The organism is Delftia sp. WSY_22 (genome assembly GCF_043104185.1).
Classification (GTDB): Bacteria; Pseudomonadota; Gammaproteobacteria; order Burkholderiales; family Burkholderiaceae_C; genus Comamonas; species Comamonas tsuruhatensis.
This window is the reverse complement of the sequence record NZ_JBICKN010000007.1, coordinates 167,836-222,243: the sequence shown is the minus strand read 5'-3', so window position 1 is coordinate 222,243 and position 54,408 is coordinate 167,836. Positions and strand designations below refer to the sequence as shown.

Annotated in this window: 53 protein-coding genes and 1 pseudogene (1 of these 54 only partly in view); 23 read left to right on the top strand and 31 right to left on the bottom strand. The window is 68.8% G+C overall.

The window, feature by feature from the left end; genetic code table 11:
- The 6 genes from ACF8NF_RS06085 to hpf form a co-directional block, all read right to left on the bottom strand.
- Positions 1–215: the 5' portion of a siderophore ABC transporter substrate-binding protein gene (locus tag ACF8NF_RS06085; RefSeq protein ID WP_392450263.1), read on the bottom strand. It extends 796 nt beyond the left edge of the window; only the first 215 of its 1,011 coding nucleotides appear in the window; its start codon is at positions 213–215; its stop codon lies off the left edge, out of view.
- Between the two features lie 14 nt (positions 216–229).
- Positions 230–1,996 (bottom strand): enterochelin esterase, encoded by a 1,767-nt coding sequence (fes, locus tag ACF8NF_RS06080; RefSeq protein WP_392450262.1) that lies wholly within the window; start codon positions 1,994–1,996, stop codon positions 230–232.
- Positions 1,997–2,000: 4 nt separating this feature from the next.
- On the bottom strand, positions 2,001–4,178 hold the full coding sequence (locus ACF8NF_RS06075; protein WP_392450261.1) for a TonB-dependent receptor: 2,178 nt from the start codon (positions 4,176–4,178) through the stop codon (positions 2,001–2,003).
- A 239-nt stretch (positions 4,179–4,417) separates the two neighbouring features.
- Positions 4,418–5,374 (bottom strand): HPr(Ser) kinase/phosphatase, encoded by a 957-nt coding sequence (gene hprK, locus ACF8NF_RS06070; RefSeq protein WP_016449143.1) that lies wholly within the window; start codon positions 5,372–5,374, stop codon positions 4,418–4,420.
- 31 nt (positions 5,375–5,405) lie between these two features.
- The gene (locus ACF8NF_RS06065; RefSeq protein WP_016452020.1) at positions 5,406–5,879 is read right to left on the bottom strand and encodes a PTS sugar transporter subunit IIA; all 474 of its coding nucleotides are present in this window, start codon (positions 5,877–5,879) and stop codon (positions 5,406–5,408) included.
- 155 nt (positions 5,880–6,034) lie between these two features.
- Positions 6,035–6,394 (bottom strand): ribosome hibernation-promoting factor, HPF/YfiA family, encoded by a 360-nt coding sequence (gene hpf / locus ACF8NF_RS06060; RefSeq protein WP_016449141.1) that lies wholly within the window; start codon positions 6,392–6,394, stop codon positions 6,035–6,037.
- Positions 6,395–6,758: 364 nt separating this feature from the next.
- On the opposite strand from hpf, the gene ACF8NF_RS06055 reads away from it, so the two are divergent.
- Together ACF8NF_RS06055 and ACF8NF_RS06050 are read left to right on the top strand one after the other, a co-directional pair.
- Positions 6,759–7,682: a phosphoribosylaminoimidazolesuccinocarboxamide synthase gene (locus ACF8NF_RS06055; protein ID WP_016449140.1), complete on the top strand. Its 924-nt coding sequence runs from the start codon at positions 6,759–6,761 to the stop codon at positions 7,680–7,682.
- Between the two features lie 142 nt (positions 7,683–7,824).
- Positions 7,825–8,409 (top strand): DJ-1/PfpI family protein, encoded by a 585-nt coding sequence (locus ACF8NF_RS06050; protein WP_016449139.1) that lies wholly within the window; start codon positions 7,825–7,827, stop codon positions 8,407–8,409.
- A gap of 29 nt (positions 8,410–8,438) precedes the next feature.
- Here the strand turns inward: ACF8NF_RS06050 and ACF8NF_RS06045 are convergent, their stop codons facing one another.
- Positions 8,439–9,299, bottom strand: a complete 861-nt coding sequence (locus ACF8NF_RS06045) for a DMT family transporter (protein ID WP_047326333.1) — start codon at positions 9,297–9,299, stop codon at positions 8,439–8,441.
- Between the two features lie 94 nt (positions 9,300–9,393).
- Between ACF8NF_RS06045 and ACF8NF_RS06040 the strand changes: the two genes are divergently transcribed.
- Positions 9,394–10,290, top strand: coding sequence for a LysR family transcriptional regulator (locus ACF8NF_RS06040; protein ID WP_392450260.1), 897 nt, complete (start codon positions 9,394–9,396; stop codon positions 10,288–10,290).
- Positions 10,291–10,293: 3 nt separating this feature from the next.
- Here ACF8NF_RS06040 and ACF8NF_RS06035 read toward each other — a convergent pair whose 3' ends face one another.
- A complete protein-coding gene (locus tag ACF8NF_RS06035) occupies positions 10,294–11,205 on the bottom strand; it encodes a LysR substrate-binding domain-containing protein (protein WP_392450258.1) in 912 nt (303 codons plus the stop codon).
- Positions 11,206–11,304: 99 nt separating this feature from the next.
- On the opposite strand from ACF8NF_RS06035, the gene ACF8NF_RS06030 reads away from it, so the two are divergent.
- On the top strand, positions 11,305–12,111 hold the full coding sequence (locus ACF8NF_RS06030) for an aminotransferase class IV family protein (RefSeq protein WP_392450257.1): 807 nt from the start codon (positions 11,305–11,307) through the stop codon (positions 12,109–12,111).
- A 62-nt stretch (positions 12,112–12,173) separates the two neighbouring features.
- On the opposite strand, the gene trxA is transcribed toward ACF8NF_RS06030, so the two are convergent.
- Complete coding sequence (gene trxA, locus ACF8NF_RS06025; RefSeq protein WP_016449132.1) at positions 12,174–13,130, bottom strand: thioredoxin; 957 nt, start codon at positions 13,128–13,130, stop codon at positions 12,174–12,176.
- A gap of 334 nt (positions 13,131–13,464) precedes the next feature.
- On the opposite strand from trxA, the pseudogene ACF8NF_RS06020 reads away from it, so the two are divergent.
- The 6 genes and pseudogenes from ACF8NF_RS06020 to ACF8NF_RS05995 all read left to right on the top strand — a co-directional run.
- Positions 13,465–14,385 (top strand): annotated as a pseudogene (locus ACF8NF_RS06020) (ABC transporter ATP-binding protein); the annotation flags it as partial.
- Positions 14,382–15,770 carry a hypothetical protein gene (locus tag ACF8NF_RS06015; RefSeq protein WP_310036598.1) on the top strand — a complete coding sequence of 463 codons (1,389 nt, stop codon included), beginning with the start codon at positions 14,382–14,384 and terminating at the stop codon, positions 15,768–15,770. The pseudogene ACF8NF_RS06020 and the gene ACF8NF_RS06015, both read left to right, overlap by 4 nt.
- 83 nt (positions 15,771–15,853) lie before the next feature.
- Positions 15,854–16,351, top strand: coding sequence for a 5-(carboxyamino)imidazole ribonucleotide mutase (purE, locus tag ACF8NF_RS06010; protein WP_016449129.1), 498 nt, complete (start codon positions 15,854–15,856; stop codon positions 16,349–16,351).
- Positions 16,348–17,514 carry a 5-(carboxyamino)imidazole ribonucleotide synthase gene (locus ACF8NF_RS06005; protein ID WP_047326339.1) on the top strand — a complete coding sequence of 389 codons (1,167 nt, stop codon included), beginning with the start codon at positions 16,348–16,350 and terminating at the stop codon, positions 17,512–17,514. The genes purE and ACF8NF_RS06005 overlap by 4 nt, the downstream gene beginning before the upstream one ends.
- 11 nt (positions 17,515–17,525) lie before the next feature.
- Positions 17,526–18,524: an L-threonylcarbamoyladenylate synthase gene (locus tag ACF8NF_RS06000; protein ID WP_392450256.1), complete on the top strand. Its 999-nt coding sequence runs from the start codon at positions 17,526–17,528 to the stop codon at positions 18,522–18,524.
- Between the two features lie 213 nt (positions 18,525–18,737).
- Positions 18,738–19,427, top strand: a complete 690-nt coding sequence (locus tag ACF8NF_RS05995) for an NYN domain-containing protein (RefSeq protein ID WP_227468504.1) — start codon at positions 18,738–18,740, stop codon at positions 19,425–19,427.
- A gap of 36 nt (positions 19,428–19,463) precedes the next feature.
- Here ACF8NF_RS05995 and ACF8NF_RS05990 read toward each other — a convergent pair whose 3' ends face one another.
- The gene (locus ACF8NF_RS05990; RefSeq protein WP_392450255.1) at positions 19,464–20,363 is read right to left on the bottom strand and encodes a MurR/RpiR family transcriptional regulator; all 900 of its coding nucleotides are present in this window, start codon (positions 20,361–20,363) and stop codon (positions 19,464–19,466) included.
- 100 nt (positions 20,364–20,463) lie between these two features.
- Between ACF8NF_RS05990 and iolC the strand changes: the two genes are divergently transcribed.
- From iolC to ACF8NF_RS05970, 4 genes are read left to right on the top strand one after another with little or no spacing between them, the layout of a single operon-like run.
- Positions 20,464–22,437, top strand: a complete 1,974-nt coding sequence (iolC, locus tag ACF8NF_RS05985) for a 5-dehydro-2-deoxygluconokinase (RefSeq protein ID WP_392450253.1) — start codon at positions 20,464–20,466, stop codon at positions 22,435–22,437.
- A complete protein-coding gene (gene iolB, locus ACF8NF_RS05980; protein ID WP_017404006.1) occupies positions 22,434–23,237 on the top strand; it encodes a 5-deoxy-glucuronate isomerase in 804 nt (267 codons plus the stop codon). Before iolC ends, iolB begins: the two co-directional genes overlap by 4 nt.
- Before the next feature lie 44 nt (positions 23,238–23,281).
- Positions 23,282–24,301, top strand: coding sequence for a Bug family tripartite tricarboxylate transporter substrate binding protein (locus ACF8NF_RS05975; RefSeq protein ID WP_392450252.1), 1,020 nt, complete (start codon positions 23,282–23,284; stop codon positions 24,299–24,301).
- Between the two features lie 46 nt (positions 24,302–24,347).
- Positions 24,348–25,328 (top strand): tripartite tricarboxylate transporter substrate binding protein, encoded by a 981-nt coding sequence (locus tag ACF8NF_RS05970; protein WP_043789138.1) that lies wholly within the window; start codon positions 24,348–24,350, stop codon positions 25,326–25,328.
- 10 nt (positions 25,329–25,338) lie between these two features.
- Here ACF8NF_RS05970 and ACF8NF_RS05965 read toward each other — a convergent pair whose 3' ends face one another.
- On the bottom strand, positions 25,339–26,289 hold the full coding sequence (locus tag ACF8NF_RS05965; protein WP_016449120.1) for a LysR family transcriptional regulator: 951 nt from the start codon (positions 26,287–26,289) through the stop codon (positions 25,339–25,341).
- A gap of 82 nt (positions 26,290–26,371) precedes the next feature.
- On the opposite strand from ACF8NF_RS05965, the gene ACF8NF_RS05960 reads away from it, so the two are divergent.
- Positions 26,372–27,910, top strand: a complete 1,539-nt coding sequence (locus ACF8NF_RS05960; protein WP_016449119.1) for a CoA-acylating methylmalonate-semialdehyde dehydrogenase — start codon at positions 26,372–26,374, stop codon at positions 27,908–27,910.
- 64 nt (positions 27,911–27,974) lie between these two features.
- Here the strand turns inward: ACF8NF_RS05960 and ACF8NF_RS05955 are convergent, their stop codons facing one another.
- The 3 genes from ACF8NF_RS05955 to dacB form a co-directional block, all read right to left on the bottom strand.
- Positions 27,975–28,646 (bottom strand): OmpW family protein, encoded by a 672-nt coding sequence (locus ACF8NF_RS05955; protein ID WP_016449118.1) that lies wholly within the window; start codon positions 28,644–28,646, stop codon positions 27,975–27,977.
- Positions 28,647–28,677: 31 nt separating this feature from the next.
- Positions 28,678–29,811, bottom strand: coding sequence for an SGNH/GDSL hydrolase family protein (locus tag ACF8NF_RS05950; RefSeq protein WP_392450251.1), 1,134 nt, complete (start codon positions 29,809–29,811; stop codon positions 28,678–28,680).
- Between the two features lie 265 nt (positions 29,812–30,076).
- Positions 30,077–31,489 (bottom strand): D-alanyl-D-alanine carboxypeptidase/D-alanyl-D-alanine-endopeptidase, encoded by a 1,413-nt coding sequence (gene dacB, locus ACF8NF_RS05945; RefSeq protein ID WP_392450398.1) that lies wholly within the window; start codon positions 31,487–31,489, stop codon positions 30,077–30,079.
- 225 nt (positions 31,490–31,714) lie between these two features.
- On the opposite strand from dacB, the gene tsaB reads away from it, so the two are divergent.
- The 4 genes from tsaB to corA all read left to right on the top strand — a co-directional run bounded on the left by tsaB (position 31,715) and on the right by corA (position 35,065).
- Positions 31,715–32,455 carry a tRNA (adenosine(37)-N6)-threonylcarbamoyltransferase complex dimerization subunit type 1 TsaB gene (tsaB, locus tag ACF8NF_RS05940; RefSeq protein ID WP_016449115.1) on the top strand — a complete coding sequence of 247 codons (741 nt, stop codon included), beginning with the start codon at positions 31,715–31,717 and terminating at the stop codon, positions 32,453–32,455.
- Positions 32,452–32,976 carry a ribosomal protein S18-alanine N-acetyltransferase gene (gene rimI / locus ACF8NF_RS05935; RefSeq protein ID WP_016449114.1) on the top strand — a complete coding sequence of 175 codons (525 nt, stop codon included), beginning with the start codon at positions 32,452–32,454 and terminating at the stop codon, positions 32,974–32,976. Before tsaB ends, rimI begins: the two co-directional genes overlap by 4 nt.
- A complete protein-coding gene (locus ACF8NF_RS05930) occupies positions 32,967–33,905 on the top strand; it encodes a uracil-DNA glycosylase family protein (protein WP_392450249.1) in 939 nt (312 codons plus the stop codon). Before rimI ends, ACF8NF_RS05930 begins: the two co-directional genes overlap by 10 nt.
- A gap of 173 nt (positions 33,906–34,078) precedes the next feature.
- Positions 34,079–35,065, top strand: a complete 987-nt coding sequence (corA, locus tag ACF8NF_RS05925; protein ID WP_016449112.1) for a magnesium/cobalt transporter CorA — start codon at positions 34,079–34,081, stop codon at positions 35,063–35,065.
- Between the two features lie 31 nt (positions 35,066–35,096).
- On the opposite strand, the gene ACF8NF_RS05920 is transcribed toward corA, so the two are convergent.
- From ACF8NF_RS05920 to ACF8NF_RS05905, 4 genes are all read right to left on the bottom strand, one after another.
- Positions 35,097–35,492, bottom strand: coding sequence for a RidA family protein (locus ACF8NF_RS05920; protein ID WP_343739868.1), 396 nt, complete (start codon positions 35,490–35,492; stop codon positions 35,097–35,099).
- Positions 35,482–36,624 carry a DSD1 family PLP-dependent enzyme gene (locus ACF8NF_RS05915; RefSeq protein WP_017404711.1) on the bottom strand — a complete coding sequence of 381 codons (1,143 nt, stop codon included), beginning with the start codon at positions 36,622–36,624 and terminating at the stop codon, positions 35,482–35,484. The genes ACF8NF_RS05920 and ACF8NF_RS05915 overlap by 11 nt, the downstream gene beginning before the upstream one ends.
- Before the next feature lie 19 nt (positions 36,625–36,643).
- Positions 36,644–37,657, bottom strand: a complete 1,014-nt coding sequence (locus tag ACF8NF_RS05910; protein WP_016452041.1) for a tripartite tricarboxylate transporter substrate binding protein BugD — start codon at positions 37,655–37,657, stop codon at positions 36,644–36,646.
- A 66-nt stretch (positions 37,658–37,723) separates the two neighbouring features.
- Positions 37,724–38,389: an HAD family hydrolase gene (locus ACF8NF_RS05905; RefSeq protein ID WP_043789129.1), complete on the bottom strand. Its 666-nt coding sequence runs from the start codon at positions 38,387–38,389 to the stop codon at positions 37,724–37,726.
- Positions 38,390–38,461: 72 nt separating this feature from the next.
- On the opposite strand from ACF8NF_RS05905, the gene ACF8NF_RS05900 reads away from it, so the two are divergent.
- A complete protein-coding gene (locus ACF8NF_RS05900; protein ID WP_043789127.1) occupies positions 38,462–39,370 on the top strand; it encodes a LysR family transcriptional regulator in 909 nt (302 codons plus the stop codon).
- Between the two features lie 6 nt (positions 39,371–39,376).
- Here ACF8NF_RS05900 and ACF8NF_RS05895 read toward each other — a convergent pair whose 3' ends face one another.
- The 12 genes from ACF8NF_RS05895 to ACF8NF_RS05840 all read right to left on the bottom strand — a co-directional run bounded on the left by ACF8NF_RS05895 (position 39,377) and on the right by ACF8NF_RS05840 (position 51,839).
- Positions 39,377–40,672, bottom strand: a complete 1,296-nt coding sequence (locus tag ACF8NF_RS05895; RefSeq protein ID WP_392450248.1) for an MFS transporter — start codon at positions 40,670–40,672, stop codon at positions 39,377–39,379.
- 29 nt (positions 40,673–40,701) lie between these two features.
- Positions 40,702–41,769, bottom strand: a complete 1,068-nt coding sequence (locus ACF8NF_RS05890; protein WP_392450247.1) for a porin — start codon at positions 41,767–41,769, stop codon at positions 40,702–40,704.
- Between the two features lie 81 nt (positions 41,770–41,850).
- Positions 41,851–42,810 carry a PDR/VanB family oxidoreductase gene (locus tag ACF8NF_RS05885; protein WP_016449105.1) on the bottom strand — a complete coding sequence of 320 codons (960 nt, stop codon included), beginning with the start codon at positions 42,808–42,810 and terminating at the stop codon, positions 41,851–41,853.
- The gene (locus ACF8NF_RS05880; RefSeq protein WP_016449104.1) at positions 42,807–43,832 is read right to left on the bottom strand and encodes an aromatic ring-hydroxylating dioxygenase subunit alpha; all 1,026 of its coding nucleotides are present in this window, start codon (positions 43,830–43,832) and stop codon (positions 42,807–42,809) included. The genes ACF8NF_RS05885 and ACF8NF_RS05880 overlap by 4 nt, the downstream gene beginning before the upstream one ends.
- A gap of 24 nt (positions 43,833–43,856) precedes the next feature.
- Complete coding sequence (locus ACF8NF_RS05875) at positions 43,857–44,078, bottom strand: recombinase-like helix-turn-helix domain-containing protein (RefSeq protein ID WP_016452043.1); 222 nt, start codon at positions 44,076–44,078, stop codon at positions 43,857–43,859.
- A gap of 38 nt (positions 44,079–44,116) precedes the next feature.
- Positions 44,117–45,094, bottom strand: coding sequence for a tripartite tricarboxylate transporter substrate binding protein (locus ACF8NF_RS05870; protein ID WP_043791572.1), 978 nt, complete (start codon positions 45,092–45,094; stop codon positions 44,117–44,119).
- 52 nt (positions 45,095–45,146) lie between these two features.
- Entirely contained in the window at positions 45,147–46,109 is a 963-nt protein-coding gene (locus tag ACF8NF_RS05865; RefSeq protein WP_016452044.1) for a VOC family protein, read from the bottom strand.
- An 11-nt stretch (positions 46,110–46,120) separates the two neighbouring features.
- A complete protein-coding gene (locus ACF8NF_RS05860) occupies positions 46,121–47,596 on the bottom strand; it encodes an aldehyde dehydrogenase (protein ID WP_034389880.1) in 1,476 nt (491 codons plus the stop codon).
- A gap of 35 nt (positions 47,597–47,631) precedes the next feature.
- Entirely contained in the window at positions 47,632–49,338 is a 1,707-nt protein-coding gene (locus ACF8NF_RS05855; RefSeq protein WP_034363429.1) for a thiamine pyrophosphate-binding protein, read from the bottom strand.
- A 34-nt stretch (positions 49,339–49,372) separates the two neighbouring features.
- On the bottom strand, positions 49,373–50,170 hold the full coding sequence (locus ACF8NF_RS05850; RefSeq protein WP_047217882.1) for an SDR family oxidoreductase: 798 nt from the start codon (positions 50,168–50,170) through the stop codon (positions 49,373–49,375).
- Entirely contained in the window at positions 50,163–51,056 is an 894-nt protein-coding gene (locus ACF8NF_RS05845) for an IclR family transcriptional regulator (protein WP_043791569.1), read from the bottom strand. Before ACF8NF_RS05845 ends, ACF8NF_RS05850 begins: the two co-directional genes overlap by 8 nt.
- Before the next feature lie 12 nt (positions 51,057–51,068).
- Entirely contained in the window at positions 51,069–51,839 is a 771-nt protein-coding gene (locus ACF8NF_RS05840; RefSeq protein ID WP_012202888.1) for an SDR family oxidoreductase, read from the bottom strand.
- Between the two features lie 554 nt (positions 51,840–52,393).
- Between ACF8NF_RS05840 and ACF8NF_RS05835 the strand changes: the two genes are divergently transcribed.
- The 3 genes from ACF8NF_RS05835 to ACF8NF_RS05825 all read left to right on the top strand — a co-directional run bounded on the left by ACF8NF_RS05835 (position 52,394) and on the right by ACF8NF_RS05825 (position 53,585).
- Complete coding sequence (locus tag ACF8NF_RS05835; protein WP_046989307.1) at positions 52,394–52,669, top strand: hypothetical protein; 276 nt, start codon at positions 52,394–52,396, stop codon at positions 52,667–52,669.
- 263 nt (positions 52,670–52,932) lie between these two features.
- Positions 52,933–53,280: a type II toxin-antitoxin system RelE/ParE family toxin gene (locus tag ACF8NF_RS05830; RefSeq protein WP_017406311.1), complete on the top strand. Its 348-nt coding sequence runs from the start codon at positions 52,933–52,935 to the stop codon at positions 53,278–53,280.
- Positions 53,277–53,585 carry an XRE family transcriptional regulator gene (locus ACF8NF_RS05825; RefSeq protein ID WP_016449816.1) on the top strand — a complete coding sequence of 103 codons (309 nt, stop codon included), beginning with the start codon at positions 53,277–53,279 and terminating at the stop codon, positions 53,583–53,585. The genes ACF8NF_RS05830 and ACF8NF_RS05825 overlap by 4 nt, the downstream gene beginning before the upstream one ends.
- 12 nt (positions 53,586–53,597) lie before the next feature.
- Here ACF8NF_RS05825 and ACF8NF_RS05820 read toward each other — a convergent pair whose 3' ends face one another.
- Positions 53,598–54,359 carry a 5'-methylthioadenosine/adenosylhomocysteine nucleosidase gene (locus tag ACF8NF_RS05820; RefSeq protein WP_013804513.1) on the bottom strand — a complete coding sequence of 254 codons (762 nt, stop codon included), beginning with the start codon at positions 54,357–54,359 and terminating at the stop codon, positions 53,598–53,600.
- Between the last annotated feature and the right edge of the window lie 49 nt (positions 54,360–54,408).

Sequence of the window (54,408 nt, the reverse complement as noted above, 5' to 3'; positions counted from 1 at the left end):
TTGAAGGGCACCTGGATCTCGCCCTTGGCGTGCGGCACGGTCACGGTCTTGCCGACCGCTGCCGTCTGTGCATGGGCCATGGACAGTGCCAGAGGCAGCGTGACCAGCATGCCCGCGCCCTGGCCCATCGTCGCCAGGATGTGGCGCCGGGAATGATTTGCATTCAAGGTGTTCATTCTTTCAATGATTGCTGTATTGCCAGGAAGTTCAAACATTGGCCTTGGCGGCCTCAGGGAAGTGCGGGCGTGCTGTCCGGCATGCGCTCGCAGGCCGGCAGGCCCTGGGCAAAGCGCCCGGGGTTGAGCAGGGCCACCAGGCCGCAGGCCAGCGATCCCTGCCATTGCAGGTAGTCATGGCTGGTTTCATGCTCGGCCTGCGTGACCTCGTAGCCCTTGGCGCGCAGCACGTCGGCCAGGTGGCGGTTGGTTTCCAGGATGCCGTCCTGCCCGCCGCGTGCACGCTCGTAGCGGCCTGCATCCAGATAGAAGCGCACGGGCTGGCGCGGCTCCTGGGCATAGCGGCGCTGCACCCAGCCCGGCACCTCGCCGGCCGGCGACCACCAGAACGATCCCGACATGCTCAGCACGTTGCCGAACCAGCGCGCATTGACCAGGCCCGCATAGGCCGAGGCCAGGCCGCCGAAGCTGGAGCCGCCGATCACCGTGCGCGCCGCAGGCTGGCTCAGGCCCTGCTCCCCCACCCAGGGCATCAGCTCCTCATCCAGAAAGCGCGCGAAGGCGGTGTTGGGCGGCAATTCCCTGCCGCGTGCCTGCGGGCTGGCGTTGTCCACCAGGACCACGGCCGTGGGCGGGATCAGGCCGTCGGCCATGAGGTTGTCGATGAGGGTGGGCGTGGACACCTGCTTTGCATAGGCATTGCCGTCGAACAGCACCAGCAGCGCCTCGGGCGCCTGGCCGCCCGCCGGGCGGTAGGTCCAGACATCGCGGCTGTTGCCCAGCACGCGGCTTCGCAGGCGATGCTGCACCAGTTGTCCTTGCGCCACGCCCGCGCGCGGCGCCACCCAGGGCTGGGGCGGCGCCTTGGGCAGCTCCAGCACGGAGGCGCCCTGGAAGACATCGATGAAGCCGCCCTCGGGCGGCTGCGGGAAGGTCTTGGGATTGAGCGGATCGCGCTGCGCCGTGGCCAGCAGGGCGCGGCGCTGCTCCATGGCCGAGCCTTCGATCAGCGGCACATCGGGCGCCAGCCGGTAGCTGAGCCTGGCGTTGTCCGCCATGCGGAAGCTGGCCCACCAGACATCGCTGCCGGGCAGATGCTGCAGCGGATCATGGTTGCCGGCCGGGCTGCCGAACAGGCGCACGCCCTGCATGCCCGCACGCGGCCGGCCGCGCCACAGGAAGGTGACCAGGGAGTGCCCCTCGGACAGGGGCTCGACCATGGGTGTTCCTTCCTCCTGCACGCGCCGCCAGAAGGCGTCGGCAGCCACACCAGCACCCGCGCCGCGCTGGATTGCCTGCGCCAGAGCCCGCAGCCGCGGGCTTTGCAGTGCCGGAGGCTCGGAGGTGGCCGAGGCCTTGTTGCCGGCAGGCGCCAGGCTGGAGGTCAGCCGCAGCGCGAAGCGCCCCGCTTCTTGCGCCTCACCGCCGGAACCGGGGTCAGCCAGGGCCACGCGCCTGGCCACCAGCCGCTGCCGTCCGGCTCCCTCCGTGACCCACATCAGCGACTGGGCGCCGCCATCAGGCCTGGCCAGGCGACGCAGGTGCCGGTCCTGGGCATCCTCCAGGTCGAGGGCCACGCCCTGCCCCTCGAATTCACCCTGGACCACATGGCCGGCGGGCAGATCGACGCGCCAGGACTCGCGCCCACCGGCAGCCAGGACCCCTGTGGCCGCCTGGCCTGGCGCCAGCGTGCCCGGCCGTGCGGCCAGGGCCCGCCGCGATGCGGTTGCCGTCATGTCTTCAGCGGCATGGACGGCTGCGCCCAGCAGGCACAGCAGCGAGGTGGCCAGGCACAGGCCTTGTCGTGCAGCTTGCGCCATGGCGTCAGAAGTCCACCGTGGCCGAGACACGCACCGTGCGCGGGCCGCCCGTGGTGGCGAAGTTGTCATTGAAACTGCCGGCCCAGTAGGACTTGTCGAACAGGTTCTCCACCGTGGCGCGGAAGGTGACGGGTTTGGCCGCGATGCGGGTGGCATAGCGCGCGCCCACGTCCACGCGGGTCCAGCTGGGCATCTTCAGCGTGTTGGCCGAATTCACCCATTGCGCGCCCGTGTAGATCAGGCGGCCGGTGAGCGTGGCGCCCGGCAGCGCGGGCACATCCCACTCGCCGCCCAGGTTGGCCGTCCAGCGCGGCACGCCGTAGACGCCGTAGCCGTCGCGCGCGCCGCCCTGGGTCTTGCTCTGGATGGCCTGCGTATAGGCCAGGCCGCCCAGCACGCGCGTGCCGCGCAGCGGCTCGCCGAACACATTCCACTCCAGGCCCCGGTTGCGCTGCTCGCCATCCATCAGCAGGCGGTTGGTCGCGGTCTCCACCACGGACGAAGGCCGCTCGATCTGGAACAGCGAGACCGTCTGCGTGAAATCACCCGTGCGCCACTTGGCGCCGATCTCGAACTGCTTGGTCTTGTAGGGCGCGAACACTTCGCCGGCATTGGCGTAGGTGGCGCCGACGATGGAGCCCGCGCTCAGGCCCTGCACATGGTTGGCGTACAGCGAGACCGCATCGCCCCAGGGCTTGACCACCAGGCCTAGCGCGGGCGAGATGGCATGTTCGTCATAGCGCGCCATCTTCTGGTTCACGCGCTGCAGGCGCGCGCCCACGGTGAGCTGTACGGTGTCGCCACCCCAGCTCAGCGTGTCGGCCAGGGCCAGGCTGCTGAGCACGTCGTCGCGCTCCTGCTTGATGGCGCCGTAGGGGCCGGCCAGCGTGATGGGCGCAGGGTCGTAGATGTTGGTGATGTAGCTGGCGCTGGTGGCCACGGCCGCGCGGCCGCCCTTCTGGTTCATCCAGTTCACGGAGGCGACCAGCAGATGGCTCACGCTGCCCGTGCGCAGGCGCCCGCGCACGCCGAACTCGGCCGCCATGCTGTCGGTGTAGCCGTACTGGTTGTAGGTCTGGCCCACGGCCGAGCCGTCGCCCTGGGCGCGCAGCACCACGCGCGTGCCGTTGAGCATGCCGTCATAGGAATGCTTGCCGCTGCCCACCGAGCCGAACAGCGTCCAGTCCGCCCCCAGGTCCACCGAGCCGCGCAGCATCAGCGCATCGCTTTGCTGCTGGGCACGTATGCCCGGGAAGAGATTGGTCTTGGCGTCGGGCGCTGCAATCACCTGCTTGAGGTTCTGCATGCTGACCATCATCGGGCTGCCGTCGCGGATGTTGGAGCGGTAGCTGTAGGCATCCAGGCCCAGCGTGAAACCGTCGCCCTGGTAGTCGAGCGCCAGTGCGCCCAGGCCATGGCGGCGGTTCTGGCCGTCGATCTCGGTATCGCCGCCCGAGGTGCTGCCGTTGATGCGTATGCCCAGGCGGCGTTCCGGGCCGAAGCGGCGCGACACATCGGCCTGCAGGCCCAGCTGCGAGGAGCTGCTGAGCATGGTGGTCACGCGCGTGAGGTCCCGGGCCAGCGGACGCTTGGTCACCAGGTTGATGGTGCCGCCCACGGCGCCGCCCGGCGTCATGCCGCTCAGCAGCGCGCCCGGGCCCTTGAGCACTTCCACGCGCTCGATCATCTCGGTGGGCACATGGCCATCGGGCGCCAGGCCGTACAGGCCGTTGAAGCCCAGTTCCGAGGCATTCACACCCAGGCCGCGGATGGTGAAGTTCTCGTAGGCGTGGCCGGTGTTGGTGGTGAAGCGCACGGAGGGGTCGTTTTCCAGCACCGACATCAGCGTGGTCGCGTGCTGGTCGGCAATGCCTTCGGCCGTGTAGGAGGTGATGTTGAACGGCGTATCCATCACATCGCGCTGGCCCAGCACGCCCAGGCCCGCGCCCTTGGCCACCTGGCCGCCCGGCGCCACGGTGGGCAGTGCCTGGGGATCGGTGGTGCTGCGCACCGTGATCTCGCCCAGTTCGGCGTCGGCCGCCCAGGAGGCGGCGGGCAAAGCGGCAGCGGCAACCATGGCGCAGACACGGGCGATGGTGCCCAGGCCGTGGAACGGTGAAACGGGGGCGAAGGGGCTGACAGCGCCTGCGCGCGGCAGGCCGGTGCGGGAACGAGAGGACATCCGGGAGGGCTTTCAAGGCGGAAGAAAATGCGCCGCATCCAGGCCCGCAGCCCGTCGGGACACAGGCCGGATACGGCATCTGCCCGAATTATAGAAAATGAGAATTATTCTTATTTGAGAAAACAACGACAACGCACCGCGCGCAAACATGGGCGCACGGTCCGCAAACAATCCCGGGGAAAACAGTGGGGGCCAGGCAACAGGCCGCCGGCCGCCGGCCGCCGCGACGGCGCAGACTTCTAGAAGGTGTCGCCGCGTTCCATGGCGCGGCGGTGGCGCTGCACGAATTCCTGGTAGGTGTCGATGCCGCGCAGCTGCAAGATGGCATTACGCACGGCCGCCTCCACCAGCACGGCGATGTTGCGGCCCGCCACCACCTGGATCACCACCTTGCGCACGGGCACGCCGAGCACGTCCTGCGTCAGCGGCTCGGCTGGCAGCCGCTCGTATTCGCGCTCCATGGTTTCCTTGCGCACCAGGTGCACGATGAGCTTGAGGCGCATCTTGCGGCGCACGGCCGTCTCGCCAAAGATGGCGCGGATATCGAGCAGGCCAATGCCGCGCACCTCCAGCAGGTTCTGCAGCAGCTCGGGGCACTTGCCCTCGATCGTGGTCTGGTTGATGCGGTACAGGTCCACGGCATCGTCGGCCACCAGGCCGTTGCCGCGCGTCACCAGCTCCAGCCCCAGCTCGCTCTTGCCCAGGCCCGATTCGCCCGTGATCAGCACGCCCATGCCCAGGATGTCCATGAACACGCCATGCATGGTCGTGCGGTCGGCGAAATGCTTGGCCAGGTAGGCGCGCAGCACATCGATCACGAAGGCCGACTGCTCGCGCGTGGCGAACATGGGAATGTGGGCACGCTCGCACATGGACAGCAGCGCCTCGGGCGCCGTCTGGCCATCGGCCAGCACCAGCACGGGCGGCTCCAGCGTGACGATGCGTGCCACGCGGCGCTGGCAGTCCTGCGGCGTGGCGTTGGTCAGATAGGCGATCTCACGCTCGCCCAGCACCTGCAGCCGGTAGGGATGGATGTAGTTCAGGTAGCCGACGAGATCGGCGCCCGAGCGCGCCGAGCGCACGGCCATCTCGTCGAAGCGGCGCTCCGAGGCCCCCAGGCCCGCCACCCACTCCCAGCGCAGGCTGGAGCGGAACTCCTCGAAAAGGACGTCGGCGCTGATGGCACTGGGTCTCATGGCAAGGCCCGTGAAAAGGGGAAGAGAAAGTTTAGACCAGCGGAGCGGCGGAAGACTGCCAGCCGGCAATCATTCCATGCAGCCGGGCCGCATCGCCGCAGGACTTCAGCCGCTCGCGCAGCTGGCTGTCGCTGAGCAGTTCGGCGATTTCAGAAAGGATTTCCAGATGCTTTTGCGTCGCCGCTTCGGGCACCAGCAAAAAGATCAGCAGGCCCACGGGCTGCTCATCGGGCGCATCGAAGCCAATGGGATGGTCCAGCTGGAACACGGCTGCCATCGGAGCGGTCAGCCCCTTGATGCGACCGTGGGGAATGGCCACGCCATGGCCCAGCCCCGTCGAGCCCAGGCGTTCACGCGCGAAGAGGCTGTCGGTGATGAGTGCGCGGGACAGGCCATGCAGGCTCTCGAATAGCAGACCTGCTTCTTCGAAAGCGCGCTTTTTGCTGGTGACGTCGACGCTCACGAGCACTTGAGCGGCGGGCAGGATGGAGGCAAGACGGTTCATGGTTCGGGAAACAATTATGCACCGCAGTGCCGGAAACCGTGGGGAAACCCTGACCCCCATCAAAAACCGCCCCGAAGGGCGGTGGTCGTGCGTGGCACATCAGCCACAAAAACGCAGGTATTGTAAGCGCCCGCACAGGGCCGGCGCCTTACCTGTCACCCGACTGACGCCAGGGTCAGTCCAGCATCATCGAGCCGCTTGGCCGTGCCGTAGCGGCTGCCCTGCTGGCGGGTCTTGTAGCGCACCACGAGGCGGTCCAGCTTGTCAGCCAGCGCGTCGACGGCGGCATAAAGGTCGAAGTGAGAGGTTTCGACAAAGAGATCCTGGCCCTTGACGCGCAGCGTGCAACCGGCACGTTGGCGCTTTTCCTTCTCCTTCTGGTTATGAACGGTCAGCAAGACCTTGACATCCACCACCTGGTCAAAGTGTCGAAGAATGCGTTCGAGCTTGGCCATGACGTAACTGCGCAGCGAGGGAGTGACCTCCAGGTGATGCCCACTAATCGTCAGATTCATATCTAAACACTCCTTGCTCTGGATGGAAACAGCCCGGTCCACCGGGGGACGATCCGCCGGGACAGGTGCTTGCAGGCCGGAATGCGCATTCGTTTGCTTGCGAATCCACTATGCGCCCGGGTCGGGTCAAAAGCAACGCCGCAAGCCGATAGCGCAGGACGGTGCAGGGCCTTGGAGGCGGGTTTTGCGCGCCATGCGATTGGGCGCACAATCGGCGGGTTTGCCAGGCTGCGCCCCTGGGGTGGGGGTGGCCACAGGCCGTCCGTCACCGTGAGGCGCCGTTGGGTAGAATCGCGCTCCTGCGCGTGCCGCTTGCAGCCCTCCGGCCCCTGCAGCCTCTTTGCCAGATTGCCCCTTGCCTCACATGACCACCCAGTCCCGTCCCTCCGCCCTGCACACTTCCAACATTGCCTCGCTGCCGCTGCTCGCGCGCGGCAAGGTGCGCGACAACTATGCCGTGGGCGATGACCGCATCCTGATGGTGGCCTCGGACCGCCTCTCGGCCTTTGACGTGATCATGGGCGAGCCCATCCCCGGCAAGGGCGAGCTGCTGACGCAGATGGCGCTGTTCTGGTTCGACAAACTCGGCCACATCTGCCCCAACCACCTGACCGGCGAAGCGCCCGAATCCGTGGTCACGCCCGCCGAAGTGCCCCAGGTCACGGGCCGCTCCATGCTGGTCAAGCGCCTCAAGCCCGTGCTGATCGAGGCCGTGGTGCGCGGCTACCTGGCCGGCAGCGGCTGGAAGGAATACCAGGAATCGCGCTCGGTCTGCGGCGTTCCCCTGCCCGAAGGCCTGACCAACGCCGCCAAGCTGCCCGAGCCCATCTACACGCCGGCCGCCAAGGCCGAGATGGGCGACCATGACGAGAACATCACCTACGAGCGCACAGTGGAGATGGTCGGCGAGAAGCTGGCCTCCCAGATCCGCGATACAGCCATCCGCATCTACAAGGAAGCCGCCGCCATCGCCCTCGAAAAGGGCATGATCATTGCCGACACCAAGTTCGAATTCGGCCTGGACGAAAACGGCGAACTGGTGCTGATGGACGAGGTGCTCACGCCCGACAGCTCGCGCTACTGGCCCGTGGAAGGCTATGCCCAGGCGCTGGCCAAGGGCGAGAACCCGCCCAGCTACGACAAGCAGTTCGTGCGCGACTGGCTGGAGCAGGCCCAGGTCAACGGCAAGCCCTGGGACAAGAGCGCCCCGGCGCCCCGCCTGCCCCAGGAGGTGACCGAGAAGACGGCCGCCAAGTACCGCGAAGCGCTGCAGCGCCTGACGGCCTGAGCTGCAGCCTGCCTGTCCCCGCAAAAGAGAGCTTCGGCTCTCTTTTTCATTGCGCGGGCCCGTTTCTGCAGCCGGTCACGTTGGCGTCACCGACACTGCCACAATGCTCGTTCCCTCTGACTTTTTTCGAAGGAGCAAGCACATGGCCGGCAAGAAGATTCTGATGATCTGCGGAGACTACTGCGAGGACTACGAAACCATGGTCCCGTTCCAGGCCCTGCAGGCCGTGGGACACACGGTGCACGCGGTCTGCCCCGACAAGAAGGCGGGGGACCACATCAAGACGGCCATCCATGATTTCGAGGGCGCCCAGACCTACAGCGAAAAGCCCGGCCACAACTTCACGCTCAACGCCAGCTTCGCCGACATCAAGCCCGAGCAGTACGACGCCCTGGTGATCCCCGGCGGACGCGGCCCCGAATACCTGCGCAACTACGATGCCGTGCGCGCCGCCGTGCGCCACTTCTTCGACAACAACAAGCCCGTGGCCGCCGTCTGCCATGGCGCCCAGCTGCTGGCCGGCGCCGGCGTGCTCAAGGGGCGCACCTGCTCGGCCTACCCGGCCTGCCGTGCCGAGGTCGAACTGGCCGGCGGCACCTACGCCGACATCGGCGTGGACCAGGCGCACACCGAAGGCAACCTGGTCAGCGCCCCCGCCTGGCCGGCCCATCCGGCCTGGATCGCACAGTTCCTGTCCCTGCTGGGCACGCGCATCAGCCACGGCTGAGCACGCAGCCGCCGTTGGCGCCGGGCGGATCAACCGCCCCAGCGCACCAGCACGATGCCGCCGAACACCAGGGCCGAGGCCAGCATGCGCACGCGGCCCAGGCGCTCGCGCATCAGCCAGGCGGCAATCCAGCCTGCAAACAGCACGCTGCTTTCACGCAGTGCAGACACCAGCCCCATGGGCGCCTGTGACAGCGCCCAGGTCGCCATCCAGCTGGCGCTCAGCTGCATGGCGGCGGCCAGGGCGCACAGGCGCCAGGTGCGAGCATCGGCGCGCAGCACGGCAGGACCGCGCCGCCAGGCGACGATCAGCACCGTGGCCAGGCCATCGCCCAGCGTGAGCAGGGCCGCATAGAGCAGCGCGGAACCGGATGCGCGCGCACCCAGCCCGTCGATGACCGTGTAGCAGGCAATCATGGCGCCCGTGGCCAGCGCATAGCCGCTGCCGCCATAACCGCTGGCCGCACCGCTGCGCAACGACAGCGCCAGCACGCCCAGCGACAGGCACAGCACGCCGGCCAGCCCGGTCGCGCCCGGCCACTCACCGGCCAGCAGCGCCGCGCCCAGCGTCACGAACAGCGGCGCACTGCCGCGTGCCACCGGGTAGACCACGCCGAACTCGCCATGCTGATAGGCGCGCGGCAGCACGAAGTGGTAGACGGTGTGCACGGCCACCGAGGCCGCCAGCCACCACCACACCGATGCATCCCACAGCGCCGCCGCACGCCAGTCCAGCCAGGGCAGCACCAGCAGAGACCACAGGCTGGCCAGCCCCGTGGTCAGCGCCATGGCGACCATCTTGTCGCCGCCCAGCTTGATGGCGCTGTTCCATCCCGCATTCATCAGCGCGGCCCCCAGGGCCGCGGCCAGCACCGCGTTGCTCAATTCCATTCCATGGCCTCGTTCCTGATACGGGACGGGATGATGGATTCGCACCCAGATTAGATAAAGTCGAATCTTCGGAACCTTATCTTCAGGAAACCTGATGCGACGCCTGAACCTCGACCAGCTCCAGACCCTGGTGGCCGTGGCCGACCTGGGTACCCTGGCCGCCGCGGCCCAGGCCCTGCACCTGTCGCCGCCTGCCGTCAGCCTGCACATCCAGGAGCTGGAAGCGCGCCTGGACACACCGTTGCTGGTGCGCGGCAAGCGCCAGGCGCAGCTGACGCCTGCGGGCGAACTGCTGGCCGAAGGCGGACGCCGCCTGCTGGCAGACAGCGAATCCCTGCTGCGCCAGGTGCGCAAGCGTGCCGAGGGCTTTGGCGCCAGCGTGCGCATAGGCGCCTCGGCCGGCGTCAGCCCCCTGCTGCTGCCCGAACTGCTGCAATGGCTGGCCGAGCACGCACCGAGCGTGGAGCTGCGCCTGGAAGTCGTGAGCTCGGCCCAGGCCATGCAGCGCCTGGCGGCCGGCAGCCTGGACCTGGCCCTGGTCGGCCTGCCCCAGCCCGTGGCTGCGGGGCTCAAGGTGCTGGCCTGGCGCAACGACCCCATGGAGCTGTTCGCGCCGCCGCAGATGCCGCTGCCCGACCAGATCACGCCCGAATGGCTCAACGCCCAGCCCTGGATAGGCTTTGCCGCCGGCACCCAGATGCACCGCCTGCTGTCGCAATGGTTTGCCCAGGCCGGCCTGCTGCCCCAGCCGCGCATGGAGATGAGTTATCCCGAAGGTATACGCGCCCTGGTCGCCGCAGGCCACGGTCCTACCGTCCTGCCACGCGAGGAGCCCATGGACGCCGTCAGCCGCACCCTTCAGCAGCGCGGGCTGAGTCCCGCCCTGACACGCCCGCTGGGTCTGGCCTGCCGCAGCGCCTCGCAGCAAGACCCGGCCGTGCAGGCCGTGGTGCGCGGGTTGATGCGATTTGCCGATCCCGTACGAAAGTAGGCGCTACAGCCCGGCCTCCTGCAGCACCCACGCACGCAGCGCCTCGATGGCCGGCTGGCCCTGGCTGCGCCGGGGGTAGAGCAGGTGGTAGGCATAGGCCGGGCCCAGGCCCACGGCGATGTCGAACAGGCGCACCAGGCGGCCGCGGGCCAGGTCTTCGGCCACCAGGTCCTGCTCGACCAGGCCCACGGCGCCGCCGTCCAGCACGGCCTGCACGACATGGCTGGAGTCGGTGAATGCGATGCAGCGGCCTGCGTCCAGGCCCTCCACGCCGGCCGCCGCCATCCACATCGGCCAGTTCGGCCAGACCTGGCCGTCCACCATGCAGTCCACGTGGCACAGCGTGTGGCCCAGCAGGTCGGCGGGGCTGGCCAGCGGCGGGCCGGACTGCAGCAGGGCCGGGCTGCAGACGGGGATGACCCTGGCGTCGAACAGGCGCACCGCCAGGGTGTGCGGATCACGGCCGGTGCCGAAGCGGATGCCGGCATCAATGTCATCGGCGTCGAAGTCGCGCACCTCGTCGCTGATGTCAAAGCTCAGTTCGATCTGCGGATGCGCGGCGCGAAAGCGCGGCAGCCGGGGCAGCAGCCACTGCGTGGCAAAGCGCGCGCCCAGCGACAGGCGCAGCCGCGTCTCGCCCCGGGCCAGTTGGCGCGCCCGGCCGGTGGCGCGCCGCAGCAGGCCCAGCGCCTCGGCCGTGGCCTCCAGCAGCACGCTGCCTGCGGGCGTGAGCTGCATGCTGCGGCTGTTGCGCGTGAAGAGGGCGAGGCCCAGCTGCTCCTCCATCTCCTTGATCTGGTGGCTGACCGCCGCCGGGGTCAGTCCCAGTTCGTTGGCCGCACGCGTGAAGTTCAAGTGGCGCCCTGCGGCCTCGAAGCTGCGCAGGGCGCGTGTGCCCGGTGGAAGCTGGCGCATGGATCTTCAAATCTTTCTTGATGGAGCATCGAATACTACTTGCTTCCTCTTTTAGAACCGCCATCGAACAATCAAGAAAACTTGTTGATGGATGAATCCATGGAAACTGCCTCTTTCTTCACCAGCCTCGTCGATGGACAGCCCGCGACGGCGGCCGAACTCGCCGCCCTGGCCTTTGCCGGCCATGCCCATTTCACGGCCATGCAGGTGCGCGGCGGCCGGCTGCGCGGGCTGGACCTGCATCTGCAGCGCCTGCGCCAGGCCTCGCTGGAGCTGTACGGCCAGGCCTTGCCCGATGACCATGTCCAGGCGCAGCTGCGGGCGGCGCTTGCCGACGGCCCGCAGGATGTGTCGCTGACCGCCACGGTGTACTCGCCTGCCGGGGAATTCACGGCCGCCGATGCGCGGCCGCGCATGCTGGTGCGGACCTCGGCACCCGCCTCGGGCCCTGCCGGGCCCTTGAGCCTGGCGCTGTTCGAGCATGAACGCATGCTGCCCCACCTCAAGCATGTGGGCGAGGTGGCGAAGACGCATCTGCTGCGTCGCGCCGTAGCCCAGGGCTTTGACGATGCCGCCTTTGCCGATCGCCACGGCCGTATTGGCGAGGCCACCATCTGGAACCTGGCCTTCTGGGATGGAGATGCCGTGGTCTGGCCGCGCGCCCAGGTGCTGCCGGGCACGACCGAGTCCATGCTGCGCCGCCAGCTGCAGCGCATGGGCGTGGCGCAGCGCGAGGCCGTGCTGACCCTGGCCGACCTGCCATCCCTGGCCGGCGCCGTGGTGATGAATTCGTGGTCCCCCGGCATTGCGGTCAGGCGCCTGGCGGACGTGCATCTGCCGGATGCGCCCGGCTTCGTGCAGTTGCTGCACCGCGCGCATGCGGCCGAGGAGCCGGTTGCACCCTGAGCCCTCGCCATGAAAAAAGGGAGCCGCAAGGCTCCCGTCTCTTCACCGGCGCGCGGCCGGACTCAGTTCAGCGCCATGCTGAGCTTGCGGCGGTAGCCGTTGACCAGCTGCGTGGCCTCGTCCTGCTCGGCCGCGCCCTTGCCCAGCAGCTCGATGCCGCCGCTGCTCTTGCCGGGGATGGCGTCCTGCTTCTTGGGCTTCGGGGGTGTGAGCAGCTCCAGGATGCCCACATAGAGCTTGCGCGCGGCCTGGCCGTTCCATTCCTTGTCGCGCATGATGATTTCCAGCAGCTCGTCCATGCTGGCTGCCCACTGGCCTTCGGCGGCCAGGGCCTGGGCCTTGCCGAAGCGGGTGTCGAAGTCGCGCTTGTTCTGTGCGATGACGGCATCGAACTGGGCAAACTCCCAGTTGCCGCGATCGTCGTTGTGCACGAAGAGCATGCACTGCAGCCATTGGTTGAGCGCCTCGAAGCGCGTGGGCTGGGGAATGCGCTTGAGCGGCTCGGTCAGCAGGGCGCCGGCCTCTTCGTAGCCGCCCGTGGCGATCAGCAGGCGCACGTAGTCGAAGCGCGCATCGTCGTTGGCCGGGTCGGCGGCCAGCGCATCGGCCAGCTTTTGCAGGGCGGCCTGCGTGTCGCCGGCTTCCAGCAGCTGGTGGGCCTCGTCGGCTTCGGCCTCGGCCGCCAGCTCGCCTTCGGAGGGCAGGTGCTTGTCCAGGAACTCGCGCAGCTTGCCTTCGGGCTGGGCGCCCATGAAGCCGTCCACGGGCCGGCCGCCCATCATCAGGATGCAGGTCGGGATGGAGCGGATGCCGAACATGCCGGCCAGCTGCTGCTCCTGGTCGGAATCGATCTTGACCAGCTTGAAGCGGCCTTCGTAGGCCACTTCCAGCTTTTCCAGGATGGGGCCCAGCGTCTTGCACGGGCCGCACCAGGGCGCCCAGAAGTCGACGAGCACCGGCACCTGCATGGAGGCGGCGACGACTTCGGCTTCGAAATTCTCAATGGTGACATCAATCATGTGATCAGACCCTGTGGCAAGGCGCGCGGCCAGGGCGCGCGAACTGTGGCGGTTCGGAGTTCGGCGGCCGGATGCCTCCGATGCGGACCGTGTGATTCTCCAGCAATTCCATGGCGTGGGCGCCATGGACGGCAACCACCCCAGTTGGGAGCCGGCTGCGTGCATTTCAAGCCGCCCGGCCGGGGACGAGGCGCGGCAGCGCTGGGCTATATTGGCGCGCTGAGCCGCCATTGCGGCCTGCCATCAACACAATGAGGGAGGGCTCGCCTTGATCAAGGTTTCGCAGCTGGTGTTCGAGTACCCGGGCCACCGCGCGCTGGACGGCGTCAGCGTCCATATCGCCGCAGGCACCGTCACGGCCCTGGTGGGGCCCAACGGCGCCGGAAAATCCACGCTGATGCGCTGCATCGCCGGGCTGGACCAGCCGCTGTCGGGCCAGGTAGAGGTGCATGGCATTGCCGTGCAGGAGCAGCCCCGCGAAGTGCACCGGCACCTGGGCTATCTGTCGGATTTCTTCGGCCTCTATGACCGCCTGAGCGTGCGGCGCTGCCTGCAGTACGCAGCCCTGTCCATGGGCGTGCCCCCGTCCGAGGCGCCGCAGCGCGTGGCGCACGTGGCCGGGCAGCTGGGCCTGGCCGATCTGCTGGAGCGCCTGCCCACCGAGCTGTCTCGCGGCCAGCGCCAGCGCGTGGCCATCGGCCAGGCCATCGTCCACCAGCCGCGCGTGCTGCTGCTGGACGAGCCGGCCAGCGGCCTGGACCCCGAGGCACGCGCCAGCCTGTCCAGGCTGATGCGTGCGCTGCAGGCCCAGGGCATGACCCTGATCGTCTCCAGCCACATCCTCAGCGAACTGGACGAGTACTGCACCCACATCCTGAGCCTGCGCGACGGCCGCGTGGAAAGCCACGAGGCCCTGCACGGCGGCATCAAGGCACCTGCCGCCGGCGGCGATGCGCCGCTGGCACTGTACGCACTGGAGCTGGCACCGCCACCGGGTGCCTCGGCCGGGTCGCTGGCACGGCAGCTGCACCTGGTCCTTCCCGACACCCCTGTGCCGCCGCCCGATGACCAGGGCCTGGTGCATCTGCAGCTGTGGCTGCCCACCCTGCCGCGCGAGCGCGCCGATCTGCTGGCCCGCCTGGTCGGTACCGGCCTGCCCGTGGCCAGCCTGGCCCCGATGCGCGAGCGCCTGCAGGACCGCTATGCGCGCGGCCTGCAGAACGCAGCAACCCCCACCCCTGCGGAACAGCCATGACGCACAACCCCGAATTCCAGCGCCAGCTCTGGCTCAACTGGCGGCCGTCCCAGCTGGGCTGGAGCCTGCTGCTCACCGCCTTGCTGCTGGCCACGCCAATGGCCCTGGTCCAGCCCGACCGCCGCCTGCACACGCTGCTGATCGCCGCCCTGGTCGGCATGTGGATCGCCGCGGCCGGCCTGGGCAGCGTGCTGGCCGGACGCGGCCTCAACGAGGAAGCGCACCAGCACACCTGGGACTGGCAGCGCCTGTCAGCCCTCACGCCCTGGCAAATGGCCTGGGGCAAGCTGCTGGGCGCCCCGCTGGCGGCCTGGCTGTACATGCTGTGGTGCGCGCTGGCCGTGCTGGTCACCTCGGCGGGCCAGCCGGGCGGGCTGGCCTGGGGCGTGCACGCCGTGCTGCAGGCCGCGCTGTGGGGCCTGGCCCTGCAGGCCTGGAGCATGCACTCCGTGCTCATGGGCTGGGGGCCGAAGGAGCAACCCGCGCGCCGCATCCGCTTCGTGCTGGTGCCGCTGCTGTTCGTGATGGTGCTGCCCGGCCCCATCCTGGGCCGGTTGACCGAGCAGCTGGGCCGCGAGGAAGGCCGCCCTGTGCTGTGGTGGTCCTTACCGCTGCACGGGCGCGGCGCCATCTACCTGTTCGGCGCCATCGCGCTGGGGCTGGGCCTGCTGGCCCTGTGGCGGCTGCTGTGCACGCGGCTGGATGTGCGCACCCTGCCCTGGGCCTGGCCGCTGGGCCTGTGCGTGGCGGGCCTGGCCTTTGGCGGCATGCACCTCGATGCAATGCAGTTGCAGGGCCCCGGCCCGGCCTCCTTCTTCGCATGGACCACGGGGCTGGCGCTGGCGGGCACGGCCTATGTCTGCCTGCACGGCATGGACGAAGGCCTGCGCAGCTGGCGCCAGGTGCAATGGTGCGTGTTGCAGGGGCGCTGGCGTGGCGCGCTTGAGGCCCTGCCGCTGTGGCCCGTGAGCTGGCTGCTGGCCGTGCTGGCCTGTGCGCTGTGGCTGCTGTGGCCCGCAGGCGGCCAGCCCATCCTGCCCGGTACAGCCCAGTTGGCGGCACTGGCAACGGCGCAGTTGCTGCGTGATGCCGCGCTGGCCACGGGCTTTTCCCTGCTGGCCGGGCGCATCAAGTCGCCGCTGGCCGCGTTCGCCGTCACCTGGCTGCTGGTCAACATCGTGCTGCCGCTGCTGGCCTTTGGCCTTGCCGGGGCCGATGCCGCCATGCTGGCCCAGCCGCTGGCAGCCGGCCTGACCAAGCCCGTCACCAGCGGCATGTGGCTGTCGCTGGCCGTGCAGGTGGCGGTGGCCCTGGCCTGGCTGGCCCATGTGTTTCGCCAGCGTGTGCTGGGTTTTGCGCGCGAGCAGCACACGGCTGTGCGGTGATTTGCAGGGGGATGCGGGCCGATCCGGACTAAAAAAGTAAAATCGCGGGTTCCACTAGGCCGGGCCGCAGGCGCCCTCACGACATGAACTCCATCCAGATCGGTGTGGTCATGGGCTCCAGCAGCGACTGGGAGACCATGCAGCACGCAGTTGCCATTCTTCAGCAATTTGGCATCGCCCATGAAGCCCAGGTCGTCTCGGCCCACCGCATGCCCGACGACATGTTCGCCTATGCCGAGGCCGCCGCAGGCCGGGGCCTGAAGGCCATCATCGCGGGCGCCGGCGGCGCCGCCCACCTGCCCGGCATGATCGCCGCCAAGACCGTGGTGCCCGTGCTCGGCGTGCCGGTGGCCAGCCGCCACCTGCAGGGCGTGGACTCGCTGCACTCCATCGTGCAGATGCCCAAGGGCGTGCCCGTGGCCACCTTTGCCATCGGCGCGGCCGGCGCGGCCAATGCGGCCCTGTTCGCCGTGGCCCTGCTGGCCAATGAGGACCCGGCCCTGCGGGCGAAGCTCGAAGCCTTCCGCGCCGAGCAGACCGCCGCCGCGCGTGCCATGACGCTTCCCTCGGTGGCCGCATGAGCGCCGCTGAAGTGATCCTGCCCGGCGCCACCCTGGGCGTTCTGGGCGGCGGCCAGCTCGGCCGCATGTTCGTGCAGTCGGCCCAGGCCATGGGCTATTTCACGGCCGTGCTCGACGCCGACCCGACCAGCCCCGCGGGCCTGGTCAGCCACCACCACATACGCACCGGCTACGAGGACCCGCAGGGCCTGGCCGAGCTGGCGCGCCTGTCGGCCGCCGTCACCACCGAATTCGAGAACGTGCCCGCCGCGGCGCTGAACCTGCTGGCCGCCCAGCGGCCGGTCTCGCCGGCCGGCTCCTCCGTGGCCATTGCCCAGGACCGCGCCCAGGAGAAGGCCCACTTCGTGCGCTGCGGCGTGCCCTGCGCGCCCTACGCGGTGATCGAGACGCCGGCCCAGCTGGCCGCCGTGCACGCCAGCCTGCTGCCCGGCATCCTCAAGACCGCGCGCATGGGCTACGACGGCAAGGGCCAGGTGCGCGTGAAGAACGCCGCCGAGCTGGCCACCGCCTGGGAGCAACTGGGCCGCGTGGCCTGCGTGCTGGAAAAAATGCTGCCGCTGGCCCATGAATGCTCGGTCATCGTGGCGCGCGGCCGTGATGGCTCCATGGTCAACCTGCCCGTGCAGCGCAACCTGCACCGCGAGGGCATCCTCTCCGTCACCGAGGTCTACGAAGGCAACCTGCCCCAGGCCCAGGTCGAGCAGGCGCTGGCCGCCGCACGTTCCGTGGCCGACGGCCTGGACTACGTGGGCGTGCTCTGCGTCGAATTCTTCGTGCTGCAGGACGGCATGCTCGTGGTCAACGAGATCGCGCCGCGCCCGCACAACAGCGGCCACTACAGCCAGAACGCCTGCGATGTCTCGCAGTTCGAGCTGCAGGTGCGCTGCATGACCGGCCTGCCGCTGACGCAGCCGCGCCAGCACAGCCCGTCCATCATGCTGAACCTGCTGGGCGACCTGTGGTTCAAGGACGGCGAACAGGCCAAGGCGCCGGCCTGGGACCAGGTCCTGGCCCTGCCCGGCTGCCACCTGCACCTGTACGGCAAGCACGACGCCAAGCGCGGCCGCAAGATGGGCCACCTGAACGTCACCGGCCCCACGCCCGAGGCCGTGCGCTCCACCGCCCTGCAGGCCGCTGCCATCCTGGGTATAGAGCCGTTCTGAAGGCCCGCGCGATGATTCTTGATGGAACGCTGGCGGCCTCTGTCCAGGCCGCCGCACAGGCGCTGCAGCGCGGCGAACTGCTGGGCCTGCCCACGGAAACCGTCTACGGCCTCGCGGCCGACGCCGACAACGACGCGGCCGTCGCGCAGATCTTCACCGCCAAAGGCAGGCCGCCCAACCATCCGCTCATCGTGCATGTGGCCGACAGCGGCGCCATCACGCGCTATGCGCGTGAAGTGCCGCTGTTCGCTCAGCAGCTGATCGACGCCTTCTGGCCCGGCCCGCTGACCCTCATCCTGCCGCGCCTGCCCCAGGCCGCCCGGGCCTCGACCGGAGGCCAGGACAGCGTGGGCCTGCGCTGCCCCTCCCACCCCGTCGCCCATGCCGTGCTGGCCGCCTGCCAGCAGTTGCAGCCGCCCGTCTGGGGTGTGTCGGCGCCCAGCGCCAACAAGTTCGGCCGCGTCAGCCCCACCACGGCGGCCCATGTGGCCGGCGAGTTCGGCGACGCGCTGCTGGTGCTGGACGGCGGCGCCTGCGAAGTGGGGATTGAATCGACCATCGTGGACTGCACGCGCGGCGTGCCCGTGCTGCTGCGCCCCGGCGCCATCACGCGCGACGACATCGAGCGCGCCTGCGGCCAGCGCCCCCTGTCCAAGGACGAGCTGCTGGAGAACACGCCACGCGCCTCCGGCACGCTGCTGGCCCACTACGCGCCCAACGCCAAGGTCCGGCTCATGGATGCAAGGCAGCTGCAGGCCGGGCTGGACGTGCTGGGCGCCGACGCCCGGAACCTGGCCGTCTACCACCGCGCACCGCTGCGCACCGCCTCGCGCGCCGTCACGCTGCGCGCCATGCCCGCCGACGCCGCCGCCACCGCGCGCGAGCTGTTCGGCGCCCTGCGCGACTTCGACGAGATCGGCGCCCAGCTAATCTGGATCGAGACCCCGCCCGACACGCCGGACTGGGAAGGCGTGCGCGACCGGCTGCTGCGCGCGGCGGCTGCGGGGTAGAAGAGGTCCCCCCGGGACTGCAGTGCCGCATGGGGCTCAACCCGCGCGCCTGTCCAACGGCGTGCGGCGCAGGAACAGGCGCAGTTCCAGGCCTTTGAATGGCAGGAGTTGCTAGAATCGCGCTACACAATCCCTTCGCGGTGTCATTCAGTTGGCTCAGGCTTAGGGCGAAAAGGCCACCGCAAGGTGGTCTTTTCATTGGTGGCTTGGACATTGACCAGAACAACCATCTACATCGACGGCTACAACCTCTACTACTCGCGGCTCAAGGGCACGCCGTACAAGTGGCTGGACATTGCTGCGCTGTTTCGTGATCGCATCCTGCTGCCGCAAGACCCTGGCGCAGAGGTTGTCGCCATCAAGTACTTCACGGCCCCCGTCAAAGCCTCGTACGCCCGGCATGGCGAGGCATCGGTCCAGGCACAGACCCAGTACCTTCGCGCCCTGCGGGCACGAGACCCTGGCCTGATCCAGATCGTCAACGGCTTCCACGTCTTCGAACCCACATCCCTGCCGAGCTACCAAGCGGGCGCCAACCCGAGCAAGAACAACGTGTCGCGCGTCTGGATGATCGAAGAAAAGCAGACCGACGTGAACCTTGCGCTGCACGCCTACCGTGATGCAGTACGTGGCGAATGCGACCAGTTGGTGATCTGCTCCAACGACAGTGACGTGGAACCCGCACTGCGCATGCTGCGCGAGGACGTGCCCGCCGCCAGGCTGGGGCTGGTCATGCCATTGCGCGACAGGACCGCAGCAGACGGCAAAGTGCCCAACAAGCGCTTGACGGCGTTGGCGCACTGGGTTCGCCATCACATCAGGGACGACGAGCTGGCGCAATCGCAGTTGCCGCTGAACGTGCAGACGCGGAAAAAACCAGCCGGCAAGCCTGCGCATTGGTGAACCCCCACAAAGCGGCGCTGGGCGGAACGCTGCCGCCTAGGACCTCTTCCCCGAAGGCTCGTACGCCAGCTCCATCCGGTAGGCCAGCGCCAGGAACAGCGACTGCGCCAGGGTCAGCGTGCTGGTCAGGGAGCGAAAGCCGAAGGTGGCTGCGTCCTGGGCCAGCAGGGTGACGGTGGCGCGGGATGCCAGGGGGCTGAGCTGGCTGTCGGTCAGCGCCAGCAGGCGCGCGCCGCGTGCCAGGGCCGCGTCCACCACCTCCAGCGTTTCGGGCGCATAGGGCTCGAAGGAGACGGCCAGCATCACGTCGCCGGGCGACAGCGCGCGCAGCTCGCCCTTTTGCATGGCGCCCAGGCCGTGCAGCCAGTGCACGGGCTTTTCGGTGTGCTGCAGCGCATAGGCCAGGTAGGCGCCCACGGGGAAGGCCCGGCGCGAGGCGGCCAGCCACAGCGAGGGGGCATCCAGCATGAGGTCCACCGCCGCCTCGAACTGCTCGGGCGGCAGGCCGCGCTGCAGGGCCTGCAGGCTTTCGATGCTGCCTTCGATGACCTCGTGCGCCAGGCGCGCGCTGCTGCGTGGCTCGTTGCCCGAGGCGATCAGGCCCCGGATGCGGTCCTGGTAGTCATGCTGGGCCGAGAGCTGGCGCGCCGCATCGGCGCGGAACAGCGCCTGCAGTTCCGAGTACCCCGAGAACCCGAAATGCTTGGCAAAGCGCACCACGGCAGAAGGCTGCACACCGCACTGTTCGGCCGTGGCCTGGATGCCGTCGAAGGCAAGGCGATCGCCCTGCATCTCCACATGCCGGCCGATGGCCTTGAGCTGGCGGCTCAGGGCCTCGAAGCCTTCGCGCAGCACGGTGAGGAAGGCGGCGCGGTCGGCGTAGGGGCCGGCCAGCGAGGGGGCGCCTGCATCGCCAAGGGTTTTTCTATTTTTCATATATATGGAAAACTTTTTCTATTTCGATCTATGATCGCATGCACGCAACGATTATGGACAGGCCCGCACGCGGGTGTCCGCAACGCACAGGCCTATGACGATGAGCATGCTGAACTTTCCCTCCGACCGTCCGCTGGACGTGGCCTGCCTGGGCCGTCTGGCCGTGGACCTGTACGCGCAGCAGACAGGCTGCAGCCTGGAGGAGGCCAGCAGCTTTGCCAAGTACCTGGGCGGCTCCTCCGGCAACATGGCTTTCGGCACGGCGCGCCTGGGGCTGCGCTCGGCCATGATTTCGCGCGTGGGCAATGAGCACAACGGCCGCTTCCTGGTCGAGACGCTGCAGCGCGAGGGCTGCGACACCAGCCAGGTGCAGGTCGATGCCCGGCGCCTGACCGGCATGGTGCTGCTGGGCATCAAGGACCAGGAGACCTTCCCCCTGCTGTTCGCCCGCGAGGACTGCGCCGACATGGCGCTGGACGCCGCAGCCATCAGCGAGGAATTCCTGGCCCGCTGCCGCTGCCTGGCCATCACGGGCACCCACCTGAGCGCGCCCGGCGTGCTGGCCGCCAGCCGCAGGGCGCTGGAGATCGCGGGCCGCCACGGACTGGTGCGCGTGCTGGACATCGACTACCGGCCCGTGCTGTGGGGCCTGGCCGGACGGGGCGACGGCGAGACACGCTATGTCGCCAGCGCCGAGGTCAGCCGCAGGCTGCAGGCCGAGCTGGGCCCGTTCGAACTCATCATCGGCACCGAAGAGGAATGGCTGATCGCCGGCGGCGTGGAGGGTGACCTGATCGCCAGCCTGCGCCGCGTGCGCGAATGCAGCCGCGCCGTCTTCGTGGTCAAGCGCGGGCCGCTGGGCTGCTCGCTGATCGAAGGCGCGGTGCCCGATGCCATCGACCAGGCGCCCACGGTGCCGGGCGAACGCGTGGAAGTGCTCAATGTGCTGGGCGCGGGCGATGCCTTTGCCTCCGGCCTTCTGTCGGGGCTGCTGCGCGGCAAGAGCCTGGCCGAATCTGCGGCGATTGCCAACGCCTGCGGCGCCATCGTGGTCTCGCGCCATGGCTGCGCGCCGGCCATGCCCACGCAGGCCGAGCTGGCGCACTGGTTCTCGGGCCACCGCCATCCGCGTCCCGACCAGGACCCCGAGCTGTCCCACCTGCACCGCGTCAGCCGCGCGCGGCCGCAGTGGCCCGCGCTGTGCGTGCTGGCCTATGACCACCGCAGCCAGTTCGACGATCTGGCGCGCGAGGCCGGCGCAGCGCCCGCGCGGCTGCGCCCGCTCAAGCGGCTGATCAACGAGGTGGTCGCCCAGGTCGAGCGCGATCCGGGCAACGCGGGCCGCATGGGCGTGCTGATCGACGGCCGGCACGACCTGGGCGAGGCCGCGCTGCACGACGCCACGGGACGCGGCTGGTGGATAGGCCGGCCCATCGAGCTGCCGGGCTCGCGCCCGCTGCGCTTTGACGGCACGGACTCGCTGGCCTCCGAACTGCTGCACTGGCCGCAAAGCCATACCGTCAAATGCCTGATTTTCTACCACCCCGACGACACGCCCGCACTGCGCGCCGAGCAGGATGCCTGGCTGCAGCAGGTCTGGACCGCCACGCGCGCCAGCGGCCATGAGCTGCTGCTGGAAGTGATCCCGCCAAAGGACACGCTGGCGCCCGACGACCGGGGCGAGGCCGTGCTGCGCGCCATACGCCACTTCTACGACCTCGGCCTCAGGCCCGAATGGTGGAAGGTCGGCACCATGGCGCGCGAGAACTGGGAGGCGCTGGACGCCCTGGTGAACGAACGCGACCCCTGGTGCCGGGGCGCCGTGATCCTGGGGCTGTCCCAGCCCGTGGAGCAACTGGTGCAGGGCTTTGCCCAGGCGCGGGCGCCCGTGGTCAAGGGTTTCATGATCGGCCGCAGCGTCTGGGCCGGACCCGCGCTGCAGTGGCTGCGCAACGAGCTGGACGATGCCGGCCTGCGCGATGCCGTCGCCGCCAACTTCCGTGCCCTGATCGCCGGCTGGGATGCCAGCCGCGTGGAAACCTCCCAGGACATCACCGAAGGAACTGCAGCATGAGCCTGCTCGTCAAGGCCGCGCCCGGCCGCATCGTCACCGACATCACGCCCGCCAGCGCGGGCTGGAAGCACATCCACTTCAAGGCCCTGAGGCTGCAGGCAGGCGAGCAGGAGGAGTTGTCCACGGGACCGCTTGAATACTGCATCACCGTGCTCACCGGCCAGGTGGATGTGCAGGTCGGCAGCCAGGCGTTCAGCGCCCTGGGCAGCCGCGCCAGCGTGTTCGAGGAGAGTGCGCCCACGGCCGTGTACGTGCCGCCCGGCCAAAGCCTGCGCATCACGGCGCGCAGCCCGGCCGACGTTGCCTTGAGCGCCGCACCCGCCACGGGCCGCCATGCCACGCGCGTGATCGCGCCCGAAAGCATGCGCCGCAGCGTGCGCGGCCAGGGCAGCAACACGCGCCATGTCTGCGACATCCTGCCCGAGACCGAGGCGGCCGAGTCCCTGCTGGTGGTCGAGGTCATCACGCCGGCGGGCAACTCGTCCAGCTACCCGCCGCACAAGCACGACAGCGCCGACCCCGCCGCGCCGGACGCCGAGACCGTGCTGGAGGAAACCTACTTCCACCTGCTCAACCCCAGCCAGGGCTTTGCCTTCCAGCGCGTCTACACCGATGACCGCAGCATCGACGAAGCCATGGCCGTGGAGCACCGCGACACCGTGATGGTGCCGCGCGGCTACCACCCCTGCGTGGCCCCGCACGGCTACGACCTCTACTACCTCAACACCATGGCCGGGCCCGAGCGGCGCTGGGCCTTTCGCAACGATCCCGCGCATGAATGGATGCTGCGGCCGCGCTGACGCACGGCGCAACAGATCCCCATAAAAACCACCGGAGACAAAAAATGCTGTTCAACCCAATGGTCCTGCACCGCAAGGCCTGGCTTTCCTGCGCCCTGCTGACGCTGGGCATGGGCACCGCCCAGGCGCAATCCGCCCCAGCCCCCTCCTCCCAGGGTGCGCCAGCCTGGCCCACCCAGCCCGTCAAATGGGTGGTGCCCTATGCACCGGGCGGCACCACCGACGTGATCGCGCGCCAGCTGGCCGTGCAGATGGGCAAGGACCTGGGCCAGCCCGTGGTGGTGGACAACCGTCCCGGCGCGGCCAGCATCATCGGCGCCACGCTGATCGCACGCGCCCCGGCCGATGGCTACACGCTGGGCACGGCCGACTCGGGCACGCTGGCCTTCAACCCCGCCATGTATGCGCGCCTGAGCTATGACGCGGGCAAGGACTTCAGCTACATCGGCGGCCTGGGCCGCATGCCGCTGGTGCTGGCCGTGCATCCGTCCTTCCCTGCGAAGAACGTGCAGGAATTCCTGGCCATGGCGCGCAAGGAGCCGGGCGGCATCTCCTCGGCCTCGTCGGGGCCGGGCTCGCCGCTGCACGTGGCGCTGGAGCTGTTCAAGCAGCGCACGGGCACCCAGATCCTGCACGTGGCCTACAAGGGCTCGGCCCCGGCGCTGCAGGACCTCATGGCCGGCCAGATCCAGTCCATGTTCGTGGACCTGCCGCCCAGCATCTCGGCCATCCGCGCGGGCAAGCTGCGCGTGCTGGCCGTGGCCACGCCCCAGCGCCTGCCCATCCTGCCCGACGTACCCACCATGGCCGAGGCCGGCGTGCCCGGTTTCGAAGCCTATGCCTGGCAGGGCTTCGTCGGCCCCGCCCACCTGAGCCCTGCGCTCACCGAGCGCCTGAACAAGAGCCTGGCCACCGCCCTGCGCCACCCCGAGACGCGTGCCAAGCTCGAAGAGATCGGCATACAGCCCATGGAGATGACGCCGCAGCAGTTCGCAGGCTTCGTGCGTTCGGAACAGGCGCTGTGGAGCGGCGTGATCAAGGCGGCCCAAATCAAAATGGATTGAAGCGCAGCAGCGACAAAAGACACTTAGAACAGATTCCGGAGACAACATGACCACCGCATCCCGCCGCCATTTCATCCGCTCACTCGGCGCCCTGGCCGCAGCGCCCGTCCTGCCCGCCGTGGCACAAGCGCCTGCCGGCGCCTGGCCCCAGCGCCCCATCGAACTCATCGTGCCCTTCGCTGCAGGCGGCGGCACCGACGTGCTGGCACGCGCGCTGGCCGAGGTGGCGCGCAAGCACCTGCCGCAGGACCTGATCGTGCTCAACCGCGCAGGCGCCAGCGGCGCCGTGGGCTGGACCGAGCTGGCCAATGCCCGGCCGGACGGCTACAAGATCGGCATCATCACCGTCGAGCTGACCATGATCCCGCACATGGGGCTGACCAAGATCAGCTCCGACGCCCTGCTGCCCGTGGCCCGCCTGAACGCCGATCCCGCCACCATCGCCGTGCGTGCCGACTCGCCCTATCGCAGCATCGAGGAACTGATCGCCGCCGCGCGCAAGGACGAGGCAGCGGTGCGCATCGGCAACGCCGGCCCGGGCTCGCTGGGCCACCTGGCCGCCGCCGCGCTGCAGGACAAGGCGGGCGTGAAGTTCAACCACGCGCCCTACCGCGGCGCCAACCCTGCCGTGCTCGACCTGCTGGGCGGCCACATCGAGGCCGTGGCCGTCACGCCCGTGGAGGTGGCCACCTATGTGGCGGCCGGCAAGATCCGCCCGCTGGCCATCATGGCCGAGCAGCGCATACAGGCCGGCTGGGAAGCCGTGCCCACGCTCAAGGAGCGCGGCATCGACCTGCTCATCGGCGGCTGGCGCGGCCTGGCCGTGCCCCGCAATACGCCCGACGCCGTGGTCCAGACCCTGCGCAAGGCCATGGCCCAGACCCTCAAGGACCCCGTCCTGCGCGAAACCATGGCCAAGCAGAACATGGGCGAGGGCTACCTGGACCAGCCCGAATTCAAGGCCGTGATCGACCGCGACAACGCGGTGTTCAAGCAGTTGGTGGACAAGCTGGGGATCAAGGCCTGAGGGCTCGCCCTCAGCGGATGAACCCCGCCGCAAACGACTCCCGCAGAAAGTCCACGAACACCGCCACCGCGCGCGGGACATGGCTGGCGTAGGGGCGGATGGCGAACAGCTGTTCGCCGAAGGCGTCGACGGGCCGCCAGCCGGGCAGGACTTCGCTCAGGTGGCCGGAGGCCAGGCCTGATTGCGCGCTGAAGTCCGGAACCAGGGCGATGCCCAGGCCGGCCAGTGCCGCGTCGCGCAGGATTTCGCTGTTGTTGGCGGCAAAGCCGCCGGTCACGGGAACGACGACGCGCACGCCGTCCACGCCGGCGTCGCGGGGAACGAAGCTCCAGGCCGGGGCACCCTGGGTGCGCGGATAGTGCAGGCAGTGGTGCGCGGCCAGGTCCTGCGGCGTGGACGGGGTGCCGTGCGCGGCCAGGTAGTCCGCGCTGGCCACGAGCAGCGAGCGCGTGGGCGCCAGCGCCCAGGCCACATGGGTTTCGGGCGGCGCCGTGACGTGGCGTATGGCCAGATCAAACCCTTCCAGCGCCAGCGAGCGTATCTGGTCCGATAGGTCCAGCTCCAGCCGAATCTGCGGATGGGCACGCAGGAAGGCCGGCAGGCGCGGCATGAGTTGCTGGCGCGAAAAGGCCAGCGGCGCCGTCACGCGCAGCAGGCCGCGCGGTGCGGCAGCCAGGTCGCGCACGCCGGAGAAGCTGTGGGCAATGTGCTCGAAGGCGCCGCGCGTGTCGTCCACCAGGCGCTGGCCCGCTTCGGTCAGGCGCACGCTGCGCGTGGTGCGGGTGACCAGGGCGATGCCGGCCGCGCGCTCCAGCTCTGCCACGCGCTGGCTCATGGCCGCCTTGCTCACGCCCAGGCGCGCGGCGGCCGAGGTGAAGCTGCCCTGCTGCTCCAGCACGACCAGCCAGTGCAGGTGGCTCCACAAGGCCTCGGCCTTGGCATCGGGTTTTTCATTTGCCATGCATGGATTGTTCAGCAAATTGAACAATCAATTCAAGCGCAGCGCCTAGGCAGGCAGAAAGCGCACTTCTAGACTGCCTGGCATGAACACCGCAAACACCTCCTTCGCTTCCATCGTCCACTACGTCAACGGCCAGCGCACGGCAGGTGCCAGCGACCGCGGGCAGGACGTGACCAACCCGGCCACCGGCCAGGTCACGGGCCGCGTGGCCCTGGCCTCGCGCGCCGATGTCGATGCCGCCGTGGCGGCGGCCAAGGCGGCCTTCCCGAAGTGGGCCGATACGCCGCCCATCCGCCGTGCACGCGTGCTGCTGCGCTTCCTGGAGTTGCTCAACCAGCACAAGGACGAGCTGGCCCATGCGATCACGGCCGAGCACGGCAAGGTCTTCACCGATGCGCAGGGCGAAGTCAGCCGCGGCATCGACATCGTGGAATTCGCCTGCGGCATTCCGCAGCTGCTCAAGGGCGATTTCACCGACCAGGTCTCCACCGGCATCGACAACTGGACGCTGCGCCAGCCCCTGGGCGTGGTCACGGGCATCACGCCCTTTAATTTCCCGGTGATGGTGCCGATGTGGATGTTCCCGGTGGCCATTGCGGCGGGCAATACCTTCGTGCTCAAGCCCAGCCCCATCGATCCCACACCGTCGCTTCTGATCGCCGACCTGCTCAAGCAGGCGGGCTTGCCTGACGGCGTGTTCAACGTGGTGCAGGGCGACAAGGAGGCGGTGGACGCGCTGATCGAGCATCCCGACGTGAAGGCGGTGAGCTTCGTGGGCTCCACGCCCATTGCCAACTACATCTACGAGACGGGCGCGCGCCACGGCAAGCGCGTGCAGGCCCTGGGCGGCGCCAAGAACCACATGGTGGTCATGCCCGATGCCGATATCGAGCAGGCCGTGGACGCGCTGATCGGCGCCGGCTACGGCTCGGCCGGCGAGCGCTGCATGGCCATCAGCGTGGCCGTGCTCGTGGGCGACGTGGCCGACCAGCTGCTGCCGCGCCTGATCGAGCGCACCAAGGCGCTGAAGGTGCTGGACGGCGAGGACCTGGCCGCGGAAATGGGCCCCATCGTGACCCGCGCCGCGCACGAGCGCATTAGCGGCTACATCGACCTGGGCGTCAAGGAAGGCGCGCAGCTGCTGGTCGATGGCCGGGGCTTCGACGGCAAGGCGGCCGGCTCCTCCACAGGCACCGACACCTCGGGCGGCTTCTGGCTGGGCGGCACGCTGTTCGACCATGTCACGCCCGACATGCGCATCTACAAGGAAGAGATCTTCGGCCCCGTGCTGGCCGTGGTGCGCGCCAAGGACTTCGCCGAGGCCGTGCAGCTGGTCAACGACCATGAGTTCGGCAACGGCGTGGCCTGCTTCACGCGCGACGGCAATGTGGCGCGCGAGTTCGGCCGCCGCATCGAGGTCGGCATGGTCGGCATCAACGTGCCGATTCCCGTTCCCATGGCCTGGCACGGCTTCGGCGGCTGGAAGCGCAGCCTGTTCGGCGACATGCACGCCTATGGCGAGGAAGGCGTGCGCTTCTATACACGCCAAAAGAGCATCATGCAGCGCTGGCCCGAGAGCACGCCCAAGGGTGCGGAATTCGTGATGCCCACGGCCAAGTAGGCGCAGTCCCCCTCCATGAAAAAACCAGCCCGCGGGCTGGTTTTTCTTTGGGGACTGCGACCTGTCAGAAGCGGTATCCGATGCCGATGGCGTAGACGTTCGGATTGAGCTTGAGCGACACGCTCTGGCCCGAGGACAGGTGCGCCGTGGTCTTCAGGAAGCTCTTGTAGTAGGCCACGTCCAGGAACCAGCGCTCGTTGAAGTTGTAGACGAAGCCGATCTGGGGCGTCAGGCCCCATTTGCTGTCCACCGAGGCCGTGGTCGGGTTGGCCAGCGTGCCGCCGGTCAGGCCGTTGAGGGAGGCCGTGGTGCGCTCGCCGAAGAACTTGGCATAGGTCACGCCCAGGCCCAGGTAGGGGCGGAAGGCGGAGTTGGCCTCGCCGAAGCGGTACTGCGCGAACACGGTGGCGGGCAGCACCTTGGTGCGGCCCAGCTTGCCCGTGCCGGAGATGGCGCCATTGCCCACGAAGTCATGCTTGAACGGCAGGCCCATGGGCACGTCGATGGCCCAGTTGTTGGTGACCATGTAGGTCACGCCGCCCGTGAGCTGGCTGTTGGCCTTCACGTCCACGCGGGTGTCGGGGAAGCTGGGTGTGCTCAGCCAGCCGCTGCTGGTCTGGGGATCGATGCGCGTGGCGCCCAGGCGCACGCTCCAGGTGCCGGCGGACTGGGCGGTGGCGGCCATGCAGGCCGTGGCCATGGCCACGGCGGCGGTGATGCGCAGGAATGTCTTCATGGATGTGTCTCCTCGTGCTGCATGACTGCGATCACAGCCAGCCGGCACGGGCCAGGGTGCGGGAGGCCAGCTGGCTCATCTGCTGATGGCCATAGGGCGTGGGGTGGAAGCTGTCGGCAAAGGCATAGCTCTTCCACCAGTTGGCGCTGGTCTCGCCCACGGGAATGGAGGCGGACAGCGCGGCCTCGGTGCAGGTCGGGAAGCTGTAGGTGGGCAGGCCGTCGGCGCCCACGCCGGTGGCAGGGCAGGCCGCCTTTTTCACGTTGGTGTAGGCGTACTGGGCGGGGTCGGCCATCTGCTGGCGGAACTCGCTGTAGAAATCGATGATGGCCACGCGGCTCTCGCCCGCGAAGCCGGTGGCAACCTGCTGGTTGAAGGCCTTGACCCAGCCGTCGAACACGGTCTCCAGCTGGGCGGCGGCGGCCGAGCCCTGCTGCTGGGCCACCGATTGCAGTACCAGCTGGAAGCGCGGCGTCAGCGTGATGGCCGGCACGTTGAGGATGGCCACGCGCGTGGCGCCCTTGCCCAGCACATTCGCCTGGATGGTGGACACATAGCCCTTGGCCAGGTTCTGCATGTACAGGCCGCCGGCCTGGGCCATGCCGGCCTGGCCCTGCTGCAGCAGCGCACCCAGCGTGGCCGCGTTGATCTTGGTGGACAGCAGCGCCTTGAAGTTGGCGCCCTGGTCCCTGGAAGCGGCCAGGAAGGCGCCGATCACGTCGGCCGCGTCATTGGCGCCGCCGTCGATCACGGCCAGGTCATCGGCCGTGAAGCCAGCCGCGCCGGCCAGCAGGATCTGCTGCGTGATGGAGATGGGCGCCGTGGGCGCGCTGGTGTAGTTGATGCGGCCGCCGCCCACGGCGTAGTTGTTGCACGAGGTGTTGGGCGTGAAGGCCGTGCCGTTGAAGCGCGGGCACAGGGAGATGTTGTACAGGCCCGCCACGCGCTCGGCCCAGACCTGGTTGGAGCCGGCGCCTGTCAGCGTGGCGTTCTGCACGGTGAACTTGTAGCCGAAGGTGCCGCTGTCGGAGAGGCTGTCGCCCATCACCTTGACGGAGGTGATCTTGGCACGGGGGGTGGTGTCGGCGCCGCTGCCGCCACCGCAAGCGGCCAGCAGGCCGGCCGTGGCCAGGGAGGCCGCGAGGATTCGATAACGATTTGCCAAGGTGTGATCTCCGTGAAGTGTTGTGAATAGCACGACCGTGCTTTTTTTTGGTGATTGCCATCGTAGCGACAGTCGCACCTTGGCGACACCGGGCAAGTACCGATAGGAATCGCGGGCCGACCGGGCATTTCGCACGCGGGCGAATAGACGATAAATACCGGTCTGGCGCCCGCAGGCAGGACAAGGCCCTTGCCGGGCAGGAGGCGGAAACACAACGGAAAGGGCCTGCAAAAGCAGGCCCTGGAACAGGAGCGCAGGCGACGTATCAGCGGTCGTGCGCCGTCCAGTCCACCAGCGCATCCCAGGCCGCGCGCGCGGCGGCCGCATTGGCGTGGTTGGCCATGGCCACCAGCACGTATCGGCGGCCGCTGGCGCCATCCACATAGCCGGCCAGGGCCGAGGCATCGCGCAGCGTGCCGGTCTTCAGGTGCGCCATGCCCTGGACGCGGCTGAGGCTGCGGCGCAGCGTGCCATCGACGCCGACGATGGGCATGGAGGCCACGAACTCCGGCATCACGGGCGAGGCCCAGGCCTGCTGCAGCATGCGGCCCAGGCCGGAGGCCGTGATGCGCGCCTCGCGGCTCAGGCCCGCGCCGTTGTCGGCCACGGGCTGCTCGGCCGCACCCCAGCGCGCCTGCCACCACTGGCCCAGCGCCTGGCGCGAGGCCTCGAAGCTGGCCACGCCGGTGCGCTGCATGCCCATGGTCAGGAACACCTGCTGGGCCATGACGTTGTTGCTGTATTTGTTGATGTCCCGCACCACCTCGGCCAGCGAGGGCGATTCGCTCTGGAAGGCCGGCTGCAGGCCGGCCGGCACGCGGCCGTCGCGCACGGTGCCCGTGAGCTTGCCGCCCAGCTCGCGCCACATGCCCTCGATGGCGCGCGCCGCGAAGGCCTCGGGCTGGGCCGGCGCCAGCGACCAGCTCTTGTCGCCGCAGCTGGCCGGGAACGTGCCGGCAAAGGCGATGCGCAACGGGTCGGCCATGTCCAGCTGCAGCCGGGCGCGCCAGTCGCCGCACTCGCTGCCTGCCGGCGCCAGGGACACGGTTTCCTGTTGCTGGATTCCGGCCAGCGGCGGATCGTATTGCAGCCGCGCCACGCCCGCCGCGGCGTCGGGCACAAAGCCGACCGTCACGGCCTTGTAGTTGACCAGCAGGGCGTCGGGCGCGACGTTGTAGGGGCGCCAGGGCTCGTTGTCGAAGGTGGAGGGATCGTGGGCGGGGACGGAGAACGCGCTGCGGTCCAGCACGATGTCGCCCACGATGACCTTGATGCCCATGCCCTGCAGGCGGCGCAGCATCAGCCACAGCCGCTCCATCACGAGCTTGGGATCGCCCTGGCCCTGGATGTACAGCGGCCCGCGCAGCACGCCGTCCTGCACCGGCCCGCCCAGGAAGACGGGCGTGCGCCAGACATGGGCAGGACCCAGCTGGTCCAGCGCCGCATAGGTGGTGACCAGCTTCATCACCGAGGCCGGGTTCATGGCCACATGGCTTTGCCAGTCCAGGCGCGGAGCGGCCCGGCCATCGACCTCCACCACCAGGGCGGAGACCGCCTCGCGCGGCAGCTTGGCGCGCGCCAGGGCGGCTTCCACGGGAGGCGGCAGCCGGCTTTCGCGCGCAGTCTTGGTGGCAAGGGCCGCCGGTGACGTGGGGGCATCGGCCTGGGCAATGGCCATGCCGGGCAGGGCAGCCGCCGCCAGCAGCGCGGCTGCCAGGCCCCGGTGTGAACGCGGCGTTCCGAGTGAGAAGGCGGAGGAAATCGAGGAAATAAGGAAAGAAGACAGCGAAAGATGCAACATGGCCGGCAAGTCTACGCCGGTCATTGCGGCCATGCCGCGCGCGGGCCGGGCGGGGCACCGATAATCCAGGGCTTGCTGCGGCACCGCCGCCTGCCCCACGCCATGAATCTTCTTGCCCTAGACACCAGTACCGACACCCTCTCCATCGCCGTGCAGCGCGGCGATGCCGTCTGGGAACACAGCGGCCCCGGCGGCCCGCAGACCTCGACCGAGCTGATCCCCGCCATCCTGGCCCTCATGGCCCAGGCCGGACTGGAGTTCGCCGAGCTGCGGGCCATCGTCTTCGGCCGGGGTCCGGGCTCGTTCACGGGCCTGCGCACGGCGTGCTCCGTGGCCCAGGGCCTGGCCTTTGCCGCCCGCGTGCCCGTGCTGCCCATGGACAGCCTGCTGGCCGTGGCCGAGCAGGCGCGCATGCAATACGGCTGCACCGACCTCATCGCCGTGATCGATGCGCGCATGAACGAGGTCTACCACGCCGCCTACCACTGGGCCGATGGCCGCTGGAACGACATCGGCGAGCAAAGCGGCGACTTCGGCCTGTGCGCGCCCGAGGCCCTGCAGCTGCCGCCCGGCACCGTGGTGGCCGGCAACGCCCTGGCCGCCTATGGCGAGCGCCTGGCGCCCCAGGCCAGCCATGTGGCTGCGCTGCCCACGGCCGCCGCCATGCTGCGCCTGGCCCCTGCGATGCTGGCGGCCGACCGCGCCCTGCCGGCCGACCAGGCCCTGCCGCGCTACATCCGCGATAAAGTCGCGCAGACCACGGCCGAGCGCGAGGCTGCCAAGGCGGCAGCCGCGCTTGCTTCACCCGTGCAGACCACAGAGACCCCTCCTGCCCAGGCATGAGCACGCACACGCCACAGCCCTCGCGGCCGCTGCCGCCCCTGACCGACGCCTTGGCGTCGGAGCGGGACAGCGTGCGCTTCGAGCCGCTGAACGTGCTGTGGCTGGACACGCTGCTGCCCGTGGAGCAGCAGGCCTATTCCCATCCCTGGACGCGCGGCAACTTCATCGACGCCATGGCGGCCGGCTATGAAACCCAGCTGCTGGTGGATGCCCAGGGCGGGCTGGTCGGCTACTTCGTCGCCATGATCGTGCTCGACGAGGTGCACCTGCTCAACATCACCGTGGCCCCGGCGCGCCAGCGCCAGGGCTGGGCCCGCATCCTGCTGGACGCCCTGGCCCTGTGGTCGCGCCAGCGCCAGGCCCAATGGATCTGGCTGGAAGTGCGCGAGAGCAATGTCCGCGCACGCAGCATCTACGCCGCGCATGGCTACCAGGAGGTGGGCCTGCGCAAGAACTACTACCCCATGCACGACGGCCCGCGCGAGCATGCCGTGCTCATGAGCCTCAAGCTATGGCCCTGAATCTAGACACCCGCCAGCGGGCCATGCTGCATGCCATGGGCATCACTGTCTGGCTGCCCGAACCCGAGACCGCGCCCGCCGTGCTGTCCGAGGCCCTGGCTGCGCCCGCCGATGCGCCTGCAGCGGCGCCCCTGGCGGATCCGCCGGTGGCCCGCCCCGTGCCGCCGCCCGTGCAGGAGGCGCCCTCCCCGGCGCCTGCTGCACCGGCGCCTGTCGCCGCGCCAACGCCCGCACGCGTCCAGGTGCCTGTTCAGGCGCCGGTCCAGGCGCCACCGCCTCCCGCACCCGTCATCCCCGAACGCGAACGCCCGCCGCGCCGCTACGTGCAGCAGCCCGTGGCCGGCGCACCGGGCCTGGGCTGGCGGCTGGGCCCCGTGCGTCCCGTGTATGCGGCAACGCCGCCGGCCGGTGATGGCGGCGAAGGCGGCTGGCTGATCCTGCTGGAGCCGCCGGCCAACTCCCTGCCGCTGCCGCCCGCCCGGCGCCCCGGCCCCGACTGCGCGCGCACCGCGCTGGAAGGTGATGCTGCCCGGCTGCTGGACAACATGCTGCGCGCGCTGAACCTGCAGGACCATCCGCGCCTGTACAGCGCCGCCCTGCACCGCGTGCAGCCTCCGGCCGAAGGCCAGGAGGCGCCCGAGGTCCCTGCCCTGCAACCGTCGCTGGAGGCACTGCTGCGCGATCTGCGCCCGGCCTGCGTGCTGGTGCTGGGCTTGGCCACGGCGCGCGCCGTGCTGGGGCGCCAGGAGGCCCTGGGCCGCCTGCGCGCCGAGCCGCACCGCATCGCCGGTGTGCCGGCCGTGGTCAGCTACGACCCCAACTATCTGCTGCGCGCCCCCCAGGCCAAGGCCGGCGCCTGGGCCGACCTGTGCCATGCCCAGGCTTTTGTGACAGGCCGCCAGATGCCCCCTGGAGCCGCTTCCGAATAGCGCGGCCGGCCCGCATGCTGCAGCGCAACGCTGCATAATCCGATGCTTTGCATCTTGGAGAAAGCTCCGTGGAAACCTACCCCAGTTGGTAGCTTTCAACTCCCGGTTGGCCTGTGGGGTTGAAAGCACCCCCGATACCCCGCACGCCTGAGAAGAACACCTGGAGTGAGCCTATGCTCAACATCTTTACGCTGGCCAATGGCCGCCTGGTTCAAGAAGAGATCGAGTCGCTGGAGGAGCTGTCCCGCTTCAAGCCGATCTGGGTGGACCTGGAGTCGCCCACGGTCGAGGAAAAGCGCTGGATCAAGCAGCACTACGAGTTGTCCATCCCCGAAGATGCGATGGACGACGACATCGAGGAATCGGCCCGCTTCTACGAAGAAGACAACGGCGAGCTGCACATCCGCAGCGACTTCCTGATCGACGATGACGAGGACCCCCGCTCCGTGCGCGTGGCCTTCATCGTCAACGAGCACAACAAGAACCTGCGCAGCTGCGGCGTGCTGTTCTCCATCCATGACGAGGACGTGCCGGTCTTCCGGCTGCTGCGCATGCGCGCGCGCCGCGCGCCGGGCCTGATCGACGAGGCCAAGGACGTGCTGCTCAAGCTGTTCGACGCCGACGCCGAGTACTCGGCCGATACGCTCGAAGGCATCTACGACGACCTGGAGAAGGCCAGCAAGATGGTGCTGTCCGGCGACGTGACCGACGACGTGGCCCGCGAAGTGCTGGGCGCCATCGCGCGCCAGGAAGACCTGAACGGCCGCATCCGCCGCAACGTCATGGACACGCGCCGCGCCGTCAGCTTCATGATGCGTTCCAAGATGCTCAATGCCGAGCAGTTCGAGGAAGCGCGCCAGATCCTGCGCGACATCGAATCGCTGGACAGCCACACGGCCTTCCTCTTCGACAAGATCAACTTCCTGATGGATGCCACCGTCGGCTTCATCAACATCAACCAGAACAAGATCATCAAGATCTTCTCGGTGGCCAGCGTGGCCCTGCTGCCGCCCACGCTGATCGCCAGCGTCTACGGCATGAATTTCCGCTTCATGCCCGAGCTGGAGTGGGAGTTCGGCTACGTCTACGTCATCGCGCTCATGGTGCTCAGCGCCGTCGGGCCCATGCTGTATTTCCGCAAGCGCGGCTGGCTGAAGTAGCGGCAGCCGGCCCCCTCGGGCCGGGCTTTCTTCAGGCCAGCGCCACGGCCTCGATTTCCACCTTCAACCCGAAATGCAGCGCCCCGGTGGGCACCACGGCGCGCGCGGGCCGGTGTGCGCCGGCCCAGTCCGCGTAGATGCGGTCGAAGGCCGGCCAGTGCGCCATGTCGTCCAGGTACACGCGCACCTGCAGCAGGCGGGGCACGCCGCTGCCGGCCAGCTCCAGCGCCGCCGCCAGGTTGGCCAGCGCCTGGCGCGCCTGGTCCTCGAAGCTGGCGTCCACCAGGCGCGTGCCGTCGGGCCGTATGGGCAGCTGCCCTGACACGAAGACCAGCCCCTGGCCCGTGGCCGTGTGGCTGTAGTGGCCGCCCGGCGCAGGCAGCTGCGGCGATGCATGGCGCAGATCGATCCCGTTTTCACCAGCCATGGAGCCGCTCCCAGGTTTGCACCGAGCCATCTGCCGCCAGCGCCTGGTAGGCCGGGAACTGCGCGCCCGTGGCGCAGGCATGGTTGGGCAGGATGCGCAGCCGCGTGCCCAGGGGAAAGCGGGCGGCGATGTCGGCCTCTATCGCGCCATCAGCGCGCGCCAGGATGCCGTGCTCCTGGTTGGCGCCGGTCAGCACGAAGCCCGGCATCACCTCGCCATGCAGGTCGCAGACCTGGCCGTAGCCGAAGTCCTGCCGCTGTTTCGCCGTGCCCCGGTCGCGGCTCATGGCCATCCAGCCTGCGTCCACGATGGCCCAGCCCTTGTCGGCCTGGTGGCCGATCACGGTGGCCAGCACCGACAGCGCCACGTCCTCGGCCGTGCACACGCCGATGTTGCGCATCACCAGGTCGAAGAACACATAGACGCCTGCGCGCACCTCGGTCACGCCGTCCAGCCGGCATGCCGCCAGCGCGGTGGGCGTGGAGCCCACGCTGACCACGGGGCACGGCAGGCCGGCCGCGCGCAGGGCTTCGGCGGCCTGCACGCAGCCGGCGCGCTCGCGCTCGGCCAGCGCCTGCAGCGCATCGGGCGTGTCCAGCTCGTAGCTGGAGCCGGCATGCGTGAGCACGCCGCCCAGGCGCATGCCGCCGTCGTGCAGCGTGCGGCCAATGGCCAGCAGCAGCGGCGCATCTTCGGCGCCCACGCCGGAGCGGTGGCCGTCGGTGTCGATCTCTATCCATACCTCGAAGGCCTCGCCCTGTTCGCGGCCGAACGCGGCAATGGCCTGGGCCGCCGCCACGCTGTCCACGATGAGCTTGAGATCGCAGCCGCGCCGGCGCAGTTGCAGGGCCTGCGGCAGGCGGTGCGGCGCCATGCTGACTGCATAGAGGATGTCGGTGGTGCCAGCGGCAAAGAACTGCTCGGCCTCCTTCAGGGTGGAGACCGTGATGCCCGAGGCCCCGGCCGCGCGCTGCGCGGCGGCCACGGGCACGCTCTTGCTGGTCTTCACATGGGGGCGCAGGCGCACGCCCTGCGCGTCCATGCGCTGCTGCATGCGGTGGATGTTGCGCTGCATGCGTGCGAGGTCGATCACGGCAGCGGGCGTGTCCAGGGTCAGAAGTGTGTCTTGCATGGTGTTTCTCTCTCCATCGTCAATCCAGGTATTGGCCTTTGGCCTTGAGGGCAGGCACGTCGTTGCGCAGTCCCTGTTCGATCAAGGCGGAGACCGTGGCCGGCACGGCCTGCTCGGGCGACGGCAGCTCCACCCCCAGCGCGGCCATCTGTGCGCGCAGGCCCGCATCGCCCATGGCGTGCTGCAGCGACCGCGTCAGCCGCGCGAGCACCGCCGGCGGCGTGCCGCGTGGTGCGAAGATCGCGTTCCATGAGCGCGCCTGCAGGGGGTGGCCGGCCTCGGCGCTGGCCGCCGTGCCCGGCAGCTGAGCAAGGCGCTGTGTTCCCAGCACCGCAATCGCCTTGATGCGGCCGCCCGCGATCTGCGGCAGCGCCGTCGTCGTCTGGTCGCACATGAAATCGGTCTGTCCGCCCATGAGATCGTTCATGGCAGGCGCGATCCCGCGATAGGGAACATGGGTGGGGCTTTGGCCCAGCGCCGACAGCAGCAGCACGCACCCATAGTGCGATATCGAGCCCACGCCGGCACTGCCATAGGAGGCTGCGGCCTGGTTGCGCTTGAGCCAGTCGGCGAACTGGCGCAGGTCGGAGGCCGGCAGATTGGCACGCGCCAGCAGCAGCATGGGCGCCGCGCCCGCAGGTCCCACAGGGGCGAAGTCGGCCACGGGGTCATAGGGCAGCTTGCGGTACAAGGCCACATTGACCACATGCGTGCCTATGCCGCCAAAGGACAGGGTGTAGCCGTCGGCGGCGGCCTTGCGCGCCTGGTTCAGGCCGATGGTTCCATTGGCGCCACCCAGGTTCTCGATCACCAGGGGTTGGCCCAGATGCTCCCCCATCTTCTGAGCCACGGCACGGGCCAGCGCATCGCTGGGGCCTCCCGGGGGAAACGGCACGACCAGCGTGACCGGCCTGGCCGGAAAGGCAGCGCCGGCCTGCGCCAGGGCTCCCTGGCTCCACGCCATGGCACAGACGATGGACAGGACCGGGAATGCGGACACAAGGGACAACGGCAGGGCTGGACGCAGCTGCATGGCAGGCTCCTCACAAGGGTGGACAGGAAAGGACGGCGGGCACAGCACCGGCTGCACCCTCGGGGTTCAACCCTGCTGCAGGGAAAAGTCCCTGAGCCAGGGCAGTGCCGGCGCCAGCGTGGGTGCTTCGGCCTCGGCCTGCGGCGCACCCTTGGGCCGCGACAGGCCCACGCGGTTGTGCCAGAAGGTACGCAGGCCCACGGCCGAGGTGCCGAACAGGTCATAGCCCGATCCGGCCACGAAGGCGGCCTGGCCCGCAGGCAGCCCCAGCCGGTCCAGCGCCAGCTGGTAGGGCCGGGGGTCGGGCTTGTAGAAGCCTGCTGCTTCCGAGGTCACCACCACATCCCAATCCACGCCCAGCAGCGCGGCGGCACGTTGACCCAGGCGCTCGGAGCAATTGGTCACCACGGCCAGGCGGCAGTGCGGGCGCAGGGCGGCCAGCAGCTCGCGTGCGCCATCCCAGGGCTGCAGCTGCTCCCATTGCGCCTCCAGCCTGTCGGCCACCGCCTCGGGCAGGCCCCGGTTGCGGGCCGCCGTGCGCACCAGGTCCTCATAGGGCTGGTAGGCGCCGCAGCCATAGGTCAGGCGCAGGTATTCGGCGCGCCAGTCGCGCCCGGCAGCCTCGCTGCCGGCGGCCGCATTCCAGACGGTCCAGGAGTCCAGCAAGGCGGTCAGCAGGTCGAAGAGCACGGCCCGGGGCCATGCGGCAGAGGTGGGGTATGGGGTGTTCATGCCTTGGCACTGTACGGACCAAGACCATGGTCGTGGTTAAATCCGCCGTCATCAATCGTTAAGGCAAATTGAATGATTGCCATCGAAGACCTGCAGCTTGCCGCCGCCTTGCTACGCGAAAGCTCGCTGAGCGCGGCGGCCCGTGCGCTTGACGTGACACCGCCTGCACTGTCCATGCGCCTGCGCCGACTGGAGGCCGAACTGGGCCTGTCCCTGGCCAACCGCAGCGCGCGGCGCCTGGCGCTGACACCCGAGGGCGAGCGCTTTGCCCGCGAGGCCGTGCGGCTGCTGGGCCAGATCGAGGAGCTGCGCGACTCGCTGCACGGCGATGCCCGCCAGCTGGGCGGCACGCTGCGCTTGGCCGCGCCCTTTGGCTACGGGCGCAGCCGGCTGGCCCCGGCCCTGGTGCCCTTCACGCGCCAGCACCCGCAACTGAAACTGCAGCTGGACCTGCGCGAAACGCCTTTCCCCGACCGCCACGATGCCGATGCCGTGGTCCACATCGGCACGGTGCGCGACTCCTCCTGGGTGGCGCGCGAGCTGGCTGCCAACGACCGCTGGCTGTGCGCCAGCCCCGGCTACCTGCGCCGCCATGGCACGCCCGCCACGCCGCGCGAATTGCTGGAGCACGCCTGCATCTGCATCCGCGAGAACGAGGAGGATGTGACGCTGTGGCACCTGCGCCCCGCCGCCAGCCGGCGTGCCGTGGACGGCCAGACCCTGCGTGTGACGCCGTCCTATGTGACCAACGATGGCGGCGTGGCCCGCCACTGGGCCGAACAGGGCCTGGGCCTGGTGCTGCGTTCGCAATGGGACATGGCACCGGCCATTGCCGAGGGCCGGCTGGTGCGCGTGCTGCCCGACTGGCATTTCGGCAGCGCACCCGTCACCCTGCTGGTGCCCACGCGCAAGGGCCGCACGGCGCGCGTGCAGGCCCTGGTGACGTTTCTGGAGCAGTGCGCCGCAGCGGGCGCGCTGTAGTGCAGGTCAGGCCGTGCGCGCGGACGTATCCCGGGCATCGCTGGCACCGTGGGTGCCCTGGCCGCGCTCGCGCAGCCACAGCACCAGGCCGCAGACCATGACCACCAGCTGCGTGCCCACCAGCAGGCCGAAGCTGGCAACGAAACCGCCGCCGGCCGAATGCGATGTCCAGCCGATGACGGCCCCCATGAGCGCGGGCATGAAGCCCGCCACCAGGGTCGCCGTGCCGTTGACGACGCCATAGGCGCTGGCCACATGCTCGGGCCGCGCGCAGTACTGCACGGTGCTGGGGATGGCCGGGCTCATCAGGCCCCAGCAGAAGTTGGCGGCGATCAGGCAGTAGGCCGCCGCGTAGCGGTCTTCCATGTGGATGGCCAGCCAGATGGCCAGCGCCAGGCCCAGGCTGCCGCCGACGAAGATCAGCGGCACCTGGCGGCGCGGCAGGCGGTCGATGACGATGCCGCCGACCAGCACGGCCAGCACCGTGGCGTACTGGGGCAGCGAGGCCAGCCAGCCCATCTCGCGCAGCGAAAAGCCGCGCGACTCCAGGTAGGCCGGCAGCCAGTTGCTGCTGCCCCAGAGGTAGGAGAAGAAGGCCGCCGACAGCACGGCCACCAGCACCAGATAGCGCGTGTGCATGGCGCCGCGCACGATCTGGCCGACCTGGCCCACCGCCTCGCCCAGCGAGCGCGGGCGCGGCATGCCGGTGTCCACGCGGGGCATGCGGATGAAGGCCAGCACCAGCGGGATGCCGATGGCCACATTGATCAGGCCCAGCACGTGGAACGAGGTCTGCCAGTCATGGCCGGCCACCAGGTAGCCGATCAGCGGGTAGCCCACCGCCAGCCCCAGTCCCGTGCCCATGTTCACGAAAGAGTTGGGCAAGCCGTTCTCGTGGCTCTGGAAATGCGCCTTGATGTAGCTGCCCGCCAGCGAGTACAGCGGTCCTTCGGAGATGCCCAGCAGGATGCGCGAGGCCAGCAGCAGGCCATAGCTGTTCATGGCCGGGGACAGAAAGGACACGGCGCCCCACAGCAGCAGGCCGACCACCAGGCTCCGGCGCACGCCGAAGAGCGCCGCGCAAAACGGCGTCAACACGAAGGAAGAAACGCCGTAGCCCACCATGAAGGCCGTGGCCAGCAGGCCCTGGCGCGTGCGGTCGTCGTGCGTCAGCCCGATGTGGTCCAGAAATCCCTGGTCGAGGATGAGGATCGAAAGGTTGATCCGGTCCACATAGGAGATGGCGACGATGATGAAGAGGCTGATCACCCCCCACCAGCGGGCCGCACGCATATCTTTCATGGCAAGTCTCTATCGCCCGATGGGCTGTATCAGAAGAAGTGGCGCACGCCCACCTCGAAGCCGGAGGAGCGGCCGCCCAGCGTGGTGCCCGGGGCCGACAGGCCCTGCACGCCGATGGACTTGGCCGCGCCGTCCTTGTTCTTGAGGAAGGCCACCGTGCCGTAGACCTGGGTGCGCTTGGACAGGTTGTGCCCGTAGCCCACGCTGATCTTGTTCCAGTCGGCATTGCTGCCGTCGGTGTTGTAGTGGCCGTAGGAGGCCTTGAACTCGCCCATGCCCACGGGCGCGGTCACGCCCAGCTGCAGGGCGGTGACCTTGAGGGCGCCGCGCTTTTCGCTGGCCCACAGCAGCATGGGCTTGGCCACGCCGAAGTCCCAGCTCAGGCCCACGTTGCTGGCCGTGAGGTTGGTCGCATCGCTGTCGCCATAGAACTTGCCCGTGGCCAGCGCGCCGTTGAAGGGGCCCTGGCGGTAGCCGAAGCGCAGGCCGCGGTAGTCGCCCTGGTTCTTGTTGGGTGCGCTGCGCGCCTGCTCGCCCATGGCCACCTGCACCTGGCCGTAGAAGCCGCCCAGGTTCTGCGGCAGGAAGTAGCTGACCGCGTTGCTGATCTGGATGGGCGCGCCGCCCGTGGCCGTGCCCGTGCCGGGAATGCCCAGCATGGTGAAGCCCATGGTGCCGCCCACGCCGTTGGTGAGGAAGGGGTCGAAGATCAGCGTGCTCAGGAAGGTGGCCGAGTCATCGCGGCCCAGGCGCACTTCGCCGAAGTCGCCCGACAGGCTCACGGTGGAGCGGCGGTTGAAGCTCAGGCCGCCACCGCTGGCCTTGCCCGAGCCGCTGTCCACGTCCATGCCCGCCTCCAGCCAGAAGCCAGCGCGCAGGCCGCCGCCCAGCTCTTCCGTGCCGCGAAAGCCGAGGCGACTGATGTTGGCGCCGCCCGTGGACAGGCCGGTCTTGGAGGGGCCGGAGCCGTTCAGGTGCGTGACGCCGACATCGACGACGCTGAAGATCTCGACCTTGGACTGCGCCGAAGCGGCACCGGGCAAGGACGCCAGGCAGGCTAGCGCCACGCCCAGCATGGGCGTATGGATGGTTTTCATGGGGTTGTCTCCTCTGGGGGTGGTGGCTTGGGGGGTGGCTTGGGGGTGGTGGGTTGTTGCCCTGCAGGTCTGATTGCCTGCTCAGATATCCAGGACCAGTCGCTCGCTCTTGCAGCCGGAAACGCAGACCATCATCACTTTGTTGCTGGCCTTTTCCTTGGGGCTGAGCACCGAGTCGCGGTGGTCCGGAATGCCTTCGAGCACGCGCGTCTCGCAGGAGCCGCAGACACCTTCGCAGCAGCTGTGGTCCATCTGGATGCCGGCATCCAGCAGGGTGTCGAGCAGCGACTTCTCGGGCGTGATCTCGATGAAGCGGCCGCTGCGCTTGAGTTCCACCGTGTAGTTGCTGCGCGCATCGTCGGCGGCCTTGACCTCCACGGGCGTGAAGCGCTCGATGTGGGCGTTGGCGTGGCCCAGCTCGGCGCAGAACTTCTCGAAGGCGTCCAGCATGGGCGTGGGGCCGCAGGCGTAGTGGTGCGTGCCCGCGTCGGGCTGGCGTTGGGCCAGCAGCGCGCGCAGGTCGGGCGGGCCGCCGGCCTCGCTGTCGAAGTGCAGGTGCAGCGGCATGCCCAGCGCCTGCAGCTCTTCCAGGAAGGCCGCGCCCTTGCGCTCGCGGGCGAAGTACAGCATCTCGAACGAGCGGCCCTGGCCCTTGAGGCGGCGTGCCATGCACAGCAGCGGCGTGATGCCGATGCCGCCGGCCACCAGCACGGTGTGCGCGGCGCTTTCGTCCAGCGCGAAATGGTTGCGCGGCTCGGAGATGGTGATGGGCATTCCCACGCGCAGCGACTCGTGCACGCAGCGCGAGCCACCGCGGCTGGCGCGGTCGCGCAGCACGCCGACCACGTAGCGGTGGCGCTCCTCGCTGGGGTTGCTCAGCGAGTAGCTGCGCACCAGGCCGTTGGGCAGGTGCAGATCGATGTGCGAGCCCGGCGTGAAGGCGGGAAGCTCCCCGCCCGCCACGGGCCGCAGGTCCACGCTGATGGTGTCCTGGGCCTCGAAGCGCAGCGTGTGCACGAAGGCCTGGAGGTTGGTGCTCATGATGCGGCGCCTTCGTCGATCTGCTCCTGGGCCAGGCGGCGCAGGTGGCGGCGCAGGCGCACCAGGCCGATGTCGTGCTGGTAGAGGTTCTCGCGCTCGTTGGCGTCCAGCTCCATCTGCTCCATCATGATCCGGTCCTGCTCCAGCACGGCCCAGTGGCGCGCCTCCAGGCGGTTGCGGTACAGGAAGCGCCAGGTGTCGCGCATCCAGCCCTGCACCTTGCGGCAGCGCCAGAAGAACACGGCGCACAGGTCGGCGCTGATGGGCGTGACGCAGGCCACGATGGCGAAGTTGCCGCCGGGGCCGCCGGTCTTGGGATAGGGGATCTCCAGGCGCATCCAGTGCACGCCCGTGCTGCCCCACTCGGTCCAGTCGAAGTTCACGCCGCGCTGGCCCACCTTCTCGAAGACGAAGCCGTCATCGGTCTCGCGCACCTGGAACGTGGCCTTGCTGTCACCCTCGGCCATGGAGTGCGACTGCTTGTGCAGGAAGGTGCCGTGCATGGGGTCCATGACGTTGTCCAGCGCATAGCGGTAGTCGCTGCGCCACTCGGCATAGCACAGGAAGTTGGAGTACTCGGGCGAGGTCAGCTCCTCGGGCAGCGTGAACTCGGGCGCCTCGTCAACGGCCTTGTCGCTGTTGTAGAGAAAGATGGCGCCATGCGCCTCGCGCGCATGGAAGGCCAGCGCCGCGCGCGAGCCTTCGAGCTTGCAGCCGGGGCTGCCGGGCACCTTGGTCACGGTGCCGTCGCAGCGCACTTCCACGCCGTGGTAGGGGCAGGCCAGGCGGTCGCCCAGGATCACGCCCTGCGACAGCGGCGCGCCGCGGTGCGGGCAATGGTCTTCCAGCGCGTGGACCTGGCCGGCAGCATCGCGCCACAGCGCGATCTTGCGGCCGAAGCGGCGCACGGACACGGGCTGGGTCTTCACGAAGTCCGAGGGGCAGACCGCGTACCAGAGGTTCTTCAGGCCTTTGTTGAGCAGGCCGTCCACCGGATCGATGGTGATGGTTTGTACGTTCATGGGGCTCTCCAGTCCTGCTCGGTATCAATAGCCCAGCCGCGCCATCAGCGCCTGGAAGCTGTCTTCGGTCCAGGCCTCGCCGTTCTCGCCGGAGGGGCCGCTGCGGTTGAGGTAGGCCACCAGTTCGGGCAGGGTCTGCACGCCTTCGCCGAAGGCGCGTTCGATGGAATCGCCCAGCAGGTCTTCCATCAGGGTGGGGGCACGTTCGCGCGCCTGGTGCGGCTCGAGATAGCGATCAGCGGCCATGGTTCTCTCCTTCGAAAACTGTCTTGTGTGGGGGGTGCTCAATCAGCCCTGATATCCAGGTCTTTGATGAGCTTGCCGAAGCGATTGAAATCGGCGGCATTCGTCTTTTCCAGGCGCGCGGGCTCGCCGCCTGCGGGCAGCGCGCCGAAGGTGGCCATCTTGGAGACCACGTCGGGCATCTTCAGGATCTCGTTGAGGTGCGTGTTCAGCAGCTTCACGGTCTCGGGCGACATGCCCTTGGGGCCGAACAGGCCCTGCCATGCGGACACTTCCACATCCTTGACGCCCAGCTCGGCCAGGGTGGGCACATTGGGGGCCAGCGCGCTGCGCTGGCTGTCGGCCACGGCCAGGGCGGCGACCTTGCCGCCGACGTAGGGCGCGATCGGTCCCCAGGTCATGAAGGTCGTGGGCACATGGCCGCCGATCAGGTCGTTGACGGCGGGTGCCACGCCCTTGTAGGGAATGTGGGCGATGCGCGTGCCGGCGGCGCGGTTGAACATCTCGCCCAGGATGTGCATGGGCGAGCCGCTGCCGGGGCTGGCGTAGGTCAGGCCGTCGCGCTTGCCCTGGGCGATCAGGGTCTTCATGTCCTTGATGCCCGAGGCCTGGTTGGTGGCCACGAACATGGGCTGCACGCTGGTCTGCACGATGGGCGTGAAGCCGTGCAGCACGTCGTAGCTGGAGCCCGAGGCCGTCTTGAGCACGAACTGCGCGATGGCGAAGGTATTGGGCGCCAGCAGCAGCGTGTAGCCGTCCGGCGAGGCCTTGGCCACATGCACGCTGCCGATGGTGCCGCTGGCGCCGGGGCGGTTGTCCACCAGCACGGGCTGGCCCAGGCGCGTGGACAGCTTCTCGGCATACAGGCGCGCCATGGCATCGGTGTCGCCACCGGCCGGATAGGCCACGATGATGGTGATGGGCTTGGCCGGATAGGCCTGGGCCATCGCGGTGCCGGACAGCGTGGCTGCAGCCAGGAATGCAGCGGCAAGAGAAACCTGGCGACGTGACTTGTTCATGGTGGGGGCCGTGGGGTGGTTGGGTTGTGGGGGTAGGCCGTCAGGCGCGGTCTCAATGCCGCTTGTCGGTGATGAATTTCCCGTCGCTGGTACCCACGCCCTTTTGGCGCCGGGTGTTGCCGTCGATGCCGCCATCGATGGCCCATTCGGCAAACACCGTGGGGCCGGGCTCGAACTCGCGGGGCTGCCAGTCGGCGGTGAGCTGGTCCTCGTCGGCGTAGTACTCGACCAGGGCGCCGGCCGGATTGCGGAAGTACCAGAAATAGGCCGAGGACACGGGATGGCGGCCCGGGCCCAGCTGGGTGTCCCAGCCGCAGCGCGAGATGTGCATGCCGCCGCCGAAGACCTCGTGGATGTCGCGCACCGTGAAGGCCACGTGGTTCAGGCCAGCGTCCTTGGCGGGGCGCTGCAGCAGGAAGATGTCGTGGTGGCCGCCGTCGGGTGCGCAGCGCAGGAAGGCACCGCGCTCGGGGTAGCGGTCCGAGGCCGCGAAGCCGAAGTTGTCCACGTAGAAGCGCTCGCAGGCCTGCACGTCCTTGACGAAGAACACCACATGGCCGACCTCGATGGGCTGGGCGCGCTCGTAGGCCGGGCTGGCCTGGTTGACGCGGTCCTTGCGGTCCCAGGTGTTGTAGGCGGCGCCTTGCACATCCACATCACGCTTTTGCGTGACCTGCAGGCGCACGGACAGGCCGTTGGGGTCGGTGCAGCCTATGCGCCCCTGGCCCTGTGTGAAGCCCGGCAGCGCGGCAATGCGGCTGGCGTACAGCGCAAGGTCCGCCTCGCTTTCCACACCCCAGACCACTTCGCGCAGCGTGGGGCCGGCCTCGATGGCGGGCGGCAGATCGGGATGGTCCACGGTGGCCACGATCACGCGGCAGCCGTTGAGGGTCTCGAACACCAGCCGGTCGTCCGCTTCCTGCACCAGCGCCAGGCCCCAGTCCAGGAAGAAGCGGCGGCAGGTGGCCAGGTCGTCCGCGCCGTAGGTGATTTCGTCTATGCCCAGTACGCTCATGTCGTGCTCCTTCAATTTGCCCAAGCGATGGGGCTCTCGTTCAAGCCCCAGTACATGCTCTTCTGCTCCATGTACTGCTGTATGCCCAGCCGTCCCTTCTCGCGGCCCAGGCCGCTGTCGCGCCAGCCGCCGAAGGGCGTGGAGATGGAGAACTGCTTGTAGGTGTTGATCCAGACCGTGCCGGCCTGCACGGCGCGGCCAATGCGCCAGGCGCTCTTGTAGTCGCGCGTCCAGATGCCGGCGGCCAGCGCGTAGACGCTGTCGTTGGCCTGGGCGAGCAGGTCGTCCTCGTTGTCGAAGGGCATGGCCACGAGCACGGGGCCGAAGATTTCCTGCTGGCAGATCTGCCAGTCGTTCTTCACGCCGTCGATGATGGTGGGGCGGTAGTAGTAGCCGCGCTCGAACTGCGCGCCCTCGGGCCGCTGGCCGCCCGTGAGCAGCCGGCCGCCCTCGGACAGGCCCAGGGCCACATAGCTCTCTATGGATTCGCGGTGCTTGGCGGTGATCAGCGGCCCCATCTGCGTGCGCTCGTCAGCCGGGTCGCCCACCTGCAGCGCGGCGGCCTTGGCCGTGAGGCGCTGCATGAATTCGGCATGCAGGCTGCGCGCCACGAACAGGCGCGAGCCCGCGATGCACGACTCGCCCGAGGAGCTGAAGATGCCGTAGAGCACGCCGTTGACGGCATGGTCGATGTCGGCATCGGCCAGCACCATGGTGGCCGACTTGCCGCCCAGCTCCAGCGAGACCGGCATCATCTTGTCGGCCGCGATGTGGGCGATGTGCTTGCCCGTGGACGTGCCGCCCGTGAACGACACGCGCTTGACCAGCGGATGCTTGGTGATGGCGTCGCCGATCACCGAGCCCCGGCCCGGCAGCACGCTGACCAGGCCCTTGGGCACGCCGGCCTCTTCGCAGATCCTGGCCAGCTCCAGCGCCAGCAGCGGCGTGGCCTCGGCGGGCTTGACGACCACGGCGTTGCCGGCGGCCAGCGCCGGAGCGAGCTTTTGCGCCTCGCTGGCGATCGGCGAGTTCCACGGCGTGATGGCCGCCACCACGCCCATGGGCTCGTACACGCTCATGGTCATGAAGTCGCCGCGCGAGGGCGTGATGGTTTCCTCCATGGTCTCGCAGGCCGCTGCAAAGAACTGGAAGGTGGCGGCGGCGCTGGCCACCAGCATGCGTGTTTCCTTGATGGGCTTGCCGTTGTCCAGGCGCTGCAGCTGGGCCAGGGGCTCGGCGCGCTCGCGGATCAGCTGGGCCACGCGGTGCAGCACGGCCGCGCGCTCATGGGGCTTTTTCTGTGCCCAGCCGCTGGTGCGGAAGGCGTGGTCGGCCTTCTGGATGGCCTCCTCCACATCCTCCAGGCTGGGCGCGCGCAGGCGGCCCACCACTTCGCCGGTGGCGGGATAGAGCGTGGTGGATTCGCCGCCGCCGCCCAGGCGCCATTCGCCGGCGATGTTGATGGGGAGCAGTTCCAGGTTCGACATGGTGAGCCTCTCTCGTTCGTTCGAATCCAGCCGCCTCAGGCGGCCTTGGTGGCCGTGGTGGTGGCCGGGATCTGGTCCAGCTTGTTCACGGGCGGGCCAGAGAACGTGGCCTTGAAATTGCCGATGGCGCGCATGTCGATCTCCAGCAGGAAGGGGCCCTTCTTCGTCCAGGCCGACTGCAGCACCGCCGGCAGCTCCTTGAGGTCTTGCACGCGGGCATGGGGCAGCTGGATGGAGGCGCACAGCTGCGCGTAGTCGGGCGTGTGCAGCTCCACATAGCAGCGGCGGCCGCCGTAGGAGGCGTCCTGGATGTTCTGGATCACGCCGTAGCGCTGGTCGTTCATCAGCACGATCAGGGTGTCGCACTCTTCCTGCACCAGCGTGGCCAGCTCGCCCAGGTTCAGGATGAAGCCGCCATCGCCCGCCAGGCCCAGCGTCTTGCGGCCCGAGCCGCTGACCGCCGCGCCCACGGCCGCGCCGATGGCCATGGGCATGCCCATGCCGATGCCGCCGCCCGTGGCGTGCACACCCGCGTTGGGCTCGAAAAAGCGCAGCTCGCGGTTGCCCCAGGTGCTGTTGGAGACGGTCACGTCGCGCACCCAGTTGAAGTTGCGGCCCACGGCCTTTTGCAGCTCCTGCACCAGCACGCTGTACGGGCCCAGGCCGTCGCGCATGGTGGCCACGGCCTCGTCGTGCACCTGGCGCAGGTCGGCCAGCAGCTCGGGGTCGGCCTTGTAGCCGCGCGCCTCCAGCCGGTCGGCCAGGCCTGTCAGCGCCAGGGCCGAGTCGCCGCAGACAAAGCCGTCATCGGCATAGCAGCGGCCCTGCTGGGCGGCGTCCACATCGATGCGCAGCAGCGGGCGCGGCAGCTTCAGTTCGTACTTCAGCGTCTCGTTGCTGCGCAGGCGCGTGCCCACGGCCAGCATGGCGTCGCAGCGCTGGTAGAAGGCCTCCACGGGCTTTTGGATGTTGTAGGCGCCCAGCGAGGCCGGATCGTCCTCGGCCACGATGCCGCGGCCCTGGCCCGTGCTGACGATGCCGAAGCCCAGCGCCTTCAGGCGCTGCACGGCAGCGACTGCGTGGCGTGCGCCGCCACCCAGCCACAGCAGCGGGCGGCGCGCCTTGGCCAGCGTGTCGGCCAGGGCGTCGAGCGCGGCCTCGCTGGGGGCCAGCACGGCCACCGGCAGCGGCGACAGGTCGGCCGGCATGTCGATCACGGTCTGCTGGATGTCGATGGGAATCTCCACGCTCACCGGGCCGGTCGGCGCGGTCATGGCGGCCTGCACGGCGGCCTTCAGGGTGGACAGGCAGGTCTCGGCGCTGCGCACGCGGAACGCCGCCTTGGACACGGCGCCCAGCATGGTCAGCTGGTCGGGCGCCTCGTGGATGTACGACAGCTTCTGGTCCAGGTACTGCGTCTCGATCTGGCCCGTGATGTGCAGCAGCGGCGTGCCGGCCGTATAGGCCTCCACCAGGCTGCCGGCGATGTTGCCGGCGGCCGGGCCGGTGCTGGTGATGCACACGCCCAGGCTGGAGGTGGAACGCGCGCAGGCATCGGCCATGTTGCCGGCGCCGGCCTCGCCGCGCGCCATCACGAAGCGGACCCTGCCGCGCGCATGCATCGCGTCCAGGATGGGCATGTTGTGGATGGAGATCACCCCGAACGCGGCCTGCACGCCGCAGTGTTCGAGGAACTGGGCCACAACGGCGCCGACGGTGATTTTGGATGCGGAAGAAGTCATGTTCTGCTTTGAATCGGGTGAAGGGGCTGGAGCACTACGCTTGCCGTGCAAGACCACCGGAGACGTCGATGTGGCTGCCGGTCGTGTAGGAGGACAGGGGCGTGGCGAGATAGAAGATGGCGCGCGCGGCCTCGTCGGGCGAGCCCAGGCGGCCCAGCGGAATGGACTTCTTGCGGGCGAGGTCGGCGCTCCAGGCGTTCCAGTCCTGGCTGCGGTCCTCGCGCGCCTCGAAGCGGCGGCGCCACTGGCCGGACTCGATCAGGCCGACCAGGATGCCGTTGACGCGCACACCCTTGGGTGCGAACTCGGTGGCCATGGAGCGCACCAGGTTCTTGAGGCCGGCGCGCGCGGCCGAGGTGGCCACCATGTGCGGCTCGGGCTGCGAGGCCAGCAGCGAATTGACGCAGACGATGGCCGGCTCAGCCGTGCGCTCGAGCTGCGGCAAAAAGGCGCGCGTGGGATGCAGCACCGAGAAGAACTTCAGGTGCAGCTCCTCGGTCCAGGCCGCATCGTCGGTGCTGGCAAACGTCGAGACCCGGCCCTGGCCCGCGTTGTTCACGAGGATGGAGGCCGGACCCAGCGCAGCCTCGCTGTCACGCGCGAATTGCTGCACCTGGGCGGCGTCGAGCACGTCGCAGGCCTGGGCGAACAGGCGGGCCTCGGGATGGCGCCCGCGCAGTTGCTGCACGGCCTGCTCCAGGCGTTCGGCGCTGCGCCCGCACAGGGCGACACGCGCGCCCTGCGACAGCAGCAGATCGACCGTGGCCAGGCCAATGCCCGAAGAGCCGCCGGTGACGACGGCCGTGGTGTCCTTGAGTTGGGAATCAAACATGGCCGCCTCCTGCGCGCCGGGAATTGAGGGAAAGCAGCTGTGCCGTCTGCGTTTGCGTCTGCGTTTGCGGGCGGTAGTTCAGCAGCTCGGACAGCTCGGCCGCCGCGTCGCAGACGCCGGCGATCAGGGTCACGGCACGGCCCTCCTCCACATGGGGCGCGGGGACCGTCGTGCCCAGCGCCGCCACCACGCGGCCGCTGTGGTCGCGCACGGGGGCGGCGATGGTGCAGATGGAGCTTTCGTAGAAGCCTTCGCTGAACACATGGCCGCGCTCGCGGTCGGCCTCGACCAGGTTGAACAGGTCCAGCACCGTGCGCGGCGTCTTGGGCGTGTGCGCTTCCAGGTGCTCTTCGGGATAAAGCGCGCGCAGCTCGGGCAGGGACAGGTCGGCCAGCAGCACGCGGCCCAGTGCCGTGGCATGGGCAGGCAGGCGCGTGCCCACGCGCACCGAACTGGTCAGCGGCGTGGGTGGCGTGACCTTGGCCACATAGACGATGGAGCGGCCATCACGCACCACGATGTTGCAGGGGTAGCGGATCTCGCCGCACAGCCGCGCGATCACGGGCTGGCCCAGCTCGGTCAGGTCCATGGACGACAGGAACTCGAAGCCCAGGCGCAGCACGGACAGGCCCAGCCGGTAGTCATTGCTGCCCTCGGCACGCTGCAGAAAGCCCATGGCCTCCAGCGTGTTGAGCATGCGGAAAATCGTGGCGCGCGGCAGCTGCAGGCGGCGGGCCAGCTCGGGCGCGCCCAGCGTGGCATTGCCGCGCCCGAACTCCTGCAGCAGGCGCAGGCCGCGCTCCAGCGCGGGCACCATGTACTTGTCGGCGCCGTTGTCCGCGCTGTCGGCGCTCTCGGCATTCCCGGAAGAGGGGGTGTCGGTCATGGCGAAACCCCTTCAATTCATGACGAAGCCGCCGTTGACGGGCAGCACCTGCCCCGTCACGAAGCGCGCGCCATCGGACAGCGCATAGGCCACGGCGCCCGACACATCCTCGGGCCGCTGCTCGCGCTGCAACGCGCGCTGGTCGATGTACAGGCGGTGGCGGTGCTCGGGCACGTATTCCGTGGCCTCCACCAGCACCAGGCCCGGCGCCACGGCGTTGATGGTGATGCCGTCGGCGCCCAGCTCGCGCGCCATGGAACGCGTCATGGCCATCACAGCGCCCTTGCTGGCCACATAGGCCATCAGGTTCGGGGCGCCCCACATCGCGGTGTCGGACGCCAGGTTGACGATGGCGCCCCGGCCGCTGTCGCGCAGCGCAGCGCGGCAGGCGCGCGTCATCAGCCACACGCCGCGCACGTTCACGTTCATCACCTGGTCCCACTTGTCCAGATCGATGTCGTCCATGCCCTTGCCGCCCGAATCGGTCACGGCCGCGTTGTTCACCAGGCCGTCCAGCCCGCCCAGCGCCTGCACGGCCTGCTGCGCGCAGCGCTCTATCGACTCCGGATTGCCGGCATCCAGCCCGAAGCCATGGGCCTCGAAGCCCTGCGCACGCAGCCGGGCCACGGACTCGGCCAGCAGCTCCTCGCGCAGATCGGCCATGGCGACACGCGCGCCCTGCTCGCAAAAGGCCTTGGCGAACGCAAAGCCCAGGCCGCGCGCCGAGCCTGTGACGAGGATGCGGCGGCCGGCAAGCTGGCCTGTGGAGGGCGTGGTGTTCATGGCGTACCTCAATCGAAGGGGGTTTGTGTCTGTTTCAAATTTGAAATGACACTTTTTTCTTGAAACAAGCGTGAGTTTAGGACTGATGGGGCGGGGGGGGATTGGGGAAAACACGGAGACGTGTGGGAAATGGATGACAGAGGTGTGTCTGGGTGTGTTTTGGATGGGGGCGTTTTTATGGCTTGCGAGAACATGCCCGCCCTGCGGGCGCGTTCATACGGGGAGTGGGGTGCGGGCCGTCGCTTCGCTCGGCCTGGGGTTTGAGGCGGGGTTGTGGAATGCCTCTATGATTTCGGTGGCCCCCTGTTCCGGGGCTGGTGCTTGAAAACACCATCAACACACAGCGGCAGAGCCTCCCCGAAAGTGAGGCCTCGTCACGTCTGAACACTTGGACAGTGGGCATCGCACCCGCACGTCCACACGGTTTTGGATGGGATGGGGCTACCCGCAAGGCTGCCCGCACGTCTGTGTGCGTGTTTTCAACATCCCATCCACCCTTTCTGCGCTTGAAAACGCAGGTCGGGTGTTTCCGTCTCGCACAGGAGTACGAAAACATGAACGATCAGCGCACCGCTCTTCCCACACGCGCCAGCTTCGAGCAACTGGCTCGCACCATCACCGAAACCAATGGATGGGTACAGGAAGGCTGCAACGAAATACGGGCCCTGGCCCAACTTGCATTGGCCAGCCTCCATGCCCCAGAAGACTTGCGACGTCCGCAAGCCATGGCTCACGCACTGCGCGCCATCCGCGATGGCGCTGAGTCACTGGCCGACTATGTGCAAGGCGAAGCCAGAAGCGTAGGTTGCGACCCCACTCAAAGCCCATAGCCGCGAGGGCGGCCACATCCGGCCGAGCACAGCGAAGGGGTCGCGGGCATTCGGGTTGCCGTCTTTGACCTGACCTTTATTGGCGCATCAAGATGGGCCATCGGCTGCCAGGCCAGGAACCAGGCATCGAAACCAAGCAATCGCAGTAGCAGGAATTCCCCTCGCGTCCAGCGTCAAGGCTTTGGCCTCCGATGACACACGGGCTACACGGTCATCAGCAACGACACGCAGCAAAATAGTACTTTTTTAGATACACTTTTCCGATGGAAGAGCCCATTCTTTCCGTTGTCTTCTACCGGTCCGATGCCGGCAAGGAGCCCGTGCGTGACTGGCTTCTTGAACTTACGGTGGAAGACCGCAAAGCCATCGGCGCCGATATCAAGACTGTCCAATACAACTGGCCTCTGGGCATGCCCGTAGTACGCAAGATGGAGCCAGGACTGTGGGAGGTGCGGTGCAGCATTGGCGATGGCATCGCACGTGTCCTATTCACGGCCCAGAATGGAAAAATGGTTCTGCTGCATGGCTTCATCAAGAAGTCGGCCAAGACCCCCGCGCCGGATCTGACAACTGCCAGAAACCGGCTCAAGAAGCTGAGGAATACCCCATGAACAAACATCTAGGCAGCAATTTCGATGACTTCCTCGAAGAAGAAGGCCTGCTTGAGGAGGCCACAGCTATCGCAGTGAAGCGGGTGATTTCCTCGCAATTCGCACAGGCGATGAAAGCCCAGAAAGTCAGCAAGACCGAGATGGCGACACGCATGCGCACCAGCCGCATGGTGGTGAACCGCCTGCTGGACGAAAACGACACCGGCGTCACCCTGGCCACGTTGGCCCGCGCCAGCGTGGCGCTTGGCACGGCTTTGCACTTTGAACTGGACGATGCGACGGTTCTCCAGGCATCAGCGGCATAAAAGCACTACCGCTCAGCGCTGCGCTGACAGCCGCCGCAAAAACCCATCCACCACCCGCAACGCATACCGACTCGCCACCACCCTCACAAACTCCGCAAAGTCCACATGCGCACTGTCATCCGCCCGATCGGAAACAGTCCGCATGGCCGCAAACGGCACGCCATAGTCCAGGCAGGCCTGCGCCACCGCAGCCCCTTCCATCTCCACCGCCAGCACTTCATGCCCTGCAGCACGCAGGCCCTGCGCCAGCGCGGAAGAAGCGCCCGCCGTGCCAACGAACTGGTCACCGCTGGCAATCAGCCCCTGGTGCGCGCGCGGCGCCGTGGTGGCGTGGGCGGCGCGCAGGTCTTCGCCCGCCTCGGCCACGCAGGCCTGGGCGGCGGCCAGCAGCGCGGCGGTCATTTCAGGGTCGCAGGGCAGGCGCGTGCGTCCGTAGCCGGGCATTTCCCAGCGCGGGAAGATGGGCGAGGCGTCCAGGTCGTGCTGCAGGTATTCGTCGGCCACGACGACATCGCCCACGCGCACGCCTTCGCCCAGGCCGCCGGCGACGCCGGTGAAGGCGATGCGGCGCACGCCGAAGCGCTCGATCAGCGCCGTGGCCGTGGTGGCGGCCGCCACCTTGCCTATGCCCGACAGCGCGCAGACCACGTCGTGCCCGTGCAGGCGCCCGCGCCAGAACATGCGGCCGGCGTGGGCCGTTCCCTGGGCGTCGGACAGGGCATGGACCAGGCCTTCCTGTTCCTGCGGCAGGGCACTGAGGATGGCGATGGTCATGGTGGCTTCTCTTTCAACGGCACAGGGAAAAAGCAAAGGCGGCCCGGGG

Bases quoted from the DNA above. Each gene is read 5' to 3' on its own strand.
- ACF8NF_RS05955 (WP_016449118.1), bottom strand. From the start codon at position 28,646: ATGAAGACATTCCTGCGCATCACCGCCGCCGTGGCCATGGCCACGGCC.
- iolC (WP_392450253.1), top strand. From the start codon at position 20,464: ATGAGCATGCTGAACTTTCCCTCCGACCGTCCGCTGGACGTGGCCTGC.
- ACF8NF_RS05975 (WP_392450252.1), top strand. From the start codon at position 23,282: ATGCTGTTCAACCCAATGGTCCTGCACCGCAAGGCCTGGCTTTCCTGC.
- ACF8NF_RS06005 (WP_047326339.1), top strand. From the start codon at position 16,348: ATGAGCGCCGCTGAAGTGATCCTGCCCGGCGCCACCCTGGGCGTTCTG.
- ACF8NF_RS06000 (WP_392450256.1), top strand. From the start codon at position 17,526: ATGATTCTTGATGGAACGCTGGCGGCCTCTGTCCAGGCCGCCGCACAG.
- ACF8NF_RS06075 (WP_392450261.1), bottom strand. From the start codon at position 4,178: ATGTCCTCTCGTTCCCGCACCGGCCTGCCGCGCGCAGGCGCTGTCAGC.
- ACF8NF_RS05960 (WP_016449119.1), top strand. From the start codon at position 26,372: ATGAACACCGCAAACACCTCCTTCGCTTCCATCGTCCACTACGTCAAC.
- hprK (WP_016449143.1), bottom strand. From the start codon at position 5,374: ATGAGACCCAGTGCCATCAGCGCCGACGTCCTTTTCGAGGAGTTCCGC.
- ACF8NF_RS05850 (WP_047217882.1), bottom strand. From the start codon at position 50,170: ATGTTTGATTCCCAACTCAAGGACACCACGGCCGTCGTCACCGGCGGC.
- ACF8NF_RS05990 (WP_392450255.1), bottom strand. From the start codon at position 20,363: ATGAAAAATAGAAAAACCCTTGGCGATGCAGGCGCCCCCTCGCTGGCC.
- ACF8NF_RS05970 (WP_043789138.1), top strand. From the start codon at position 24,348: ATGACCACCGCATCCCGCCGCCATTTCATCCGCTCACTCGGCGCCCTG.
- ACF8NF_RS06045 (WP_047326333.1), bottom strand. From the start codon at position 9,299: ATGGAATTGAGCAACGCGGTGCTGGCCGCGGCCCTGGGGGCCGCGCTG.
- ACF8NF_RS05885 (WP_016449105.1), bottom strand. From the start codon at position 42,810: ATGAGCACCAACCTCCAGGCCTTCGTGCACACGCTGCGCTTCGAGGCC.
- ACF8NF_RS05840 (WP_012202888.1), bottom strand. From the start codon at position 51,839: ATGAACACCACGCCCTCCACAGGCCAGCTTGCCGGCCGCCGCATCCTC.
- ACF8NF_RS05830 (WP_017406311.1), top strand. From the start codon at position 52,933: ATGGAAGAGCCCATTCTTTCCGTTGTCTTCTACCGGTCCGATGCCGGC.
- ACF8NF_RS06050 (WP_016449139.1), top strand. From the start codon at position 7,825: ATGGCCGGCAAGAAGATTCTGATGATCTGCGGAGACTACTGCGAGGAC.
- ACF8NF_RS05870 (WP_043791572.1), bottom strand. From the start codon at position 45,094: ATGAACAAGTCACGTCGCCAGGTTTCTCTTGCCGCTGCATTCCTGGCT.
- ACF8NF_RS05820 (WP_013804513.1), bottom strand. From the start codon at position 54,359: ATGACCATCGCCATCCTCAGTGCCCTGCCGCAGGAACAGGAAGGCCTG.
- ACF8NF_RS05890 (WP_392450247.1), bottom strand. From the start codon at position 41,769: ATGAAAACCATCCATACGCCCATGCTGGGCGTGGCGCTAGCCTGCCTG.
- iolB (WP_017404006.1), top strand. From the start codon at position 22,434: ATGAGCCTGCTCGTCAAGGCCGCGCCCGGCCGCATCGTCACCGACATC.
- ACF8NF_RS05835 (WP_046989307.1), top strand. From the start codon at position 52,394: ATGAACGATCAGCGCACCGCTCTTCCCACACGCGCCAGCTTCGAGCAA.
- purE (WP_016449129.1), top strand. From the start codon at position 15,854: ATGAACTCCATCCAGATCGGTGTGGTCATGGGCTCCAGCAGCGACTGG.
- dacB (WP_392450398.1), bottom strand. From the start codon at position 31,489: ATGGCCATTGCCCAGGCCGATGCCCCCACGTCACCGGCGGCCCTTGCC.
- ACF8NF_RS05855 (WP_034363429.1), bottom strand. From the start codon at position 49,338: ATGACTTCTTCCGCATCCAAAATCACCGTCGGCGCCGTTGTGGCCCAG.
- ACF8NF_RS05965 (WP_016449120.1), bottom strand. From the start codon at position 26,289: ATGGCAAATGAAAAACCCGATGCCAAGGCCGAGGCCTTGTGGAGCCAC.
- ACF8NF_RS05865 (WP_016452044.1), bottom strand. From the start codon at position 46,109: ATGAGCGTACTGGGCATAGACGAAATCACCTACGGCGCGGACGACCTG.
- rimI (WP_016449114.1), top strand. From the start codon at position 32,452: ATGAGCACGCACACGCCACAGCCCTCGCGGCCGCTGCCGCCCCTGACC.
- ACF8NF_RS05910 (WP_016452041.1), bottom strand. From the start codon at position 37,657: ATGCAGCTGCGTCCAGCCCTGCCGTTGTCCCTTGTGTCCGCATTCCCG.
- ACF8NF_RS05860 (WP_034389880.1), bottom strand. From the start codon at position 47,596: ATGTCGAACCTGGAACTGCTCCCCATCAACATCGCCGGCGAATGGCGC.
- ACF8NF_RS05930 (WP_392450249.1), top strand. From the start codon at position 32,967: ATGGCCCTGAATCTAGACACCCGCCAGCGGGCCATGCTGCATGCCATG.
- ACF8NF_RS05920 (WP_343739868.1), bottom strand. From the start codon at position 35,492: ATGGCTGGTGAAAACGGGATCGATCTGCGCCATGCATCGCCGCAGCTG.
- corA (WP_016449112.1), top strand. From the start codon at position 34,079: ATGCTCAACATCTTTACGCTGGCCAATGGCCGCCTGGTTCAAGAAGAG.
- ACF8NF_RS05915 (WP_017404711.1), bottom strand. From the start codon at position 36,624: ATGCAAGACACACTTCTGACCCTGGACACGCCCGCTGCCGTGATCGAC.
- ACF8NF_RS05895 (WP_392450248.1), bottom strand. From the start codon at position 40,672: ATGAAAGATATGCGTGCGGCCCGCTGGTGGGGGGTGATCAGCCTCTTC.
- ACF8NF_RS05900 (WP_043789127.1), top strand. From the start codon at position 38,462: ATGATTGCCATCGAAGACCTGCAGCTTGCCGCCGCCTTGCTACGCGAA.
- fes (WP_392450262.1), bottom strand. From the start codon at position 1,996: ATGGCGCAAGCTGCACGACAAGGCCTGTGCCTGGCCACCTCGCTGCTG.
- ACF8NF_RS05825 (WP_016449816.1), top strand. From the start codon at position 53,277: ATGAACAAACATCTAGGCAGCAATTTCGATGACTTCCTCGAAGAAGAA.
- tsaB (WP_016449115.1), top strand. From the start codon at position 31,715: ATGAATCTTCTTGCCCTAGACACCAGTACCGACACCCTCTCCATCGCC.
- ACF8NF_RS06065 (WP_016452020.1), bottom strand. From the start codon at position 5,879: ATGAACCGTCTTGCCTCCATCCTGCCCGCCGCTCAAGTGCTCGTGAGC.
- trxA (WP_016449132.1), bottom strand. From the start codon at position 13,130: ATGATTGATGTCACCATTGAGAATTTCGAAGCCGAAGTCGTCGCCGCC.
- ACF8NF_RS05845 (WP_043791569.1), bottom strand. From the start codon at position 51,056: ATGACCGACACCCCCTCTTCCGGGAATGCCGAGAGCGCCGACAGCGCG.
- ACF8NF_RS05875 (WP_016452043.1), bottom strand. From the start codon at position 44,078: ATGGCCGCTGATCGCTATCTCGAGCCGCACCAGGCGCGCGAACGTGCC.
- ACF8NF_RS05905 (WP_043789129.1), bottom strand. From the start codon at position 38,389: ATGAACACCCCATACCCCACCTCTGCCGCATGGCCCCGGGCCGTGCTC.
- ACF8NF_RS05880 (WP_016449104.1), bottom strand. From the start codon at position 43,832: ATGAACGTACAAACCATCACCATCGATCCGGTGGACGGCCTGCTCAAC.
- ACF8NF_RS06035 (WP_392450258.1), bottom strand. From the start codon at position 11,205: ATGCGCCAGCTTCCACCGGGCACACGCGCCCTGCGCAGCTTCGAGGCC.
- ACF8NF_RS06055 (WP_016449140.1), top strand. From the start codon at position 6,759: ATGACCACCCAGTCCCGTCCCTCCGCCCTGCACACTTCCAACATTGCC.
- ACF8NF_RS06015 (WP_310036598.1), top strand. From the start codon at position 14,382: ATGACGCACAACCCCGAATTCCAGCGCCAGCTCTGGCTCAACTGGCGG.
- hpf (WP_016449141.1), bottom strand. From the start codon at position 6,394: ATGAATCTGACGATTAGTGGGCATCACCTGGAGGTCACTCCCTCGCTG.
- ACF8NF_RS06030 (WP_392450257.1), top strand. From the start codon at position 11,305: ATGGAAACTGCCTCTTTCTTCACCAGCCTCGTCGATGGACAGCCCGCG.
- ACF8NF_RS06040 (WP_392450260.1), top strand. From the start codon at position 9,394: ATGCGACGCCTGAACCTCGACCAGCTCCAGACCCTGGTGGCCGTGGCC.